This is a genomic window from Kitasatospora sp. NPDC004289, assembly GCF_053602875.1.
The window spans coordinates 1-46,340 of record NZ_JBSGEL010000060.1 but is presented as its reverse complement, the minus strand read 5'-3'; the positions used below and the strand labels follow the sequence as shown (position 1 = coordinate 46,340).

Here is a 46,340-nt window from a genome sequence, read left to right as displayed (position 1 = left end):
CCATCTGCAGCAGCGCGACCGGCCGGGTCCAGTCCAGCGCGGAGCGCACGGCCTCGTCGCTCAGCAGGGCCTCCGGCTCGAAGATGTCCGCCTCGACCACCGCGACCCTCTCGTTGCCCGCGAGCAGCGCGCGGCCGTGGGCCAGCACCATCGGGTCGTTGTCCACGTAGACGACCCGGGCCTCGGGGTCGACGCGCTGGACCACGTTGTGGGTGTTCTCCGCGGTCGGCAGGCCGGAGCCGCAGTCCAGGTACTGGGTGATGCCGGCCTGGGTGGCGAGGAACCGGCAGGCGCGGATCAGGAAGGCGCGGTTCTCCAGCGCCAGGTCGACGGCCTCGGGGGCGGCCTCCAGGACGCGGCGGAGCACCTCGCGGTCCACCTCGTAGTTGTCGGTGCCGCGGAGGAAGGCGTCGTACACCCGGGCGATGCTCGGCTTCGTCGGGTCGACGTACGCGGGAACGGTCTGGTCGGACGTCATCTGGGACATGCCAGCGGACACTAGTCCCGCAGGGGCGCCGCCCACCGTCGCAACGGCGCCCCACGCGCTCAACCCACCCGTCCGTGTGACAACCGACCCGGCGTCACGCCCGCAGCGCCACCGGGGCGAGCGCCGGCCGCCGCGCGCTGCGGCCGTCCCCGGAGGAGCGGCCCCGGACGCGCCGGGCCAGCCACGGGCCCAGGAAGGCGGCGGCCCAGCGGAGCTCGGCGGCGGTGGCGCGGACGCCCGTGGCGACGGCCTGCGGCGGGAGCGGATCGGCCCAACTGCCCGAGCTGCCGGGCAGGTCGAGGGCCTGCGCCACCGCCTCGGCGATGCACCGGTGGCCGAGCGGAGAGGCGTGCAGCCGGTCCGCGGCCCACATCCGGGGGTCGGTGGAGGCCTCCGGGAGGGCGGTCTCGGCGACCACCACGCCGTGCCGGGCGGCGGCCGCCCGGATGTGGTCGTTGATCTCCAGGATGCGCGGGCGCAGCGGCTTGGCCAGCGAGACGATCCGGGTGATGTCGGGGAAGGTCACGGTCGCGACCCGGGCCCCGGCCTCGGTGAGCGCGGCGAACATCGCCTCCAGCTCGCCCGCCGTCCGGGCCGGATCGAAGCCGGGCCGCAGCAGGTCGTTGACCCCGGCCACCACGGTGGCGAGGTCGGGCTTCAACTCCAGGGCGGGGCCGAGCTGTTCGGCCCGCACCTGCCCGGCCAGCCGGCCGCGCACGGCCAGGTTGGCGTACTGGAAGCCGGGCTCCAGCACCGCCAACTGCTCGGCCAACCGGTCGGCCCAGCCGCGCAGGCCGACGGTGTCGTCGCCGTCGCCGACCCCCTCGGTCTGGCTGTCGCCGAGGGCGACGTAGCGCAGGTAGGGGCGCTGCTGCACAGACCTGTCCGGCTCGGTGCTGTTCAGTTCAGAGCTGTTCGGCACGACTCTCCTCGCGTGCTCGCAGGACGGCCGCGATCCGCAGGCACCAGTCCCTGGTCTCCCGTTCGAACGCCACACCGCGCAGGCAGGTCAGGTAGGGCCCGATCCGCTCGCCGTGCAGCAGGTACTCGTCCTCGTCCGCGCCGCCGCGCAGCGTGTGCAGCAGCTCCACCAGGAAGTCCACCTTGGCCGCGGCGATCTCGGCGCGCTCCTCGAGCTGCGCGAGGACGGCTGCGGTGCCGATCCGGTCGGCGGCCTGCACCTTCACCATCAGGTCGTCACGGATGAAGGAGGGTTTGGCCACCGTCTCGGCGAAGGCCTCCAGTTCGGCCCGGCCGGCCTCCGTGACCTGGAAGAGCCGCTTGTTGGGCCGCCCCTCCTGGAGCACCTGACGGCCCGACACCAGGCCCTCCTTCTCCAGCTTCGCCAGCTCCGCGTAGAGCTGCTGGGGCAGGGCGTGCCAGAAGTTGGCCACCCCGATGTCGAAGGCCTTGGCCAGCTGGTAGCCGCTGAACTCGCCGTCCAGCAGCGCGGCCAGGACCGCGTGCCTGAGTGCCATCTCCGTCGCCCCTTCCCTTCCGAGGTCCGCGACGGCATCATACTCATGAAAATGACTAGTCACATTGATGACTATCGAGGAGGGCCCACCGTGCCGCTGCACCCCACCGCCGAACGCTTCCGCTCCGCCGTCGAGAAGGGCGACCACGCCGCGCTGGACGACCTCTTCAGCGCGGACGTGCGCTTCTTCAGCCCGGTGAAGTTCGCCCCCTTCGAGGGGCGCCCGATGGTGGTCGGCCTGTTCGGTGTGCTGCTGAACACCTTCGAGGACTTCCGCTACCTCGGTGAGTTCGACGGCACCGCCGAGCCGACCGCCGGCGGCGAGCCGGGCCGCTCGGCGATCCTGCCGTTCCGCACCACCGTCGACGGCAAGCAGATCCACGGGATCGACCTGCTCCAGTTCGACGAGGACGGCCGGATCGACGAGTTCACCGTCATGGTCCGCCCGCTCAGCGCCGTCCAGACCCTCTCCGCCGCCGTCCTGCGCGGCCTGGTGGCCGCCGGCCTGGTCCCCGCCCCGGCAGCCGCCGGCTCCTGACGGGGCGTCGGTCGGCGGCGGCCGCTGGCGGCGGCCAGGGCCGGTCCTCCGTGATGGCGAACCTGTCGACGTAGGGGCTCGGTCCGCCGGTCTCCGGGTCCAGACCGGCCAGCGGTCCGGATCGGGATCGTTCATCGGCCCGGCTGTCTCGTCGGCGTTCATCCCGTAGCCCCGGGGCAGGATGACGAACCCACCGAGGTCGCCCATCCCGTAGATGTCCAGCAGCGCCTTGTGGTCGCTCGGCGAGCTCACGCCCAACGACGCTTCGGCGGCCGCCCGGTCGATCCGCTCGCCGTCGGCGAAGTCCGCCGGTACGAGATCGAGCAGTACGGCCGGCTCGGAACGAATGCCCACGGTGGCGCCCCTCCGGATCGGTGAGCAGCCACCCCGGTCATCCCGGCTGACACTCGTTCACCGCCGTTCCGGCCTGACCGGGATGGACTCGGCCCGGGGGCGCTCGGCGGCCGGCTGGGCGGCGGACCCGGTGGCCGCGTTCATCGTGCCGAGCAGCTGGCGCGCCAGGCCGAGGCCGGTGCCTCCCATGGTCAGGGCCTTGGCGAACATCTCGCCCATGCCGTCGGCGCCGTTCAGCCGCACCATGTCCTCTACGTTGCCGGTGGAAGCCCGTTGATGAGCGCCATCGGTTGTGGTCGGCGGACGGCACCTGGGAGCTTCTGCTGCACGACCCTTGCCGTCGGTACCCACGGCAGCGTGCCATCCAGCGGACGATCCCGGAGAAGGCGGACGGCCACCAGGATTCGACGAGGAGCGGTACAAGACGCGCAACACTGTCGAGAGGGCCATCAACAGGCTGAAGAACTCCCGCGCCGTCGCGACCCGTTACGGCAAACGCGGATACGTCTTCCTCGGCACCGTCACCGTGGCCGCCCCCGTCATCTGGCTCCGCACATGATCAGTCACCGTCCGAGACCTCGTCATCAGCGACCCGGAAGGCTCCCTGCGCGACCGGCGAGCCAGACGGCAACACGCTGCTTCTCCTCGCGGTTTGCGTAAGGGCTGTCGTAACGCGTGATCCACTCCAGGTGTCGCAGGACGTTCTCCGAGCGGTCCGGGTGATGCACCGCGAGCACGTCGATGCCGGTCTCGCCCGTCGAGGCTTCGATGTACACGCTGCCATCCAGAGCCATCATGCCGAAGCCCGGGTGGCCCGAGTGCACGCCCAGGAACGCCGACGCCGCGCCTCGGCCCATGATGTCCCAGCGATCCAGCAGCCGGACCCGGGTCCAGAGCGCCGGTGCAGTGTTGCCGCTGTGCAGGTGCTCCAGAGCGGCCCGGTGCGAACGGGTGCCCTGCGGAAGCTGCAGTAGGAACTCCCGCCGGTGGTCGAAGAGGCCCGAGGAGACCGCCAGGTCGTACCAGTCTGCATTGAGCCGCTCGACCAGCCGCGAGGTGCCGTACCGGTGCGAGAAGCCTCCGGCCACGTCCTCCGCACCGTATCCGCGGACGAACGGCATCGTGTCCCCTGGCACTGCGTTGGGGATCACCTCGAGGCCGGCTCGCCGCAGAGGCCGGTACACCTTGCGGTCACGTTCCTGAATACCCATCGGCTCATGTTCTACCAGGGGTCCACAGCCCCGGGCCCGCCCTTTTCCTCCACCTCCACGTGATCGGCCGGACCGCTCCCAGGTTGCGGGTCCTGCCACAAAGTCTGACGCGCGACACTACGAACCCCGAAAATGCCCGAGCGGCGCCATGAGCCGGCATGCCACCCTGATGCCGCCCAAGGACCGGCCACTGGACCATCGCAGGAGTGAGCATTGAAGTATGTCGATCTCGATGCCCGAGTCGGCGAGCTGACCGGAGTCCTCAACCCTGGCCCCTACCTTGAGCTTCTGCCTGCGCTGAGCACCAGCCTGCCCCCAGGCGCCAAGGCATTCGCCACCGACCCGGGCCACTACGACTTCGCCGGACGGCGCTGCGTGAAGGAGCTGACGTTCCACCAGGCCACCTTCTTCCACGAGGGTCAAACCCTCGACCTCCGCCTCCGTCACAACTGTTGGAAGCACGACGAGGACCTGGTCGTCCGCTATTCGGGAGTGACAGCCGTCCACATCAAGACTCCGAACGAGCCCTCGACCTGGGACGACCTCGGCACGCTGATCCTGGACGAGATCCTTCCGCACGACCAAGGCTGCACTCACGAGATGGCCTTCCGGCCCGGGTCGGTCATCGTTACGTGCAACGACATCACCGCTACCTGGGTCGCAGCGGACTGCTCTTAAGCCCACTGAGGTTGAAGAACAAGACTGGGGCCTGTTTTAGAAGTGGATCAGAGGACGCGTAGGATCCTGTGCCGCCAGCGGTAGGAGTTGGCTCGGCGACCGGAGGCGGCATGACGGTGCGGAGGAAAGGTCAGGACTCCGATGAGCCCTTGGGCAGGGACTCACTGGAGGACCGTGTCCGCGCGCTGACCACAGCTCTTGTCGACGGCACTACGGCGGTCGCCGAGCAGGTTCGTGGGCTGTCCGGCGACGAGATGCACAGGATTGAGTGTGACCAGTCCGCGCCTCTCGGGGATGCCTATCGTTGCTTCCTGACGCTGATCGGTGGTGGTGCAGGGCGCTTCTTGCAGGGCAGTGACGTCTTCTATCCGCGAGTCATCGGCCTGGGAGAGGCGGCACGAGAGCTGCTGGCGGAGAACGACGTCCCCTTCGTTCTCGCCGAGTCGGACCGGGTCATCCTCATGCACCAGGGTTACCAGTTCGATTTTGTGCGCGGCCCCGGACCTGATCCCGAGGTGTGGTCGTACTGTGAGGGCGGGGCGCCCGCCTTGAGCTTCGCCAGGTTCACCGACTGGCTGCAAGCCCACGTCACGCAGGAGACCAAGGCGTGGGCGCGGCTCGTTCCGATGTACGAGGTCGAGAAGCGGAAACCGCCATCGGCACCCTCAGGAACAACGCCTGGCTCCACACCCGCGCCGCCGCCCTCGACCTACGGACCCTGATCAACCTCGGACTCACCCACACCGGCACGACCTGGCAGATCCCGGCCGCCACCTGACGGCACGACCCGGATCACACCAAGATCCTCATCAGCGTTCTAGAGCGGCTTGCGCCACACCGAGACGTGCTTCGTGGAGTCCTGGGCGAACGGCGCACCGTCCCAGTCCGCGACCCGGCGCTCCGGCTCCAGACCGGCGATCCTCGCCATCAGGTCGAGTTCGGCCGGCCAGGCGTACCGGTGGCGGGAGTTGTCCCGGCGGTAGCGGCCGTCCTCGTCGTCCCGGGTGAAGTGGTGCGAGACCAGCACCTGCTCGACCAGGTCGAAAGTGTCGAAGCCGACGTGCCCCGCCGAGACGTCGAACGGCACCGCCAGCGCCCCGGGTGCCAGCAGCCGCAGCGGCGGCACCCCGAGCTCGATGACGAACCGGCCGCCGGGCTCCAGGTGGCGGGCGGCGTTGCGGAAGCACTCGACCTGCTCGTCCTGGGTGAGCAGGTTGGTGATGGTGTTGTAGACCAGGTAGACCAGGCTGAACGAGCCGGGGACGACGGTGGTCGCCATGTCCCCGACGGTCACCGGGAGGGTCTCCTCGTCCACCTTGGCCCGCAGCACCGCCGCCATGTGCGGCGAGTACTCGATCCCCACCACCGGCACCCCGCGCGCCCGCAGCGGCACCCCCACCCGCCCGGTCCCGATCGCGAACTCCAACGCCCGCCCGTCTCCGGCGAGTTCGGCGAGGAAGTCCAGGACAGGCCCGAGGGCTTCCGCCGTGGAGGACTCGGCCTCCTCGGCGTCGTAGCGGTCGGCGGTCTCACGGGTCCACAGTTCGCTGCTCGTCACGGGCCGCAACGATGCCCGCCGCCCACCCCCGCTGTCGAGCGAATTACCCGTGCCCGTCGAACGGTCAGTCGGTGGCGGCCAGTTCGGCGGCCCGCCCGGGGTCGCCGCCGGCCCGCCGGAGCAGTGCGGTCACGTCGTACGAGCCCTCCCCCGCCCCGAGCACGAGCCCGGCCTCGAAGCGCGGCCGGTACAGGCCCGCGCGCAGCTCCGGCCGCAACCAGTCGAGCGCGCACAGCAGTTCCCAGCCGGCGGCCTCCAACCGGCCCCGCTCCACCGGGTCGCAGGCCCGGACGGCGTCCTCGACCGCGCCGCCGTCGGCGTCGTGGTTCCGCAGGTACGGCAGCAGCTCGGGCGAGCCCAGGATCTCGGCCGCCCGGAAGGTGTGGACGTGCGCGCCCTCGGGGTCGTCGAGCAGGTCGGCCAGGAGCGGTACGGCGCGCGGGTCGTGACGCCGTGCCAGGCCGCGGATTCCCTCCTCCCGGGTGCCGGCGTGCTCGTCGCCGGTCCGCTCCCAGAGCGCGGCGCGGATCTCGGCGGTGTCGACCTCGTACTGGAAGCCCAGGGTGAACGTGGCCCAGTCCCGGACGTCCGGGTCCTCGTCCCGGGTGAGCACGATCAGGGCCCGGACGTCCGGGCCGTCCGGCTCCCCCGTGGCCACGCTGGAGAAGGCGGTCGCCACCTGGCAGCGGACGTCCTCGTCGGGGTGCCGGGCGAGGGTCACCAAGACGGGGACGGCGCGCTGGTCGTAGGTCTGCCCGACGGCGCGGGCCAACGCCGCCAGGACCTCGGAGTCGGTCTCCCGCTCCGCGAGCGCGACCAGCGCGGCCACCGCCTCGGGCTTGACGTCGTCGTGACGGTCGGCGGCATTGCCCAGCAGCCGGCACCCGAGCTCACGCTCGGCCGGGTCCGGCGAACCGATCGCCTCCAACCCGAGTGCCAGCGCACCCGGCCCGTCCTCCGCCGCCCGCCGGAGCAGGCCTCCGTACTCGTCCCAGTCGTCCGTCTGCTCCGCGAGCCGGGCCGCCACCCGCGCCCGCTCCGCCCACTCCGCCGCCGCCGTGCCCGTGTCCATCCGGGCAGTCTGCCGTACGGATCACGCCCGCACGAAGGGGTTTCCGCAGGTCAGGCGCCGACGGTCTCAGATCACCTCGGCGAGGAACCGGCGCAGGCGCGGGCTCTCCGGAGCGCCGAACACCGCCTCGGGCGGGCCCGACTCGACCACCACACCCCCGTCCATGAAGGCGACGCCGTCCGAGACCGAACGGGCGAAGCCCATCTCGTGGGTGACCACGACCATGGTCATGCCCTCCTTGCCCAGGTCGGCCATCAACGACAGGACGCCCTTGACCAGTTCGGGGTCGAGCGCGGAGGTCGCCTCGTCGAAGAGCATCACCCGGGGCCGCATCGCGAGCGCCCGGGCGATGGCCACCCGCTGCTGCTGCCCGCCGGACAGCTGCCCGGGCCGGACGTCCGCCTTGTGCCGCAGCCCGACCAGGTCGAGCTGACGGCGGGCGGCCTCGACCGCCTCCTCCTTCGGGAGACCGCGCAGCTTGCGCAGCGGGAGGGTGAGGTTGCGCTCCACGCTCAGGTGCGGGAAGAGGTTGAACTGCTGGAACACCATGCCGATCTGCCGGCGCAGCAGGTCGGGGCTGCGCCCGAGCACGCTCTCGCCGTCCAGCAGGACGTCGCCCCGGTCGGGCTCCACCAGCCGGTTGATCGTCCGCAACAGTGTCGACTTCCCCGAGCCGGAGGGGCCGATCACCGAGACGGTGTGCCCCTTCGGGACGTCGAGGTCCACGCCGCGCAGGATCCGGTTGCCGCCCAGTGCGAGGTGCAGGTCACGGGCGGTCAGACTGACGGGTGAGAAGTCCGTGTCAGACACGTGCCGCTCCTTCGGGGACGGGCGCCGGATCGGTGGCGGCCTCGGGTTCGACGACCTTGCGCCCGTTCCGGAGCCGCCGGTCGATGACGTTGACCAGGTGGGTCAGCGGCACGGTGAGCAGGAGGTAGAAGAGTCCGGCCAGGACCAGGGCGGACTCGTTGCCGGTGTTGGCGGCCGCGTCCTGGCCGATCCGGAACAGGTCGCGCTGATCGGCCATCAGCCCGAGGAAGTAGATCAGGCTGGAGTCCTTGATGAGCGCGATGAGCTGGTTGACCCAGGCCGGCAGGATCCGCCGCACGCCCAGCGGTACGACGACCAGCCGCATCGCGGCCGCGTAGGAGAACCCGAGGGCCCGGGCCGCCTCCAGCTGCCCGGCCTCCACGCTCTGGATGCCGGAGCGGAAGATCTCGCCGAAGTAGGCGGCGGCGATCAGCGAGAGCGCCAGGATGCCGAGCGGGTAGGGGTCGGGCCCCCAGATCAGCATGCCCTGCGGGGCCAGCCCGACCCCGATCAGCAGGATGGTGACCGCGGCCGGCAGGCCGCGGAACACGTCCGTGTAGACCCGGGCCGGCCACCGCAGCCAGCGGGTCCTGGCGATCCCGGCGACCGCCAGGAGCAGGCCGAGGACGGTGCCGAGGACGGCCGAACTCACGGCGAGGACCAGCGTGTTGGGCACGCCGGTGGTGAGCAGGTCGGGGATCGCGGAGCGCATCGACTCCCAGTTGAAGAACGTCTCCGCCAGCGTGCCCAGCTGGTCCACGTCGGTCTCCTGTCCTCTGGATAACTAGGTGACGGTCGGTCAGGAGGACGGCGTGGCGCCCGCGGCCGCCACCGGCGGGAAGGCGACCGAGCCGCTGCCCGGCTTGAAGCCCTCGGGGATCGGACGGCCCGGGTAGTACTGCTGCTGGAGCTTGGTCCAGGTGCCGTCAGCGATGACCTCGTCGAGCGCCTTGTTCAGCGCGGTCAGCAGCTCCGGGCGGTCCAGCGCCACCGCGAAGGCGGTCGGCGAGGAGCTGAGCTGCTTCTGCGCCAGCACCACCTTGCCGCCGCTGTCGTTGGCGCTCTTCTCACCGATCTCGGCCGGGGATATCCAGGCCTCGGCGGTGCCGGTCTTCAGCTGGTTGAGCGCGCTGTTGTAGTCCGGGACGCGCACCGGGTCGAGCTTGTTCTTGGTGGCGTAGTCGTCCTGCACCGTGCCCTGGACGACCACGACGCGCTTGCCCGCGAGCTGGTCGAAGCTCTTGATCGGCGAGCCGGCGGGCACGTCCAGCCCGAAGTAGCCGAAGTCGTAGCCGTTGGTGAAGGCCACCGTCTTCTTGCGGGCCTCGGTGATGGTGATGGACGAACTGCCCACGTCGAACTTGCGGTTGGCGACCTGCGAGAGCAGCGCGGAGAAGTCGGTGGAGGCGAACTGCACCTTGAGGCCGGCCTTCGCGGCGACGGCGGTGAAGAGGTCGTTGTCGAAGCCGGTGAACTTGCCGTCCTTGAGGTAGACGTTCGGCGGCGCGTCGGAGAGCGTGCCGACGTGGACGGTGCCCGCCTCGTTCAGCTTGTACGGGTTGTCGGCGGACTTCGAGGAGGACGAGCTGCCGCCGCTGCTGCAAGCGGTGAGCGCGGAGAGCGAGACGACGGCGGCGAGGGTGGCGACCAGGACACGGCGCGAGCGCATGGGGAACTCCAGGGATGGCGGAGGAGCAGGAAGGAGGTGCGCGCGAGGAGCCCCGTACCGGCTGTGGTGACCGGGACGGGACGCGCGCGAGGAGATGCCGGACCGGCCCGTTCACGGGCATGCCGGTGAGGATGGAGCGAAGGGAGGAACGCGGCGGGCAGTCGGCCTCAGGGCCGGAGAAGGGCGCGCGTCAGCAGCTGGGGCGACAGCTCGTCGCCGTCACACGGCGCAGGTCGATGTGCCTGCGCGAAACGAGGTATCCAGCCATGCGGGCACTATGCGTGGTGATCGTCCACGGAGTCAAATCACATGATCCCCACAACGGCCGTCCCGGGACGTGTGCCAGGATGCCCGGATGATCAACCACGACGCCCCGCGCAGTGACGCCGTGTCAGGGCCTCCCGTGCTCGTGCTGGACGACAGGACGGTCCTGCGGCCCTGGGAACCCTCCGATGCCGGGGCCCTGCTGACGGCCGGCCAGGAGCCGGAGATCCAGCGGTGGAACCTGTTCACGGTGGGGTCGGCGGAGCAGGCGCGGGGGCGGATCGGCCGGATGCAGGAGCGCTGGGAGGCGGGGACGGGGGCGGTCTGGGCCGTCGCGGACCACACCGGACCGCTCGGGCTGATCGGCTGCAACGAGCTCGATCTCACCAATCGCAGCGCGGAGTTGGTCTACTGGCTGCTCCCGGCCGCCCGCGGCCGCGGGCTCGCGGTGGCGTCCGTCCGCCGGGTCACCCGCTGGGCGGTGGAGGAGTTCGGCCTGCACCGGCTCCGGCTCTGCCACTCCACCGCCAACCCGGCGTCCTGCCGCGTGGCGCAGAAGGCGGGGTACGCCTTCGAGGGCACCATGCGCGGCGCCCTCCTGCACGAGGACGGGTGGCACGACCAACACCTCCACGCCTTCCTCCGCGGCGACCCGCTCACGGCGTGACCGGGGTGACCGGGGCGACCGGCGTGGACGACCGGGCGTCGGTCCGGGTCGGCGCGAGGTGCGACGGGTCCGTTCGGGTGAGGTGTCCGTAGCCGACGGGGCGTCAGCACGGGAGCAGGGCGGTTCGGTTGCTAGCTTGCCGCTCACCGGCTGTCGGTACCTTCGGAGATGATGATGGTTTCGCTGCGTTCGGCGTTGCGCCTGGTCGGCATCGGCGCCGTGGCGGGTGCCCAGGTGCTCGGCGCGCTCCTCGTGGCCGCGCTGCGGCCGCGCTTCGAGGCGATCTTCCGGCGGAACTGACGGCCGCCACCGGCACCTGCGGTCGGGCCCGTCGCGTGACGAGGGGTCAGACCTGGGCGGGGTGCTCGTCGGGCGGGGTGGAGCGCAGGCCGATGGCCTGGCGGAGGAGGGCGTCGGCCTCGCCGTTGGCGTTCTGGTCGAGCCCGTCGTAGGCGTCGTAGAGGGCGTCGACGTCCTCGTCCCCGGTCTCGTTGAGCTTCTTGCCCTGGGTGACGAGACGGTCCAACTCGATCTGGAGGTCGGCGAGTTCCGGCCGACCGGGGTGGCTCCAGGCCACCTTGGCCAGCTTGGTCTTGGTGGCGGTGGCGGCCTCGGCGACCGTGCGGCCCCACTCCTGGTAGTCGTCGGTCGCGTCCTCGAGCTCCTCGGTCGGCGCGCCCGCCAGGGCGACGTCCAGCTCCCGGGTGGCCTCCAGGTACCCGTACTGCTCGGCGGTCCAGCGGGACTGGTCCTGGTGGAGGGTGCCGGTGCGGAGCTCCTCGGAGTCGAAGAGGCAGATGGCCCGCTTGGTGGCCGGCCAGGCCTCGCGGTCGGGGTAGATGGTGGTGGACTCGACGGTGGCCGGGATGGTCCAGTGGTCCGGGGTGTAGGCGTACTGGGGGGCGATGCACTGGAGCGAGACCGTGCGCTCCAGCCGGCTGGTGCCGGGGTAGTCGGCGCCGGGGAGGTGGGCGACGCCGAACACCTCCCCGTGGTGCGGCTCACCGCACGGCACCACCGTGAAGCGGGCCCGGACCGCCCGGCGCCCGGTGGCCTCCTTCATGCAGTCCCCGGCCTTGAGGTCGAAGACCGCGACCCCGCCGGCCGACTGCTCCACGCCCTCCTCGAACGCCGCCACCACGAACGGCGCCAACGCCAGCGTCACCAGGGCCCAGCAGGAGGAGAGCACGATGCCGGCCACCGCCATGCCCTTGCCGCGCTGCGGCCGCCGCTTGAGCTGCCGCAGCGCGGCGATGCCGAGCCCGAGGCCGAGGGTCCAGGCCAGACAGAACAGCCCGAAGATCCCGAGGACCAGCGAGGCGACGGCCAACCCGTTGGTGCCGGGCACCGGCCACGGCGGCCCCTGCCAGTACGGCCCACCGGCGTACGGACCGCTCGCGTACGGGTCACCGGCGTGCGGCCCACCGGTGTACCCACCTCCTGCGTACGGACCGCCGGCATACGGGTCGCCGGTGAACGGACCGTCGGCGAACGGAGCGGCCGGGTACGAAGCACCGTCCGACGGCTGGTAGGACGTCGCCGGCCCGTACGGTTCGTCCGTGACCTGCGGCGGCACGTAGGCGTACGGGTCGGCCGCCGGAGCGGCGCCAGGAGCGCCGGCGTCGGCGGAGTCGGCGGGCGCGGACCAGTCGGCGGCGGCCGGGGTGGCGATCGGCTGGCTGGACTGGTCGGGCTCGGACGACAAGGGGCTCCCCCGGAAGGCACGGTTCCGTCGGCGCGACGGTTGCGCGAATATAGCCGATCGTCCGATGGTCTTCCCAGGGGGATCCCAGGTCATCCGGCCCGCAGCCCTGTGATCTGTCAGTGGCGGGCCGTACGCTCACGTCCCATGGACGGGAACCAGGCGGAGCCCACGGAGGCCCGGGAGGCCACCGGGCCGGCGGTGCGGGGGTGGACGGCGACGGGGCTGCGCTGGCGCGAGGGCGTGCCGCGGCTGACGGCCGCCCGCGGAGCGGAGGAGCACCACCGCGAGATCGGCACGGGCACCCGGATCGGCTGGGAGGTGGCCGGGCCGCGCCGCTGCACCGGCATCCGGACGGCGCACCGCCACCACCCCTGCCCCGCCTCCGCCCTGCTCGACCCGGCCGGGAAGTCCGGCCAGTGCCCGTCCTGCCAGGACGCGGACCAGGGGCTGGCACTGGCCCGGGACCGGGTGGTGGACGACGGGCGGACATACCGGCTGTACCTGGCCTGGTTCGGCCCGGGCCTGGCGAAGGTCGGCCTGACGGCGGAGCAGCGCGGCAGCGCACGGCTGCTGGAGCAGGCGGCCCCGGTCTGGACCTTCCTGGCGCGCGGGCCGCTGCCCGGGGTGCGGCGGGCGGAGCTGACGGTGGCCCAGGCGGGGCTGGCCCGGGAGCGGTTCACCACCAAGGCCAAGAACCAGGGGTGGTGGCACCTGCCCGGGCCGCGGGGGCGGGCGGAGGCCGTCAGGGCGCTGCGGGCCGAGGTGCTGCCGGTGCTGGCCGGGCACGCGGTGGAGCTCTTCCCGGACGGGCCGGTGGTCGATCAGGTGGAGCTGTTCGGCCTGGCCGAGGGGCCACCCCCGGCGTACCGGGAGGTCACGGCGCTCTCCGACGGGGCCCGGCTGAGCGGGGTGCTGCACGCACCGGTCGGCCAGCAGCTCTTCCTGACGCCCGATCAGTCCCCGCCCGTCCCCGGCCGCGAGCACGTCCCCGGCCGCGAGCACGTCCCCGGCCGTGAGCCCGTCCCCGGCCGCGAGCCCGTCCCGCTGCTGCTGGACACCCGCCTGCTCACCGGCTGGACGCTCCGCCCGTGCGCCCCGGCGCCCTGTACGGGCCTCACCGAGCTGCTCCGCTCCCGCCCGGTCGAGCAGACCGCGCTGTTCTGACCGCCCCTGACCACCGGGTGATCCGCACCGCCGCCACCGCCACGCCCCTGTGCGCCCCGGCGTACCACCGTCCGCACCCCGGCGCCGTTGTGACGGGATGTGGACAGCGGGAAGCATGAGGGGTCCAGTCCCGCCTGCGGAGGCCCCGAACCATGCGGATCGCGTACCTGCACGACGGCAGCATCCCCACCGACCGCGCCGCCGGCGTGCGGGCGGTGCGGATGTGCGACGCCCTGGTGGACGCCGGGCACCAGGTGATCCTGTACGCCCGGCCCGGGTCGGTGCCCGACGAGGACCTCTACGCCTACTACGGGACCCGCAACCGCTTCGAGGTCCGCACCGTCGCCCAGCCCGCCGTGCCGCTGGTCGGTCCCTGGCTGCGGGCCCGGCGGGTCCGCGCGGAGCTCCGCCGCCGGGCCGTGCCGGACCTGCTGTACGGCGACGACCGCGCGGCCCTGCTGGTCTGCGCCGACCTCGCGCCGATGGTCCGCGAGGTCGACCGCCTCCCGGCCGGGCGGCTGGACCGGGCGCTGGAGCACCGGCTGCTGCGCCGCCGCCGGCTGCGCCGGGTGGTGACCGGTTCGCACGCGCTGGCCGAGGAGCTGCTGCGCTCCCTCCCGGAGTCGCCCCGCACGGACCGGCTGACCGCCCTGCCGGCCGCCGACCCCGTCCCGGCCGACGGCCCGGTGGCCCAACTGCCGGGCCGGGAGGGCGCGGTGCGCATCGGCTGGATCGGCCGTCCGTCCACCGGGCGGGGCACCGGGCTGCTCCTCGCCCTGGCGGAGCGCTTACCGGAGGCGGACTTCCACCTGGTCGGCGGGACGGAGGCCGAGGTCCGGCACTGGCGCGACCGCTGCCGCTCCGTCAACGTGCACTTCCACGGCCACCGGCCGCCCGCGCGGATCACCCGCTACCTGCGCGCCTTCGACCTGGTGCTGGCACCCCACCAGCAGCACGCCGACGGCGCCGGCCGCCGCACCGTCCCCACCTGCCTCCCCGAGTACCTCGCCCACGGCCGCGCCGTGGTCGCCTCCGACCACCCCGTCCTGCGCGAGCTGCTCACCGACGAGGTCAACTCCCTCCTCTGCCCGGCCGATTCGGTCGAGGACTGGGTCAAGGCCGTCCGCCGCCTGACCGAGGACCAGGAGCTCCGCGAACGCCTCGCCACCGGCGCCCTGCGCCAGCACCTCACCCACCACACCTGGCACGCCCGCACCGCCCGCGTCCTCGCCGACCTCCCCACCGACCACCGCCCCTGGCGCTAGAACCTGTCCGACGGGCGCCGGCCGATCAGCCCGCGACGCCCTTCAGGTAGGTGGCCAGGCGGGTGATCGCGGCCGGGTTGCGGGGGCTCTCGACCAGGTCGACGTAGGAGAGCACGAAGACGCGGTCGTTCTTGACGGCGGAGACCTGGGCCAGCGGCGGGTAGGACTTCAGGAACTGCCGCTTCGCCTCGGCGCTGGTGTCGCCGTAGTCGTTGATGACGATGACCTCCGGGTCGCGGGCGACCACGGCCTCCCAGCCGACGGTGGTCCAGGAGTCGTCCAGGTCGCCGAAGACGTTCCGGCCGCCGGCCTTGGTGATGATCTGCTCGGGCGCGGCGAACCGGCCGGAGGTGAACGGCTTGTCCTGGCCGCTGTCGTAGAGGAAGACCGAGGGGCGCTTCGCGGGGGCGGCGGCCTCGGCCTTCGCCACCTCGGCCTTGAACCCGTCGATCAGCTGCTGCGCCTTCGCCTCCACCTCGAAGATCCGGCCGAGGTTGGTGAGGTCGGCGTAGAGGGCGTCCAGCGGCGGCATCACGCCGCGCGCCTTCTCCTTGCCGTTGCGGCAGGACTCGGTGAGCGTGTACGAGCCGACGCCCAGCTTGCCCAGGCCCTCGGGGGTCAGGCCGGTGGTCTCGTTCCAGCCGTAGTTCCACCCGGCGAAGACCAGGTCCGCCTTGGCGTCGAGCACCAGCTCCTTGGTGATCTCCTTCTTGGAGAGCCACGGGGTGCGCTCGTACTCCTTGCCCCAGGCGACGGCCGACAGGTCGCCCTTCTCGTCCGGCATCACGTACCCGGCCATCCGGTCGGCCAGGCCGAGGGCGAGCATCAGCTCCGTGATGCCGATGTCGTTGGTGACCACCCGGGCGGGCTTCTGCTGGTACGTCACCTGCCGCCCGCAGTTGTCGACGGTGACGGGGTAGTGCGCCGACTTGGCGGTCTCCGCCGAGGGCGTGACCTCGGCGCCGCAGCCGGCCAGGCCGACGGAGAGGCTCAGGGCGGCGGTGGCCGCCAGGGCGCGGCGGGCGGTGGTGAGCAGCACGTGATGGTCCCTCAGGAGTGGTGGGCGGGAGAGTCGGTGGTGAGACGGTCGAAGAGCAGTTGGACGGCCCCGGTGACCGGGTGCCGGACGGGGTGGGCGCGCACCCCGAAGACCTCGGCCAGCAGCTCGGCCGAGAGCACCTCGGCCGGCGGGCCGGACGTGACGATGCGGCCGCCGGCGATGACGTACAGCAGGTCGCAGTGGGCGGCGGCCAGGTTGAGGTCGTGCAGGGCGGTGAGGACGGTGAGGCCGCTGTCGCGGACCAGGGCCAGCACCTCCAACTGGTGCGCGATGTCCAGGTGGTTGGTCGGCTCGTCCAGCACCAGCACGTGCGGACGCTGGACCAGCGCGCGGGCGATCAGCACCCGCTGCTTCTCGCCCCCCGAGAGGTGGAGGAAGCCCCGGCCGGCCAGGTGGTCGGCCCCGACCCGGGTCAGCGCGGCGGTGGTGTCGGCGGCCTCCTCGGAGCCGGGGCCGGCGAAGCCGCGGCGGTGCGGCAGGCGGCCCATGCCGACCACCTCCGCCACCGTGAAGTCGAACTCGGCCACCGTCTCCTGCGGCAGCGCCCCCACCCTGCGGGCCCCCTCACGGGCCGTCAGCCCGTGCAGGTCGTCGCCGTCCAGCCGGACCGCGCCGCTGCTCGGGCGCAGCGCCCGGTAGACGGTCCGTAGCAGGGTCGACTTCCCGCTGCCGTTCGGCCCCACCAGCCCGATCACCTGTCCGCTCGCGGCCTCCAGGCTGGCCTCGTGCACCAGCCGCGCCCCGGCGATCTCCACCGAGACCGCGTCGATCTCGACCTTCATCAGCGCCCGCCGAAGCTGTAGGCGCGCCGGCGCATCAGCAGCAGGAAGCAGGGCACGCCCAGCACCGCCGTGATGACCCCGACCGGCAGCTCCGCCGGGGCGAGCAGCAGGCGCGAGACGATGTCCACCCACACCAGGAGCACCGCGCCCAGCAGCGGAGCGACCGTCAGCACGCGTCGGTGGCCGGCCCCGACCAGCATCCGGGCCAGGTGCGGCACCATCAGGCCGACGAAGCCGATCGCCCCGCTCACCGCGACCACGGTGCCCGTGACGGCGGCGGTCACCAGGAAGAGGGCCCGCCGCAGGCGGGCGGCGTCGACACCCAGGGCGGCGGCCGTCTCGTCGCCCATGGCCAGCGCGTCCAGGCTGCCGGCGGCGGCCAGCAGGTAGACCAGCCCGGCCAGGACGGTGGCGGCCGCGATCGGGACGGAGGCCCAGGTGGCGCCGCCGAGGCTGCCGAGCAGCCACATCATCGCCGTCCGGGCGGCCTCGCCGCGCTCCGCGGAGAAGACCATCAGCGAGGTGACGGCGGAGAAGCCGTAGGCGAGGGCGGTGCCGGTGAGCACCAGCCGCAGCGGGGTGAGGCCGTGGGCGGTGCGGGCCACCGCGTAGACCAGGACCATCGCGGCCAGCGCCGAGCTGAAGGCGGAGAGCGAGAGCGCCCAGACGCCGAGCGAGGCGAACGCGCCGAGCAGCAGGACGGCGTTGGCGCCGACGGCGGCGCCGGAGGAGATGCCGAGGACGAAGGGGTCGGCCAGCGCGTTGCGCACCATGGCCTGGACGGCCACGCCGACGGCGGACAGCCCGGCGCCGACCACGGCGGCGAGCACCGCCCGGGGCAGCCGGATCTCCCAGACGATGGTGTAGCCGGCCACCTGGTCGGCGTGGATCCGCCCGCCGGTGAGCCCGGCCTGCAGGAAGTGGGCGACCTGACCGAGGCTCAGCCCCGAGGAGCCGAGCGCGACTCCGCAGACCAGGGAGGCCAGCAGCGCCGCGCCGAGGCCGAGGGCCAGTGGCGCGGTGCGCAGCGGTCGCCGGGCCGGGGCCGGTCGGGGCGGGCCCGGCCGGCCGGGCGGGCTGGTGGCGCTGCCGGGAGGTCCGGTGGCGGTGGTCGCGCTGCTCAACGGCTGGGCCTTCGGTCGGGCCCCGGGCGTACGGGGGCGCGACCGGCCGGGCCCGGGCGGCGGCGGACGGCGGGCGTCCGCGCGCTCCGGCGGGCGCGCCGTTCGGCATCCCCTCGCAGTCCGCGGCGAGTTCTCGGGAGGACCGCGCCGCCGGGGGCGATCGGGCTCACGGACCGTCAGGGGCCGTTCCACCGTTGCGGGTCAGCGCCGGGTTCTCACCGGACTTCTCCCTCGGGACGCCCTGGCAGCATAGCAAGGCTCACCTCACCTGTAAGGGGCCCATCCCTGTGTCACCCGGCACACCCGGGGGCGGACCGGACGGCGGACCCGGGGGCCAGCCCCCGCCCCGGCTCGGGTGCTGACCGGGTACCGGGCCCGTCCCGCCCGACCGTAGCCTCCTCGTCATGACCACCGGATCGCACAACTCCCTTCCCCCGAAGCACCGTTCCCGCGCCCACCGGACCCTCGCGGCCGCCGCCGCGGTCCTGCTCGCGGTCGGCCTCGCCGCCCCGGCGGCCGCAGCCGCCACCCCGGCCCCCACCCCGACCTCGCCGACCTCGCCGAGCTCGCCGACCGAGCGCACCGCCGGCCGGGGCGAGCTGCTGGCCGTCACCCCGCTCGCCCGCCTGACCCCCGCCCAGGTCGCCGCCTACGCGCGGGACTTCGGGGTGGACACCGCCACCGTCCGCCACGGCGTCGCCGCTTACCGGCTCACCTACCGCACCGTCACCCCGCAGGGCGCTCCCACCACCGCCACCGGCCTGTTCGCGCTGCCCGAGGGCGGCCCGCACCGGCTGGCCGTGGTCTCCGACACCCACGGCACCATGGTGAACCGCGACGACGCGCCTTCCACCGCCGGGGACTTCGGCAAGCTCACCCCGTACCTGCACGCCTCGGCGGGCCGGGCCGTGGCGGCGCCCGACTACCTCGGGCTCGGCCTCGGCCCCGGCCTCCACCCCTACATGGACACCCGCTCGGCCGTCTCCGCCTCGCTCGACCTGCTGCGCGCCTCCCGCGAGGCGGGCCGCCGCCTCGGCCGGCCGCTCACCGGGGACGTGTACGCGACCGGCTTCTCGCAGGGCGGCCAGGTGGCGATGGCCCTGGGCCGCGAGCTCTCCCGGGGCGCCGACCGCCACCTGCGGCTGCGCGGGCTGGCGCCGGTGGCCGGGCCGCACGACGTCCGGGGCGCCGAGCTCCCCGCGATCCTGGACGGCCGGGTGGACGAGCGCTCCGCCGTCTTCTACCTCTCCTACTACCTGACGGCGGCCAACCGCCTGCACCCGCTCTACCGCGATCCGGCCGAGGCCTTCCGGGCGCCGTACGCCGGGGTGGTGGAGGGGCTGTTCGACACCCGGCACACCGAGGAGCAGGTGGTGACCGCCCTCCCTGGCACCGTCCGCGAGCTGCTCACCGACTCCTTCCTGCGCCAGCTGGACCGGCCCGGCCCCGGGCTGTCGGCCGCGCTGGACGCCACCGACGGCGGCTGCGACTGGCGGCCCGCGGCACCGGTGCGGCTCTACGCCTCCGCCGGGGACCGCGACGTGCCGATCGCCAACTCCCGTTCCTGTGCCGCCGCGCTGGCCGCCCACGGGGTGCGGGCCCCGGTCCTCGACCAGGGGCAGGACGCGGGCCACTTCGCGACCCTGCGGGCGGCCGCGCCGCAGATCGTCCGGTGGTTCGACGGACTCGACCGGTAGCGTTCCGGGCGGACCGGACCGCGGAGCGAAGGAGTGGACGTGGCAACGGAACTGACGGGACGGGTGGCCTTGGTGGCGGGAGCCACCCGGGGCGCCGGGCGGGGCATCGCGGTGCAGCTGGGAGCGGCGGGGGCCACCGTCTACTGCACCGGCCGGTCCACCCGGGGCCGCCGCTCGGAGTACGACCGGCCGGAGACGGTGGAGGAGACCGCCGAGCTGGTGGACGCGGCCGGCGGGCACGGCGTCCCGGTGGTGACGGACCATCTGGTGCCCGAGCAGGTCGAGGCACTGGTGCGGCGGATCGACGCCGAGCAGGGGCGGCTGGACGTCCTGGTGAACGACATCTGGGGCGCCGAGCACCTCTTCGAGTGGGACACCCCGGTCTGGGAGCACGACCTGACGAACGGTCTGCGTCTGCTGCGCCTGGCGGTGGAGACGCACGCCGTGACCAGCCACCACGCGCTGCCGCTGCTGCTGCGCCACCCCGGCGGGCTGGTGGTGGAGATGACCGACGGCACGGCCGAGTACAACCGGGAGAACTACCGGATCAACCTCTTCTACGACCTCGCCAAGACCTCGGTGCTGCGGATGGCCTTCGCCCTCGGCCACGAGCTCGGGCCGCGCGGCGCCACGGCGGTGGCGCTCACCCCGGGCTGGATGCGCTCCGAGATCATGCTGGAGACCTTCGGCGTCACCGAGGCCACCTGGCGCGAGGCCCTGGAGAAGGTCCCGCACTTCGCCATCTCGGAGACCCCGTCCTACGTCGGCCGCGCGGTGGCCGCCCTGGCCGCCGATCCACAGCGGGAGCGGTGGAACGGGCAGTCGCTCTCCAGCGGGCAGCTCGCCCGCGAGTACGGCTTCACCGACCTGGACGGCAGCCGCCCGGACGCCTGGCGCTACATGGTCGAGGTCCAGGACCCGGGCCGCCCCGCCGACACCACCGGCTACCGCTGAGCAGGCCGCTGAGCGGACCGCTCCGTTCGACGCGGGGTGCGTGACCTGCGGAATCCGGCTCTCCGTCAAGCAGCGGGCTTCCGGTCGTCCGTGGACGAATTCAAGCCCGGGGCAGGCTCCGGCGGCCCGTCCCGCGCCGGGTCACGACATAGTCATGGACAGGTCAACACACCACCAACCGGAGGACCCCATGACCAGGACCCGCACCCTCGTCTCCGCCCTCGGCGCCGGCGCGCTCTCGCTCGCCGCGCTGCTGCTCCCGGCCGCCGGAGCACAGGCCACCACCCTCGCGGCGGACTCCTGCACCCAGAACTGGAGCATCAGCTCGGGCGAGGGCTACGCCAACGGCAAGTGGTGCAACTACAACACCAAGGTGACCGGCACCGTGCACGACACCAAGGCCGACGGCCGCTGTCCGTTCGTCCGCGGCGTCCTCTCCAACGGCGGCGTCGTGGACGGCGACTGGGCCACCGGCAAGGGCACCTCGCGCGGCTTCACCCTCGACGCGCCCTCGGGCTACTTCACCTCGGTGCAGATGAAGTACATCACCTGCTGACGAGCCGGCCCACCCTCGCCACGGCGTGCGCCGCCCCTTCCCGGGGCGGCGCCCGCCGTGCTTCCGGCTCGGCGCCCGGGGCTCGGCTACCGTGGGCCCATGAGCGACGACCGCACCCGGCTGACCGCCCTCGTCCACGGACTCGTCCAGGGCGTCGGCTTCCGATGGTCCGTCAGGGAGCGGGCGGAGGCGATCGGCGGGCTGACCGGCTACGCCCGTAACCTCGCCGACGGGGGCGTGGAGGTGCTGGCCGACGGCGGGCGCGAGGAGTGCGCGCGCCTGCTGGAGTGGCTGCGCGGGGGTGACACGCCGGGCCGGGTGGAGTCGGTGGCCGAGCGTTGGAGCTCCCCGACCACCGACCACCCGGGCTTCACGATCCGCTGAGCACCTTCGGGTCGGTCCGGTCCGCCCGCTCGGCCCGCTCGGCGCGCTTGCGCCATCCGTGCCACACACCCAGCGCCACCACGAAGGCCGCCACCGCGAGCGAGAGCGAGACCACCTCGCGGTTCTCCTCGTCCGTGAACATGTAGCCGATCACGAAGACGATCATGGCGATGGCCGCCCAGGTCAGGTACGGGAAGAGCCACATCTTCACCGTCAGCCCCTCCGGCCGCTCGCGCAGCAGGATGCCGCGCATCCGCAGCTGGGTGCAGCAGATCACCAGCCAGACGAAGAGCGCGATCGCCCCGGAGGAGTTCAGCAGGAAGCTGAACACGGTGTCCTTGAAGGCGTAGTTGAAGTACACCGCGACGAAGCCGAAGACCACCGAGCCGAGGATCGCCGCCACCGGCACGCCCCGCCGGTTCGCCCGCGCGAAGGCGGCGGGCGCGTCGCCGCGCTCGCCGAGCGAGAAGGCCATCCGGGAGGCCGTGTAGAGGCCGGAGTTGAGGCAGGACAGCACGGAGGTGAGGATCACCACCTCCATGATGGTGCCCGCCTGCGGGATGCCGATCGAGTCCAGCGCGGCCACGTAGGAGCCCTTGGCGGTGATCGCCGGGTCGTTCCACGGCAGCAGGGTGAGCACCACCAGGATCGAGCCCAGGTAGAAGACGGCGATCCGCCAGATCACCGAGTTGGTGGCCCGGGTGACGGCCCGTCGGGGGTCGGCCGACTCGCCGGCCGCCAGCGTGACGATCTCGCTGCCCATGAAGGAGAAGACCACCATCAGCACACCGGTGAGCACCGCTCCGGCCCCGTGCGGGAAGAAGCCACCGGTGTCGGTCAGGTGGGCGAGGCCCGCGCCCGGGTTGTCCGAGCCCGGCAGCAGCCCGAAGACCGCGAGCAGGCCGATCACCACGAAGACGCCGATCGCCACCACCTTGATGCCGGCGAACCAGAACTCGAACTCGCCGTACGAGGCGACCGAGCCCAGGTTGGTGACGGTCAGCACCGCCATCACGATCAGCGCCCAGGCCCACTGCGGCACGGCCGGCACCCAGCCCTCCAGGATCACCGCCCCGGCCGTGGCCTCCACCGCGAGCACCACGACCCAGAAGAACCAGTACAGCCACCCGATCGAGAACCCGGCCCAGCGGCCCAGCGCCCGGTCCGCGTACGCCGAGAACGACCCCGGGTCCGGACTGGCCGCCGCCATCTCGCCGAGCATCCGCATGACCAGCACCACCAGCACGCCGACCAGCAGGTACGACAGCAGGATGGCCGGTCCGGCCTTGGCGATCCCGGCACTCGACCCGACGAACAGGCCGGCGCCGATCACCCCGCCGATCGCGATCATCGACAGGTGACGGTTCTTCAGACCGGCGTGCAGGCCGTCCTGCGGCTGTCCTGGCTCCGCCGGCGGGCGACCGGTGGTGGGGTCGCCCTGCTGCGGACGGGTTCTGGTGGAGTCCATGGGCATGTCCTTGCGGTTCGGGCCGCCGGGGTCCACCCGGGGTCCCCGAGCGCGCCGACGGCGGGGGCCACGGTCACGTGGCATCGGCCACATGCTGCCCCGCCGCAGCCCCCCGCAGTGGGATTCCCCGGTCTCTCCGTCAGGTCCCCACCCTCTGACCACGCCGTTCTGAGCCCCCTCTGAGCATCGGCCCCCTCCGGCCCCGTCCGGCGCCCTGACCAGGCCCGCTACAGGTCCGTGACCCAGGGGTGCCCCGGATCCCCTCGTCGCGCCGGCAGGTCCAGGTGTCCCCGTCATGCGGCTCACGGAACCCGCGGCCACCTACCAGGGCGCCGCGTCAGCCTGCAGCGCCCCCGGGAGGACAAGGCCGTGTCCCGGTACTCCCCGTTGGCCGAGCAGGGTGCCGAGTGCGGAGGCGGGGTCCGGGGCGGTGAGCACCACGCCGACCTCCGTATCGCTGATCCTGATGGTCGGCAGCCAGCCGTGCTCGGACGGAAGGAGATCCGCCAGCGTGTCCCGGAAAGCACGCTGACGGTGGCGACCTCCGACGCCCGGGAAGAGCGGCGGCTTGGCCTTGGCGAACCCGCCACCGGGCTCACGCCCGGTCAGGGCCCGCGATCGGGCCAGCCACTGTCCGGCGTCGAAGCCGAGCCTCACGCTCGACGGGTAGAGCTCCAAGGCCAGGGCACGCGCACCGGTGAAGTGCTGTCTCTCGTCGATCTCCAGGATCTGCTGCCGCCCGCCCTCGTAGGTCAGCACCACGTCCAGGCGCCGCCACTCCCGGCTGGGAGCCAGCTCCGGCAGAACCAGCCCCGTCAGTGCGCCGTAGACGGTCGAGACCGTCTCCCACATCCCGGCACATTCGACGCGGCCGGGCCGGTTCAGCCATGCCGGGCAGCTCTCGGATGCGATCCGCGCCGCCACCACGGCAGGCAGCAGGCCGGTCACGGCGTCCTGCAGTTCCCTCACACCGAGCTCCCTACACGGTCAACTGGCCAAGGGGAGTGAGCACGGGCTCATCATCCCGCCTCGCGACCCTCCCTGGCCACAGTCGCCCGCATCCTCCTGACGAACGGCCTTCACTCGGTGCCGGGCCCGCACCAGGAGTACTGTCGGGCGTGCGTCACCGCTGACGGACCGTCAGGGGACCTCCGCGGTGGGGCGTACGTGACCTAGGGGAGGCATGGTCTTGGCCGGACCGGACCCGAGGGGGCCGCCGGAGGCGGAGTGCGTGAGGGCGGGCCTTCCTGCCGGCGCGCCGAGGAGGAGCGGCTGCGGAGGCATCCGCAGGGGAGCCGCGTGGGCACCCGGTGCATCCCCCGTCACCGGGCTGCCACCGCACCCCAGTCCCTCTTCCTCGGAAGGCCAGAGATGGAAACTGCCGGATGGGTGACCACCATCGTGGCGGGGATCGCCGGGAGCATCACGGTGCTCGGCTATCTCTTCGACCAGGTCCCGCCCCTGTCGCAGAAGCTCGTGAAAGCGATCCGCTCGGTGCGCGCTCTGCGTGATGAACTGAGGCGTACGACGAACGGATGACCGAAGGCCGCGCCGGTCCCCGACCGGCGCGGCCCTCGCGGTCCCCCGCTGGCACTGACCGCCCTTCAGCGGCCCGGCTACGTCCGCCTCGGCACCGTCAGCGGCGAGGTAGGCCGTCGCAGAGCGCGTGACGGCACGACAGCCGGTCGGGCGAGGACCGCGCAGCCGCTTCAGAACGTCTCCGGACAACGTCTCCGGACAACGGACACCGCACCAGGGCTCGGCCGGGCCGACAGGCGTGACGGGTTGGCCTGTTCGTCCGGCCCGGCAGGAGGGTACCGGTACTGTCCTGGGCGGTGTCGTCGGCTGGTCGGGGAGGGTACGTGGGACCCGTGGAAGACCCGGGCCGTCCCGGCACAGGGGCAGATCGGCGCCGCACCGGCGACCTCTCCGTCACCGCCGTCGGCGACGGGTCGGTGGCAGTCGGAGGCGGCGTCCACGGGCCGGTGACGATCAGTACCAGCCGCGTCGTCAACGCGGCCCCGCGCACGCCCGCGGCGTGGCCGCACCAGATCGGCCAGATTCCGCCACGGGCCGGCTCTTTCCAGGACCGGGTGGAAGCCACCTGGCTGGCCGCGGTGCTTGCGGGCGATGGGACGGTGGTGGACCGCTCGGCCGGGGGTGTGCGGTCAGGCGGGGTCCTGACCGGGTTGGGCGGGGTCGGCAAGACGCAGCTGGCCGCCGACTACGCCCGGACCGCCTGGAGCAGCGGTGAGCTGGACGTTCTGGTGTGGGTCACCGCGACGAGCACTGCGGCAGTGGCCGCCGCCTTCGCACAGGCCGGAGCCGAACTCCTGGGCGCCGAGCCGGAAGAGGCGGCGCAGGCCTTCACGGCCTGGCTGGAACCCAAGGCCGAAGAGCGGCCGTGCCGATGGCTCGTGGTCCTGGACGATGTGGCGGATCCGGCGGATCTTCGGGGCTGGTGGCCACCCCAGAGCCCGCACGGCCGCACTCTGGTGACGACCCGTCGCCGGGACGCCTCCCTGGTCGGTGGCGGGCGCCGCCTGGTCGAGGTCGGCCTGTTCACCCCCGAGGAGGCGGTGTCCTACCTCGACGACGCCCTCACCGCCCACGCCCGGCACGAACCCGGCCACGAGTTGGGCGACTTGGCGGCGGATCTCGGACATCTGCCGCTCGCCCTGTCCCAGGCTGCCGCCTACCTCGTCGACGCCGGCCTCACCACCTCCGTGTACCGAGCTCTGCTGGCCGACCGCACCCGGCCCCTCGCCTCCACCGTCTCGGGGTCACTGCCCGACGACCAGCCCCACACCCTGGCCGCCGCCTGGACCTTGTCCATCGAGCGCGCCGACGCCCTGGCCCCGGCGGGCCTGGCCGCACCGATGCTGCGCCTCGCCGCGTTCCTCGATCCGAACGGCATCCCCGAGAGCGTCCTGACGAGCGAACCCGCGCTCACTCGTCTGACGGCCGCACGAAACCTCATCACTCCCCGAGGACGGCGCCGGTGGTGGGCGGGCCGGCGGCGGAACACCCCCGCCACCGTCACCGTGGACGAGGCCGTTGAATCCCTGCGGGTACTGCACCGACTCGGCCTCATCACCCACGACCCCTCGGCCCCCCACCAGACGGTACGCGTCCACCAGCTCCTGCAACGCGCCGTCCGCGACACCCTCGACCCGGACCAGTACGGCCGCACCGCCCGCAGTGCCGCCGACGCCCTGCTCGCCACCTGGCCCAGCCTCGAGACGGGCGCCCCCGCCCGGACCTCGCGCGCCAACGCCGACGCCCTCACCGGCCACTCCCTCGACCTCCTCCACCGCCCCGACGCCCACCCGGTGTTGTTCAAGGTCGGCGGAAGCCTCGGTGGGAGCGGCCAAGCTGCGGCTGCCTGCGAACACTTCCGCCGCCTCACCGCCACCACCGCCCACCACCTCGGTCCCGAGCATTCCGACACCCTCGCCGCCCGCCAGAACTTCGCGCGATGGCTGGGGAATGCGGGGGACCCAGCGGGTGCTGCGGCTGCCTTGGAAGAGGTTCTTGCCGACCAGGTGCGGGTTCAGGGCCCTGACCACCCCGACACCCTCACCACCCGGCACGACCTCGCACTGTGGCGGGCGGAGGCGGGCGAGACGGCGGGAGCCGCGGCGGCCTTCGAAGGAGTGCTCGCCGACCAGCTGCAGGTATTGGGCCCCGACCACCCGGATACGCTCGCCACCCGGAACAACCTCGCCTTGTGGCGCGGGCAGCAGGGGGACGCTGCGGATGCCGTCGTCGCGTTGGAGGAGATCCTCGCCGACTCGTTGCGTGTGCGGGGCCTCGACCACCCCAGCACCCTCATCACCTGGTACAACGTCGCCGTGTGGCGACGCAATGCGGGGGATGCGGCAGGAGCCACGACCGCACTGGAGGAGGTGCTCGCCTACCAGGTGCGCCTACTGGGGCGCGACCACCCCGACACCCTCACCACCCGGCACGACGTCGCGTTGTGGCTGGGGGATGCAGGGGATGCCACGGGTGCCGCAGCCGCGTTCGAGGAGCTGCTGGCCGACAAGTCGCGGGTGCAGGGCCCCGACCACCCCAGCACCCTCGCCGCCCGGCACGGCCTCGCCTTCTGGCGAAGCGAGGCAGGGGATCCGGCGGGTGCCGCGGCCGCGCTGGACGAGGTGATCGCCTATCAGGTGCGGGTGTTGGGCTCCGACCACCCCGACACCCTCACCACCCGGCACAGCCATGCCGTCTGGAGGGGCGAGGCGGGTGATGCGGCGGGCGCCGTAGCCGCACTCGAGGACCTGACCGCCGATCAACTACAGGTGTTGGGCCCCGACCACCCCGACACCCTCACCACCCGGCGCAGCCTCGCCTTCTGGCAGGAGAAGGCCGGGGGTGCGGCAGGTGCCGTAGAGCTGTGACACGGATCCGGCACGGCACCCCGTTCACAACCCACCGGCCGGGACCGCCACCGCCTGGTCGTATCCCCGAGGGGGATGTCGCGGTGGGGGCCTCCGGTACCCGCGTCCCCGGCCGCAGCAACGGCCTCCTTCTGATCGTCACCCTCGGCCGCGGCGCCGGCCGCCCCACCGCGACCGGCACTCACCGCCCGGACGTCCTCGCCGTACGACGCTCCGTCAGGACCGGTTGTCCCCCGCCAGACCCGCCGGGTCGGTGTTCGCCCCGCAGAGCACGATGCAGACCCGCTCCCCCTCCGCCGCCCGGTACGCCCCGTGCCGCACCGCGGCCAGCGCCGTGGCCGCCGCGTGCTCCACCACCAGCCGGTGCTCCTCCCAGAGCGCCCGCCGCGCCTCGACGATCGCCGCGTCCGGCACCAGCACCGACTCCACCCCACCGACCCCACCCGCGAGGGCCACCGCGAGCGCGGTCGTCGAGACCCGCCGGGCACCCAGCGAGTCCGCCGCCACCGAGTCCACGTCCACGTCCACCACCCGCCCGGCACCGATCGCCGCGTTCAACGCCCGGCAGTTCTCCGGCTCCACCGCCACCGTCCTGATCCCGTGCTCCGCCGCCGCCGTGGCCACCCCCGCGAACAGGCCGCCGCCGCCCGCCGCGACCACCACCGTGTCCACGCCCGGCAGTCCGGCCCGGATCTCGTCCAGCAGCGTCCCGGCCCCGGCCGCGATCAGCGGATGGTCGTAGGCGTGCGAGGCCAGCGCCCCGCTCTCCCCCGCGTACTCCTGACAGGCCGCCAGCGCCTGCGCGTACTCCCGCCCGACCAGCCGGACGTCCGCCCCGTAGGCCCGCAGCCGCGCGACCTTCACCTCCGGTGCGTTCTCCGGCAGGAAGACGGTGGCGGGGACGCCCTGCTGCCCGGCCGCCCAGGCACAGGCCAGCCCGGCGTTGCCGCCGGAGGCGATGGTGACTCCGGCCTCGGGCAGGGTGCCGGCCTCCCGGTGCGCCCGCAGGAAGTTCTGCGCGCCCCGGGCCTTGAAGCTCCCGGTGTGCTGGAGCTGCTCCAGCGCGAACCACAGTCCCTCCGGACCGCCGGGCACCACTCCCACCGGCCGTACCGCTCCAGCGATCCGTTCGCCGGCCGCCTTGACGTCCTGGTAGTCGAATCCGGCTCGGGTCACGTCGCTGCTCCTCGTCCGCAGGGATCCTGTGACCCGTACCGTACGCCCGGACCCCACCCCCCCTGACCAGTGGGTTTCGGACTGGGACGAAAGGAGGGGTGCCCACGGCCCCCACCGCGCCAGTCTGATGGCCGAAGGAGGTCCAACTCATGTCCCTCACCCGCTCGTTGGCCCTGACCGCCACTGCCGGCGCCACCGCCCTCGGCCTCGCCCTGGCCCCGCTCGGCCAGGCCGTCGCCGCCCCCTGCCCCCGCCCCTCCGCCTACCTCGTCTCCCGCGACCCGGGCGTCCTGCCCGAGGGCATCGCGATCGACCGCGACGGCACCGTGTACGTCTCCTCCTCGGCCACCGGCCGCCTCTACCGCGGCCAGGTCGCCGTCCCGTGGCTGCGGCCCTTCGCCGCGCAGGGCGTCGCCGACCCCACCCGCACCCTCGGCGTGCACACCGACCGGCGGGGCCGGGTCTTCTCGGTCGGCGGCGCCACCCTCGCCGTGCACGCCCCGGACGGCCGCCTGCTCTCCCGCCTCACCGCCCCGGACGGCCCGCTCGGCGCCCCCGACCTCAACGACCTGGTGATCACCCCGGACGCGGTCTACGTCACCGACTGGGCCAACCCCACCGTCCTGCGCGCCGCCCTCGACCGCGAGGGCCGCCCGGGTCCGCTGCTGCCCTGGCTGGACCTGCGCCCCGCCCTCCCGCAGTTCCCGGCCCGGTACTGGCTGCTCAACGGCATCGTCGCCACCCCCGACGGCGCCACCCTGCTGGTCGCCTCCAACGGCACCGAGGCCGTCTGGCGCATCGACACCGCCACCTCCGCCGTCTCCCGCCTCGACCTCGGCGAGCAGTCCTTCGGCGCCGACGGCATGGTCCTGGTCGGCCGCTCCCTCTACGCCGTCCTCAACTACGGTGCCCCGTCCGGCGTCTACGTCGCCGAGCTCGACCCCGACCTCCGCACCGGCACCGTCACCCACCGCCTCACCGGCGCCCCCTTCGACTCCCCCACCACCCTGGCCCGCCACGACTGCCGCCTCTACGTCGTCAACAGCCAGCTCGACCACGCCCCGGGCAGCCCGCCGTACACCGTCTCCGCCGTGCCGGACCCGCTCTGCTGACACCCGCTCTCCTGGCACCGGGTCAGCTCCGCCCCGGCCGTCAGGACTTCGCGCGCCCCTTGCGCCACAGCAGCAGCGCCACCCCGGCGGCCACGGCCAGCAGCAGCGCACCCACGTGGTTGGGCTCGCTCGGCTCCCCCGCCGGGGCGGGCGCGGGGGCCGGGGTGCCGGAGGAGCCCGTACCCGCACTCGGACTCGCGCTCGGCTGCGGCTTCGTGGCGGCGTCGGGCAGCGGGACCCGCCACACCTCCGAGTCCTTGCCCTCGCTGCCGAACAGCAGCGCCGCGCCGTCCGCCGTGAAGGTGACCGACTCCCCCTGCCGCTGGAAAGGGACGGAGACGGACTTCTCGTCCCCCAGCACACCGTCCTTCCAGTCGTACAGCTTCGCCCAGAAGTACCCGCGCAGCACCACCCGGCGGCCGTCCGGCGAGAACGCGCCGTCCGTCACCCACGGCACGTCGCCGACCGGGCGGAAGACGTTCACCCCGGTACTCGCCAGGCTCTCGGGCCCCTCGTACAGGTGGCCGCCGCTCTGGTCCTTGCTCGCGATGTAGACCCGCCCCGTGACGGGGTGCACCAGCAGGGCCTCCGCGTCGCGCGGCCCGTCCTCGTACCGCACCCGGTACTTGGTGACCTGGACGGTCTGGTCGCGCAACTGCTCCGGCTCGGTGAAGCGGTAGAGCCAGACCTCGGGCCACTTCCCGTGGAAGTTGTCCCCGATGTCGGCGAGGTAGAGCTGGTGGTCCGGGCCGAGGGCGATCGCCTCCACGTCCCGCGGCTTGGTCCCGCGCAGGGTGAGGGTCGCCACCGTGCGGCCGGTGGCGGCCTCGACCCCGTAGACGTAGGGGCCGTCGTCGCTGTCGTTGTGGGTCCAGTAGACGCCGGGATGCCGCTGACTCGCCGTCAGCCCGCTGGACTCGGTGATCCGCTCGTCCCGCAGGGTGAACTCGCGCCGCGACCCCTCGGCCGCCGCAGGACCGGCGACCGGTCCGAGCACCACCACCAGGGCAGCCACCGCCGCCGCGACCGGCCGGCCCACCGCTCGGCCCCGCGCCCGCTCCCGCTCCCGCTCCCGCCACCGGCTGTCCACGCTCACCACCCAGCGATCATCGCACGGGCCCCGCCTCCGGAGCGGTCAGGGCCAGAGCAGCGAGCGCCGCCACCCGTCCTGCCCCCGGCAGTACGCCAGCCGCACGTGGCGCCGCCCCGCGTCCCCCTGCCAGAATTCGACCGTGTCCGGCCGCAGCAGATAGCGCGTCAGCCCGGGCACCGGCCCGTCCGGGTCGGCGCCGGCCAGCACCAGCGCCCGCTCCCAGAGCGGCCCGAACTCCTCCGCCGACCGCATGTTCTCGCTCTGCCGCCCGACCAGGGCGGCGGCGTGCGCGGCGGCGCTGACGCTGCGCTCCTCCCGCGGCGCGTCCTGCTGGTCGAGGGCCGTGACCGGCCCGCGCAGCCGCACCTGCCGCCCCATCGGCGGCCAGTACGAGGTCATCGCGGCCCAGGGCGTGGCCGCCAGCTGACGGCCCTTCGGGCTCCGCCGGTCGGCGACGAAGCTCCACGTCCCCGTCTCCGGGTCGATGTCCCGCAGCCCGACCACCCGCGCGTCCGGCCGACCGTCCGCGTCCACCGTGGACACGGTGACCAGCTGCGCGTCCGGGACCTCCTGCGTCATCGCGGCGAGCAGCCATTCGACGTGCAGCTCGGCCGGGTCCTCCGGCGCGGCCGCCGGGTCGAAGCCCGGCAGTTCGCGGGCCATCGGCGGCCGGCTCCGCAGCAGCCCGCGCAACTCCGCGAGCCGCTCCTTCCCGCTGCCCTGCCCCGCTCCCTGCCCGTGCACGACACCCTCGCCCATCCCGGCCTCCTGACGCCATGTCCCCCGCTGCCGACAGTCATTCTGCCGTGCCCCGCGCGCCCGGCCGAACCCGACGGACCGGGAGGTCAGAGCACCAGGTCGTCGTGCTCGTCGAAGATCCAGCCGTCCTCGTACAGCACCTCGAAGAGGTGGCCGTCCGCGTCGGTGAAGTAGCCGCTGTGGCCCCAGGCGTTCGCACCGGCCGGGCGGGTGACGGTGGCGCCCAGCTCCTCCGCCTTCGCCATCACCGCGTACACCTCCTCCGCACTGCGGGCCACGTACGCCAGCGCGAAGCCGGCGAAGCCGCCCGGCCCCCGGTCGGGGAGCCGCGCGTCGGCCGCGAAGGCCTCCCGCGACTGGAACGCGACCGCGACCCCGCCGAGCTCGAAGAGCGCGAACTCGTCCGAGCCCGCCTTGGACCGCTCCCAGCCGAGCTCCTGGTAGAAGGCCACCGAGGCGGCCACGTCCCGCACGCCGAGCAGGATCAGGTTGAGTCGTCGTCGCATGGTCGTCCTCTCGGGAAAGCCGGTCGGCGCGATCCTGCCAGCACCCACTGACACACCTGGACGACCGTGGTCTCAGTCGTAGACCTCCAAGTGCAGGACCCCGGCCCACTCCTCCGTCACCACCAGCAGGGACCGCCACCAGATCTGACCCACCCGGGCGTTCCCGACGTCGCCGCAGCGGCGGACCGGCCCCAGGTGAGCCTCGATCAGGTCGGCGATGCCCTCGGCGAGTTCGCCGGTGCGGCGCAGCTCCTCGGGGGTGCGCAGGCCGGGGTCGCCGTACCGGGCGACGGGCTGCATGAACCCCTTCGACACCGCCCCCAGGAACACCTCCCGCCACTCCTCCGGCCGCTCGAACCACCTCACCGGCCCCACCGCCTCGCCGAGCTGACCGGCCGTCATCCCGCCTGCGGGGAACACGGGGTACAGCTCCACCGACGACACGTGGTTGCAGTCGTCGAGCAGTTCCTCCAGCGGCTCGGCCGCGGCCAGCACCGCCTCGGGAGCGTCGAGCGGGTTCAGCATAGGTGTCCGTCCGTGGGTCGACCGGAAGCAGCGGCACCGACGGGCCGGCGGGCCGGCGGTGCCGCCCCGGGAAAACCGGTGGGCGGACGCTCCGCGGCACGGGCATTCTAGGCGACCTCGTCCGCACCACCTGAAGGAAGGCACCCCACGATGGGCTGGGACATGACGACCGAGCTGGATCCCGACGCCGACGACGCGGAGTACCGCCTCGCGGCGGTCAGCATGAGCCACGTGCGCCCCGCCATGAACGAGGCGGGGATGCTGATGGCGGTGGAGCCACCGACGTTCCCGCACCCGGCGGACTTCGGCATCACCCTCGAGGACGAGGTCCGGCAGTACCGGGCGGGCCTCGGCGCGCCCAGGTCGGAGGCCTTCCTCGCCCTCGACCGGGCCACCCGGGCGGTGCAGGACCACACGGTGGAGAGCCCGACCGGCATCGCCTCCTACAAGATCGGCGGCACCAACGACGGCTGGCTGGTGAGCCCGGCCGAGATCCGGGCGGCGCTGGCGGTCCACGACGGCTTGGACGACGACACCCGCGAACGGCTCTTCGGAGGGTTGGAGTCCTGGATCGACTACCTGCGGCTGGCCGCCGGACGAGGCGGCTTCCGGGTCGAGTGACCCCGGACCGACCACCGTCGCCCGCGCCCGCCGCCGGACTGACCCGCGGTCAGGTCGTGGGTTCCGCCCATGGTCCCGATGACGCCGATGACTGCGAGGGCGGGGCCGAAGGCGGGCCCGGCCGGTCGGCCGGGCGGGTGGGCCCGGGGATGGCGGCCGCCTGCGGGGCGAGCGCGGGCGGGTCGAGCTGCTCACCGATCAGCACGCCGGTGAGGACCAGGGCCCAGGCCACGGCGAGGCCCGCCCCCGTCCGGGCCAACCTGAGCCTTGCCGCGAGGGCCCTGCCGCCCGAACGGTCCGTCAGACCCCGGGCCGGGGCGCTCGCTCCGGTGCGCGCCGGTGGCCGGTCACGGGCGGGAAGGGGTGTCCGCCGCAGCCCCGCCTCTGCACCACCGCCCTGGCCGGCTGCCCCTGCGGCGTCACCCTGGTCGGCCGCCCCTCGACCGCCTTCCCCGTCGGCCGCCCCCGCACCGCCCCGTTGGCGCAGCTCCGCCACGATCGCCACCAGGACGCGGATCAGCTGCTCCGAGTTGGCGGCCCGGCTCTCCGCCTGACGCTGCGCCAGCCGGGCCGTCTCCAGCGCCTGTTGGGCCGCCGACCGCACCTGCCCCGGCGGCTGGACCCCCGTGGCCGCCCGGGCAGCCCGCTCGTGCAGCTGCCTGGCACGGGCCGGCAGGACGGCCCTGGCGTGCGATGCGGGCCCGGTGAAGATCTACGCACCGTCCTCGTGCATCCGCGAGTGGGTCATCATGAACGACCCCAACGGCAACAACATCGTCAACCAGCCCACCGACTGGCACTCCTGCAGCTGACGGGCGAACGACCGAGCCCGGCCCGGGGCGGGCGCCCCGGGCCGGGCTCGGTCGTGAACAGGGCTAGGTACGGGTCCAGCGTTGGGCGTCCGTGTCGTTGCAGTAGTAGAGCTGCAGCTGGGTTCCCGGCACGTTGCTCGAGTTCGGAACGTCGACGCAGAGTCCGGCGGAGCCACCGCCGGGGGTGTGCCTCAGGGTGCCGCCGGTGCCGGGGGTGAACCTCTGCGCTCCGGTGCCGTTGCAGTACCAGAGCTTGAGCAGGGTGCCGGCCGCCCCGTCGCTGGCGTCCAGGCACTTGCCGAGGATGTGGACGGCACCGTCATCGGTGAGTGCGACCTGCTGGGCCGCGCTGCCGTTGCAGTCCCAGGTCTGGATCCTGTTGCCGTCCTGGGTGCTCCCCTGCGAGTCGTCCAGGCACTTCCCGGTCGCGGCGTTGACCAGCGTCTCCTTCTTCACGTTGTACAGGCCCGCGACCTGCGAGGTGGTCAGCTGGAACGGGTAGCTGCGGGTGTCGGAGACCTTGCCCTTCAGCTGGTTGACGATCCTGCTGTGGTCGTTGCCGAAGTAGCAGCCGCCGATGGTGGTCTCGCGGTTGGCGACCCACGGCGAAGCCATCCTCCCGGACCCCACCTGGCCGCCGTTCACGTAGAAGGCGAGGACCTTGGTGTCCGCGGAGTAGGTCGCGGCGATGTGGGTCCAGGCACCGGGGTAGGCCGACCCGCCGGACGCGCCGACGGAGATCCAGTTCGCGGCGCTCGAGTCCTGACTGGTCGTCATCACGCCCCACGACCGGCTGGCCTCGCGGTAGAACAGGTTCACCGAGGGGACGTTGTCGCCCTGCTGGCAGATGACCGACTGGTCGGTGCCGGTGCTGCCGTTCAGCTTCACCCAGGCGGAGACGGTGTAGCCGCTGTCACTGACGATGCCGGGCGCTGCGGCCTGGAAGGTGTTGCTGTGCCACAGCGGTGTGGTGCCCTGGTAGACCACCAGGTTGCGGTCGTTCTGCAGCGCGAGCACGGCACCGGCGTGACCGTGGGTGTTGGTGTGCCAGATCGGATTGCCGCCCTGGTCGTGGATCACGAGGTTGCCGTCCGGCTGCATGAGAGCGGTGGCCCCGTTGTGTCCCCAGGTCTGCGAGGCCCACAGTGCGCGGGCCGAGTTCTTCGCGGCGAGGACCAGGTTGCCGTCGCTCTGCATGGTCAACGTCGTGTTCTCAGAGGCGACTTGCTGACCGGAGGTCAGTCCGCTGCCCGACGGCAGCGTGAAGGGGGTTCCCCCTCCCCGCGGCCGGCTGGTCAGCACGCCGTTGCCGGCGAACTCGACGGATCCCATCCCGTCGGCCTTGTCGGGGTGGTCGGTCCCGAAGGTCACGCCCTCGCCGTCGATGCTCATCGGGTTGACGCCGAGGGTGTCCTTGCCGTCCACCGTGACGGGATCGGTCGGCCGGTTCCTGGTGCCGAACGGCCACTGCTCCGGCGGGGCCGAGACGTTCCCGGCCCCGTACTCCTTGATGTCCCAGTTGTACCCGGTCGGGTTGCCGTTGCCGTCCAGGTAGGGCGTGCCGAACCAGGTCGTCAGCGGCGAGTACGCCGGGTTGGTGACGGCGGTGGCCCAGAGCGCGGAGCCGTGGTTGCCACGGCCGCTCAGGTCACCGTCCGACTGCATGGTCCTGACGTCGTACCTCGTCGGGTCGACCTGGCGGAGTGCGACCGGCGCGCTGATCGCGGTCACCGCCGGGTACGGGGAGGTCATGACGGGCGGGGTGATGTTCGGGAGGGCAGAGACGTCGGTGCCCACGGTCAGGGTGTAGCCGCTGACGTTGCCGAGGGTGTCGACGCTCCACAGGCCGGGATTGCCCTTGCCCGTCCAGTCACCGGGGGACATCAGGTGCTGGCCGGACCAGTCGAGGCCGCTGAGCCTGATCGGTGCGGCGAAGGCGCTGCTGCCGAGCGCCGGGTAGAACCAGAGGGTGCGCCGATCGCCCGCGCCCCTCTCCACGGTCACCAGGCCGGTGGTGTTCTTGAACTCGCGGTTCGGGTCCAGGTTGGTGGTGGTGACGTCACCCAGCGCGGCGATCTCCTCGACGGCGGACCAGTTGCCGAGGTTGCCGGTGCCGGTGCTGCCGCCGGAGTAGTCCGTGCAGTCCTTGTTCACCTGGGTGATCTGGCAGGCCGGCTTGCGGAGGCCGACCTTGGGCCCGAAGTGGCCGACGACGCCGTCGGCGGTGCTGCTGTTCGGGTAGACGTACAGCTCGGGCGTGTTGTCGGCGTGGGCGATGATGTCGTCCACGTTGGTGCCGCCGCGGGTCGAGCCGCGGTGGGTGATCTGACGGATGTCCTTCCAGGAGCGGTCGTCCGGGCTGTTGGTGCTGCGGGAGAGCACCGAGGTGGACGGACTGGTGGCCGTCGCGTTGCCCGGCACGTTGTAGGCGCGCAGGCTCCCGTCCGGTCCGGCGGTCACCATGTCGGGCGCGCCGTCGCCGGTGACGTCGCCGAACACCGGCGGCGGCCCGTTGGGGTTCCAGGGGGCGTAGAACGCGTACTGGGCCTTCTGCGAGAGGTTGTTGGCGTTGTCCTTGGCCTCGATGTAGACGATGTTGGTGCCCCAGTGCCCGGGGGTGACGGCCAGCTTGTAGTTGTTCGCCCCCTCGGTGGCAGGCAGGTTCCCGCCGCACTGCCACTCGGCGCCGTCCAGGTTCGGGTCGAAGTTCCACCGCAGACAGGCCAGTCCCGAGCTGACCAGGCCGTCGCCGGGCGCGTTGTCGACGACGTTCGCGACGATGTATCCGGTCTGGCGCTCGAAGAGCTGGGTGTTCTGCCCGTTGCCCGAGGGCGGGAACTCGTGCGCGAGGTCGTCCACCGGCGTGGTCTTCGGCTGCACCTGCGGGATGGTCTGGTCGACGGCGAAGACGCACTGCGGGCCGAAGCCGGACCACGAGGCGCCGGACAGCAGGTCGGTGGTCTGCTGGTGGTAGGCGTAGACGTGCCCGTCGTGGATGTACCCGCCCGGGACGGTGTAGGTGGCCCTCTGGTTGTTCGGGGCGGGCGGTGACATGCCGTCACCCGGAGGTGCGGCGTAGTTGTTGTTGTAGTCCCACATCAGGGTGCGGGTCTGCAGTTGGTCCTGGGGGGCCGTGCTCCGCACGGTGGAGCTGACGGAGACCGCGCCGGGTGCGTCGGTGCCGGCGCCGAGCCAGCTCCAGCCGCCCCAACCGACGCCGCAGCCCTGGTTCTCGCCGCCGGTCACGCTGGACGGGGCCGGGTTCAGCCGGGGGTCGTTCGGTGCCTCGGGCACGCGGTCGTAGGTGACGGTGAGGACCGCGCCGTAGTCGAAGCGCTTGAAGGCCATGGCCTGGCCCTCGTTGGAGGCGCGCAGGCCGATGGTGATGGTGCTGTTCGAGCCGATGCCCTGGGTGAAGGCCGACCCCAACTTCTCGTACGCGACCGGGACGTTGCCGTAGCAGCCGCTGCGGCCCGAGCCCGGCACCGATGCGGTGGCCAGTGGGCCGCCGATCGGCTGCGGCTGGTTGTCCCAGTCGGTGGTGGTGCCGATCGGCGCGTTCACCCAGAACACGTCCACGCCGTAGGAGTGGGCGCAGGTCCAGTCGGCGGACAGGTACTCCTGGACGTCGATCCGTGCCGAGTTGATGATGGCGCCCTGCAGGGCACTGGTGTCGAACTGGTAGAACGCCCGGTAGATGCTCGGGCGGCTGCAGCCGCCACCGTTGGGGTAGCTGTTGTCGCAGAAGCCGACGCCCAGGTGGTCCTGGTCCGCCGGGCCGTTGAGGTTGTAGTGCCGTTCGGTCCGGTAGCCGGACTGCACGAAGGTGTTGCCGTTGCTCTGGAAGTCCCACGGGAGCCAGGTGGGATCCACGTAGACCGGGAAGTTCGCGGTCGCCAGCAGGCTCTGGTCCGGGACCAGTTCGACGCCGTCCCCGGTCACGCTGACGGGCATCCGGGCGACCTTGGCCCGCTCACCCGGGCCGGCCGCCGAACTCCGCCCCGCGCCGGCGGACTTGGCGCCCCCACCGGCCTCCTCCCGAGCCGCCTCGGCGGCGGCCCGCGACTTCGGCGGAGCCGTGGCCGTCGGCGCCGTGCTGTCCCACATGGTCGGTGCGGGGGCGGTCCACCGCGGGCCGTCGGACGCCTCGGCGGTCAGGTTGTTGGAGGCGTCCGCCTTCACGGTGACGCCCTCGCTCCGGGTGGGGAAGCGCAGCTTCTTCAACGCCGGATTGGCGGCTGCGGCCGGAGTCTTGACGACCAGTACGGTGCTGAGGCTGCCGCTCTTGCCGACGGTGACCCGCAGGTCCGTCTCCGGCAGGACCGCCGGGTAGAGCAGGCTGTCGCCCTCAACCCTCGGCGTGGGCAGCGCGAACGGCGCACCGATCGCCAGCTTCTTGCCGTCGGGCGAGGTGAGCGTCGCCAGCGGACCGGAGCCCCCCGAGGAGAGCACCACGCCGGACGGCGTGGTGGTCGGCGCGAAGCCGCCGCCGGAGGCGGGGGCGAGCGTCGGGTCCAGCGGCCGCCACGCACCGCCCGACCTCATCCGCTGCTGGTCGGGATGGCTGGTCAGTTGGAGGTGCCCGTCCGGCGTCGCGTAGGTCTCGCTGAACTCGGTACTCAGCGCCTCGATCAGGACGTTCTTGCCGCCGGCCTTCGCCTGCGCGAACTGCTCGGCGTAACGGCTGGGCGGGCTCTGGTCCTTGGCGTGCGCCGCGTCGACCGCGGCGGCCTGCTCCGCGGTGGGGAGCGGCGTCCACGGGGCCGCGCCGTCCGCCCGCGCGACGGCACCGCCCTGGACCACCAGCACGCTCGCCAGGAGGCCGGTGACTCCTGCTGAGGCGACCCAGCGCCGCAGCCCTCCGGACGACCTCGGTGATTGACGCCGGCCACCGGCCGACGGTGAATCGTGCATGAAGTTCTTCCTCCGAAGGATCCCGGGACTGCCGGTGCCCAAGTGGCACAGCACGCGCACAAATTGATGGACCGGACCACCGTTTGGCAAAGCCATTTGCGTTCGCATTAGGGACATTCATCACAGTCCCGACCGTGAAATGAATCACAGTCGGCTGACCTTCACCCGAGCTCGCGACACGGGTAGTCGCGCCGCTAGTGTCGGCCGGATCCAGAGCGATGGGCATGCGTCCTTTCCCGTATGACGCTCTGTCAAAGGTAGGAGATTCAGTAATGTTTCGGACTTTTGGCCTGCCTCACGGCAGGCCTCGCAGATCCCTACGAACTACCGCCGCGAACGCCGTCGTCCTCGGTCTGCTGACCGGGATGCTCTCGACGCCCGCGTTCGCCGTGGCGGCGGCCGACCGGAAACTGTGGACACCGCCGACCCCCCTCCCCCGGACCCAATCCGTCAGTGGCACGGACCGGGCCGCACTGGCGGCGCGGAAGCCCTCCCTCCCGGAGGGTCAGGTCTGGTCCCCCTCGAACGCGAAGCGGGCCCGGCCCGGACGGGCCGAGATGTCCCTTCCCCCCGTCGCGGCACCGGACGTGACGGCGCCTCAACGAAAGGCCGCCGGTTCGTCCGGGGCCGGACCCGCCGCGGGCCCGCAGGTCCAGGCCGGGTCGCTTCCCGTCTGGCTGAGCGCGGTGGCACCGGTGACCGCCGCCACGGCGGCCCGCGAGCAGGCCGCTCCCGAAGCCGCCCCGGAGGCCGCTCCGGCTGCGGGCGGCTCGGTACAGGTCACCACCGCCGACCCGGGTGCTGCCGCGGCGGCCGGCGTACCCGGCGGGGCGCTCACCCTCACCGGTGACGGCGCGAAGCCCGGCTCCACGCTCCGAGTCACCGTGGATCCAGCCCGGTTGAGCGGCATCGGCGGCAACCTCGGCGAGCGCGCGCGCCTCGTCTCGCTGCCCTCCTGCGCGCTCACGACGCCGCAGCTGGCCGAGTGCCAGCAACGGACGCCACTGGCCTCGCACTACGACACTTCGGCACAGCGGCTGGTCGCGGACGTCACGGTACCGCAGACGAAGACCGCCGCCGCCGCACCAATGACCCTCGGGGTGGCCTCCGACAGCACCGGTGGCGCCGGCACCTACAGCGCCACCTCCCTTGCCCCGAGCACGGGTTGGGTGGCGGGCGGCTCGTCCGGGGCGTTCACCTACGGCTACCCGATCACCGTGCCGCCGACCCTCGGCGGCAGCACACCGTCGGTCGCGCTGTCGTACGACTCCTCGTCCGTGGACGGCAAGACCTCGTCGACCAACTCCCAGGCCTCCTGGTTGGGCGGCGACGGTTGGGACTTCGGGGCGGGCTTCATCGAGCGGAGCTTCCTGCCCTGCACCCGGGCCGGGGTGGCGAACTCGGGTGACGAGTGCTGGGCCGGGGCGAACCTGACGCTGTCCCTGGCCGGACACTCCGGGGAGCTGGTGCCCGAGTCCTCGAGCTGCTCCAACTCCAACGGCGCTCTTGAGCAGTCCAGCTGTGCGTGGCACCTCAAGGGTGATGACGGGACCAAGGTCGAGTACCTGACCGGAGCCGCCAACGGGACCTGGAACGGCGGGTACGTCAAGGTCACCGACACCGACGGCACCGCCTACTACTTCGGTGCGAACCACCTGCCCGGCGCGGACGGCAGGGCGAGCACGGTCGGCCCGGAGACCAGGTCGGCCTGGACCGTCCCGGTGTTCTCCCCGAAGCAGGGCGACCCCTGCTACAACTCCTCGACCGGCCAGCAGTCCTGGTGCCAGATGGCCTGGCGCTGGAACCTGGACGCCGTCGTCGACGTGCACGGCAACCTCACCACGTACACCTACGACCCCGAGACCAACTGGTACAAGCGCGGCGCCAACCGCCCCGGTGCCGGGATGTCCTCCTACACCCGCGCCGGCACCCTGACGGAGATCGCCTACGGCCAGCTGCTCTCCGACCAGCTCGCCGCGAACGGGGCCCACCGGAGCGCGGCGCGCGTCGTGTTCGCCAGCGGCGAGCGCTGCGTCACCTCCACCGCGGCCTGCGACCCCTCGCAGCGCACCGCCGCCAACGCCGGCAACTGGCCGGACGTGCCGCTGGACCAGCAGTGCGACCAGGCGACGGCGAACTGCGCCAACGTCTCGCCGAGCTTCTGGACCAGCAGGTGGCTGAACTCGATCACCACCCAGGTGCGCTCGGGCGGCGACTACCGCACCGTCGACGAGTACCGGCTGAACCACGTCTTCCTGAACATGCACAACCAGAGCGAGAACACCGAAGTCCCCTGGCTGGCCTCGATCCAGCGAACGGCCCGCAACGGACAGGCCGCGGTGGTCATGCCGCCGGTCTCGTTCACCTTCATGGCCTTCGCCAACCGGGTCGCCGGGCTCAGCCCGGTCCGCCCCGACTACTACCGCCCGCGCCTGACGGTGGTCACCACCGAGACCGGCGGCACCATCGGCGTCTACTACAAGCCCGCCGACTGCGTGCGCGACGGCAACGGCAAAGTGCCCGTCCCGCGCGACAACAACACCAAGAACTGCTTCAACGTCAAGTGGTACGAACCCAACAAGCCGGCCGGCACCGCCCCGGTCGACGACTGGTTCCAGCGCTACCCGGTGGAGATCGTCACCGTCGACCCCAAGCTCGCCGACGGCAACAAGCCACAGGTCACGACCTACACCTACGGCAACGCCGCCTACCACCGCAACGACTCCGAACTCGCCGACCCCAACTCCCGTACCTGGGACCAGTTCCGCGGCTACGCCTGGGTCCAGGCGGTCGCCGGCACCGACTTCGACACCAGCGCCAAGTCGCAGAGCAGGACCACCTACTTCCAGGGCATGAACGGCGACTCGACCGACAACGGGCCCCGCACGGCCACCGTCGCCGGAGAGCGCAGCGGACCCGTCACCGACGACGACTGGCTCGCCGGAATGGCCCTGGAACGCGACGACTACAACGGCGCCGGCGGCCCGCTGGTCGGCTACACCGTGACCACCGCCGCCAACCCGGTCACCACCGCGACCCGCACCCGCCCGGGCCTGCCCGACCTGGTGGCCCGCTTCGGCTCCACGGTGAGCACGAGCACCACCAAGGGTCTCAAGGCGGACGGCAGTTGGCAGACCAGCGGCACCGTCAAGACCACCGACCCGGCACACGCCAACCGCCTGCTCACCTCGCTCAGCACCGCCGACGGCACCCCGGACCTCTGCTCCCGGTCGTCCTACGCCACCGGCACCGACCCGGTGATGACGGGCATGGTCGCGCAGACCCTGGTCGTCTCCGGCCCCAACGCCTGCACCGCGACCCCGACCGACACCAACACGGTCTCCGGCGGCCGCAGCCTCTTCGACGGCCAGGCCTTCGGGGCGGCCGGCGCCAAGGGCGACGTCACCGCCGTCCAGGTCCTCGACCGCTACGACGCGGGCGGGAGCGCCCAGTTCACCACCGTCTCCACCGGCACCCTGGACGCCTACGGCCGGGTGACCTCGACCACCGACCCGACGACCACCGACTCCGCCCACCCGGGCGGAGCCACCACCACGACCTCGTACGCCTCGGCGAACCCCGGTGAACGGCCCGACACCGTCACGGTGACCTCCCCCGCACCGGCCGGAGCGCCGGACGCCGCCACCGGGCGGACCGCCACCGCGACCCTGGACATCGGCCGCGGCCTGGAGCTCACCACCCGGGACGCCAACGGGCTGACCACCACCAAGGCCTACGACGCGATGGGGCGGCTGACCGCCGTCTGGCCGGCGGGCCGCAGCACCTCGGCCAAGCCGACCGCGACCTTCAGCTACGCGGTCAACGGCACCGACGGCACGTCCTCGTTCACCAGCAACACGCTGCAGTACAACGAGAAGGCGTACAGCACCTCCGTCACGATCATGGACGGCCTCGGTCGCACGATCCAGACCCAGTCGACCACGGCCTTCTCCACCTACGACGGCCGAATCGTCACCGACACCTTCTACGACGCGCAGGGCCACGTCTTCCACTCGAACCCCGCCTACTACAACGAGAGTTCCACACCGAGCACGACCTGGTTCAACGCGAGCACGACCCACGTCCCGTCCTCCACCCTGACCACGTACGACGGCCTCGGCCGCCCGGTCAGCAGCGAGTTCCGCGCCAAGGACGTGCGGCAGAACTCCACCACCACGGCCTACCCGGGCGTGGACCGCGTCGACGTCACCCCGCCCTCCGGCGGCACCCCGACCACCACCGTCACCGACGCGCGCGGCCGCACCGTCCAGCTCTGGCAGTACCGCACCCCGACCGCGACCGGCAACGCCGCCGACGCGGACGTGACCCGCTACACCCACACCGCGAGCGGCAAGCCCGCGACCCGGGTGGACGCCGCCGGCAACACCTGGTCCTACGGCTACGACCTGCTCGGCCGTCAGATCGCCTCCACCGACCCGGATGCCGGGAAGAGCACCCAGTCCTACGACGCCGCGGGCCGGCTGACCGGCAGCACCGACGGGCGCGGCCGGTCCCTCACCTACGGCTACGACTTGCTGGGCCGCCGCACCGCCTCCTACGAGGGCTCGGCCGCCGACCCGGCGAAGCAGCTGACCTCCTTCACCTACGACACCGTCAGCGGAGCGAAGGGACAACTCTCCTCCTCCACGCGGTACGTGGGCGGCGCCGGAGGTGCGGCCTACACCAAGGCGGTGACGGCCTACGACTCCGCCTACCGCGCCACCGACGTGATCACCACCTTCCCCGGCAGCGACGTCGGCAGGACGGGCACCTACTCCTACGAGGAGAAGGCCGGCTACTTCCCCGCCACCGGTGCCATGGAGTGGAGCTCGCGCGGTGCACTGGGCGACCTCCCGGCGGAGGCGCTGCAGTACAACTACGACGAACGCGGTCCGCTGGTCAGTTACGGCCAGTTGGAAGGCCAGCAGTGGCAGTACGACGCGGCAACCGGCTACGACCCCTACGGCCGCGCGATCCGCACCACGGCCAACCCGTGGGGCACCCAGATCGTGGTGACCAACAACTTCGACGAGCCGACGGGCCGTCAGGTCTCGCAGTTCGTCGACAAGCAGCCGTCCGTGACCGGTTCGGTCCAGCAGACCACGTACGCCTACAACCAGGTCGGCCGGATCACCTCGATCACCGGCATCCCGAACAACACACCGGCCAACACCGACCGGCAGTGCTTCACCTACGACCACCTGGGCCGCCTCACCAACGCCTGGACCGACACCGGCGCCGTCACCATGGCACCACAGCCCTCCGTCGGTGCGATCGGCGCCTGCGCCAACTCCACCCCGACCAGCGGGGCCAGCCCGCCCCGCAGGACGACCGTCGGGGGCCCCAACGCCTACTGGCAGTCCTACTCCTACGACGCGGCCGGCAACCGCACCCAGGCCGTCCAGCACGACACCGGGGGCAACACCGCCGCTGACCTGACCACCGACCAGACCTTCCCCGCCCCCGGCACCCCCAACACCGGTACCGGTGGCGGCGGTCCGCACGCCCTGGCCTCGGCCCGGAACACCAGCGACGGCATCCCTTCCGCCGCGGGTGGCAACCAGTACGACGGCGCCGGCAACGCCACCAGGATCACCGACCCGGCCGCGACCCGGAACCTGAAGGGCGGTTGGGTCCTGCCCTCCGGGCAGAGCATCAGCTCCCACAGCACCCGCCTGTCCATGCAGGCCGACGGCAACCTCGTCCTGGTCTCGCTGCGCTCCGGCGCGGTCACCTGGTCCACCAACACCTGGAACCACCCCGGCGCCTGGGCGACCATCCAGCCGGACGGCAACTTCGTCGTCTACGACACCAACCACAACCCGCTCTGGTCCTCCAACACCTGGGGCAACAACGGGGCCTACCTCTCGCTGCAGGACGACGCCAACCTCGTCGTCTACAAGAGCGCCGGCACGCCCAACCAGAATCCGATCTGGTTCTCCGCCACCTGGAACGGCCTGGACGCCGACAACACCACGGTCCTGACCTGGAACGCCGAGGGCAAGCCCGCCACCGCCACCCGCGGCGGCGTCACCACCACCTACGTCTACGACGCCGACGGCAAGCTGCTCGAACGCAGCACCCCGGACCGGACCACCATCGTCCTCGGCGCCGACGACGACGAACTGGTCCACGACAAGAACACCCATTCCCTCACGACCACCCGCTACTACGGCGTTCCCGGCGGCCTGACCGTCGTGCGCACCGCCTCCTCGCGGACCTACCGCGTCGCCGACCAACGCGGCACGGACACCCTCGTCCTCGACGGCACCACCCTGACGGAGACCCGCAACCCGGTCGACCCGTTCGGCAACCCGCGCGCCACCACCACCGCCACCAACAACCTCGCCGGCACCCGCGGCTTCATCGGCGGCACCAAGGACACCACCACCGGCCTCACCAACCTCGGAGCCCGCCAGTACGCCCCCACCACCGGAAGCTTCCTCAGCCCCGACCCCGTCCTCGACCCGGCCGACCCCCAACAGTGGAACGCCTACGCCTACAGCAACAACGACCCCGTCAACTTCGGCGACCCCAGCGGCCTCAAGCTCCAGTGCGGCGGCGGCGACGCCCCGACCTGCCCCACCGACAACAAGGCGGGCGGCCTCGGAGCGGGAGACCTGGACGACGCCCACACCACGGACCCGTTGACCGGCATCACCGGTCGTCAGGCGGAGGCCGCAGGCCTCATGCCCGTCTACCCCGGCGTGTACGTCCCGGCCGACTGGGACAAGCGCGAGCAGTTCGCCAGCACATACATCCACAAGATCGCGCGCGACTGCCGCCCGTACTGCGGACGCAGCGAAGAGGTCGACATCACATCGACCATGGCGCTGTACATCTACGTCTGCAACGACATCGGGGACTGCCCCGACGAGGTCGGCACCCTGAAGGAAGCCCTGCTCTCCTCGGTCATCGCCGGGGCGTCGATGCCGGGCGGCCGGTCCTTCGCCGGCATCACGAAGGCCGCCAAGGACCGGTTCAAACTCACCGTCACCAAGATGGCGGAGGCCAGGGCACGAAGGACAAAGGAGTCGTGCGAGGGTCACAACTCCTTCCCTGCCGGCACCAAGGTCCTCCTCGCCGACGGAACCACCAAGGACATCAGCGAGATCCGCGTCGGTGACACGATCCTCGCAACAGACCCGCAGACCGACGAGACCCACCCCGAGGAAGTCCTCGCCGTCATCGTCACCCCCGACGACAAGGACTTCACCGACCTCACCGTCCAGACGCCAACCGACAGCGGAGAGCTCACGTCCACACAGAACCATCCGTTCTGGAGCGAGACAAGCCACGACTGGACGCGCGCCACAGAACTCAAACTGGGCGACAACCTGCGCCTGCCGGACGATACCCCGGCAACGATTACTCGACTCCGCAACTACACACACCTCAACACGGCCTACAACCTCACCGTTGCCAACCTCCACACGTACTATGCACTCGCCGGTACGGTGCCCGTACTGGTG

General features: G+C 72.5%; 38 protein-coding genes and 2 pseudogenes. 17 read left to right on the top strand and 23 right to left on the bottom strand.

The genetic code is table 11. The features are described from left to right. The 3 genes from ACWEPF_RS30765 to ACWEPF_RS30755 form a co-directional block, all read right to left on the bottom strand. Positions 1 to 487: SAM-dependent methyltransferase (locus ACWEPF_RS30765; RefSeq protein ID WP_452175139.1), on the bottom strand; the 487-nt coding region annotated here is incomplete at its 3' end. 94 nt (positions 488 to 581) lie between these two features. Continuing rightward, a complete protein-coding gene (locus ACWEPF_RS30760) occupies positions 582 to 1,409 on the bottom strand; it encodes an SGNH/GDSL hydrolase family protein (protein WP_452175138.1) in 828 nt (275 codons plus the stop codon). Next, positions 1,393 to 1,965, bottom strand: coding sequence for a PadR family transcriptional regulator (locus ACWEPF_RS30755; protein WP_452175137.1), 573 nt, complete (start codon positions 1,963 to 1,965; stop codon positions 1,393 to 1,395). The genes ACWEPF_RS30760 and ACWEPF_RS30755 overlap by 17 nt, the downstream gene beginning before the upstream one ends. A gap of 96 nt (positions 1,966 to 2,061) precedes the next feature. Here ACWEPF_RS30755 and ACWEPF_RS30750 point away from each other — a divergent pair, with 96 nt between their 5' ends. Beyond that, positions 2,062 to 2,502: a nuclear transport factor 2 family protein gene (locus ACWEPF_RS30750; protein WP_452175142.1), complete on the top strand. Its 441-nt coding sequence runs from the start codon at positions 2,062 to 2,064 to the stop codon at positions 2,500 to 2,502. A 411-nt stretch (positions 2,503 to 2,913) separates the two neighbouring features. On the opposite strand, the pseudogene ACWEPF_RS30745 reads toward ACWEPF_RS30750, so the two are convergent. Beyond that, positions 2,914 to 3,117 (bottom strand): annotated as a pseudogene (locus ACWEPF_RS30745) (flotillin family protein); the annotation flags it as partial. A 121-nt stretch (positions 3,118 to 3,238) separates the two neighbouring features. Here ACWEPF_RS30745 and ACWEPF_RS30740 point away from each other — a divergent pair. After that, a pseudogene (locus tag ACWEPF_RS30740) lies at positions 3,239 to 3,415 on the top strand (IS5/IS1182 family transposase); the annotation flags it as partial. Between the two features lie 25 nt (positions 3,416 to 3,440). Here ACWEPF_RS30740 and ACWEPF_RS30735 read toward each other — a convergent pair. Continuing rightward, positions 3,441 to 4,067, bottom strand: coding sequence for a hypothetical protein (locus ACWEPF_RS30735; protein WP_452175136.1), 627 nt, complete (start codon positions 4,065 to 4,067; stop codon positions 3,441 to 3,443). A gap of 213 nt (positions 4,068 to 4,280) precedes the next feature. On the opposite strand from ACWEPF_RS30735, the gene ACWEPF_RS30730 reads away from it, so the two are divergent. Together ACWEPF_RS30730 and ACWEPF_RS30725 are read left to right on the top strand one after the other, a co-directional pair. Then, positions 4,281 to 4,745 carry a hypothetical protein gene (locus ACWEPF_RS30730; protein ID WP_452175135.1) on the top strand — a complete coding sequence of 155 codons (465 nt, stop codon included), beginning with the start codon at positions 4,281 to 4,283 and terminating at the stop codon, positions 4,743 to 4,745. Between the two features lie 110 nt (positions 4,746 to 4,855). Further along, a complete protein-coding gene (locus ACWEPF_RS30725; RefSeq protein WP_452175134.1) occupies positions 4,856 to 5,467 on the top strand; it encodes a hypothetical protein in 612 nt (203 codons plus the stop codon). A 95-nt stretch (positions 5,468 to 5,562) separates the two neighbouring features. On the opposite strand, the gene ACWEPF_RS30720 is transcribed toward ACWEPF_RS30725, so the two are convergent. The 5 genes from ACWEPF_RS30720 to ACWEPF_RS30700 form a co-directional block, all read right to left on the bottom strand. Then, entirely contained in the window at positions 5,563 to 6,303 is a 741-nt protein-coding gene (locus ACWEPF_RS30720; protein WP_452175133.1) for a class I SAM-dependent DNA methyltransferase, read from the bottom strand. Between the two features lie 64 nt (positions 6,304 to 6,367). Further along, positions 6,368 to 7,375: a HEAT repeat domain-containing protein gene (locus ACWEPF_RS30715; RefSeq protein ID WP_452175132.1), complete on the bottom strand. Its 1,008-nt coding sequence runs from the start codon at positions 7,373 to 7,375 to the stop codon at positions 6,368 to 6,370. A 66-nt stretch (positions 7,376 to 7,441) separates the two neighbouring features. Then, complete coding sequence (locus ACWEPF_RS30710; RefSeq protein WP_452175131.1) at positions 7,442 to 8,185, bottom strand: amino acid ABC transporter ATP-binding protein; 744 nt, start codon at positions 8,183 to 8,185, stop codon at positions 7,442 to 7,444. Beyond that, positions 8,178 to 8,945: an amino acid ABC transporter permease gene (locus ACWEPF_RS30705; protein ID WP_452175130.1), complete on the bottom strand. Its 768-nt coding sequence runs from the start codon at positions 8,943 to 8,945 to the stop codon at positions 8,178 to 8,180. The genes ACWEPF_RS30710 and ACWEPF_RS30705 overlap by 8 nt, the downstream gene beginning before the upstream one ends. A 39-nt stretch (positions 8,946 to 8,984) precedes the next feature. Next, positions 8,985 to 9,854 carry an ABC transporter substrate-binding protein gene (locus ACWEPF_RS30700; RefSeq protein WP_452175129.1) on the bottom strand — a complete coding sequence of 290 codons (870 nt, stop codon included), beginning with the start codon at positions 9,852 to 9,854 and terminating at the stop codon, positions 8,985 to 8,987. Between the two features lie 355 nt (positions 9,855 to 10,209). On the opposite strand from ACWEPF_RS30700, the gene ACWEPF_RS30695 reads away from it, so the two are divergent. Further along, complete coding sequence (locus tag ACWEPF_RS30695) at positions 10,210 to 10,785, top strand: GNAT family N-acetyltransferase (RefSeq protein WP_452175128.1); 576 nt, start codon at positions 10,210 to 10,212, stop codon at positions 10,783 to 10,785. Between the two features lie 171 nt (positions 10,786 to 10,956). Beyond that, the gene (locus ACWEPF_RS30690; RefSeq protein ID WP_452175127.1) at positions 10,957 to 11,085 is read left to right on the top strand and encodes a hypothetical protein; all 129 of its coding nucleotides are present in this window, start codon (positions 10,957 to 10,959) and stop codon (positions 11,083 to 11,085) included. A gap of 46 nt (positions 11,086 to 11,131) precedes the next feature. On the opposite strand, the gene ACWEPF_RS30685 is transcribed toward ACWEPF_RS30690, so the two are convergent. Then, positions 11,132 to 12,490, bottom strand: a complete 1,359-nt coding sequence (locus ACWEPF_RS30685) for a DUF4190 domain-containing protein (protein WP_452175126.1) — start codon at positions 12,488 to 12,490, stop codon at positions 11,132 to 11,134. 144 nt (positions 12,491 to 12,634) lie between these two features. On the opposite strand from ACWEPF_RS30685, the gene ACWEPF_RS30680 reads away from it, so the two are divergent. Together ACWEPF_RS30680 and ACWEPF_RS30675 are read left to right on the top strand one after the other, a co-directional pair. Next, positions 12,635 to 13,654, top strand: a complete 1,020-nt coding sequence (locus ACWEPF_RS30680; RefSeq protein ID WP_452175125.1) for a hypothetical protein — start codon at positions 12,635 to 12,637, stop codon at positions 13,652 to 13,654. A 152-nt stretch (positions 13,655 to 13,806) separates the two neighbouring features. Then, complete coding sequence (locus ACWEPF_RS30675) at positions 13,807 to 14,919, top strand: glycosyltransferase family 4 protein (protein ID WP_452175124.1); 1,113 nt, start codon at positions 13,807 to 13,809, stop codon at positions 14,917 to 14,919. A 25-nt stretch (positions 14,920 to 14,944) separates the two neighbouring features. Here ACWEPF_RS30675 and ACWEPF_RS30670 read toward each other — a convergent pair whose 3' ends face one another. From ACWEPF_RS30670 to ACWEPF_RS30660, 3 genes are read right to left on the bottom strand one after another with little or no spacing between them, the layout of a single operon-like run. Next, positions 14,945 to 15,958 (bottom strand): ABC transporter substrate-binding protein, encoded by a 1,014-nt coding sequence (locus ACWEPF_RS30670; RefSeq protein ID WP_452175123.1) that lies wholly within the window; start codon positions 15,956 to 15,958, stop codon positions 14,945 to 14,947. An 11-nt stretch (positions 15,959 to 15,969) separates the two neighbouring features. Continuing rightward, positions 15,970 to 16,761, bottom strand: coding sequence for an ABC transporter ATP-binding protein (locus ACWEPF_RS30665; RefSeq protein ID WP_452175122.1), 792 nt, complete (start codon positions 16,759 to 16,761; stop codon positions 15,970 to 15,972). Continuing rightward, positions 16,761 to 17,789 carry a FecCD family ABC transporter permease gene (locus ACWEPF_RS30660; RefSeq protein ID WP_452175141.1) on the bottom strand — a complete coding sequence of 343 codons (1,029 nt, stop codon included), beginning with the start codon at positions 17,787 to 17,789 and terminating at the stop codon, positions 16,761 to 16,763. The genes ACWEPF_RS30665 and ACWEPF_RS30660 overlap by 1 nt, the downstream gene beginning before the upstream one ends. A 500-nt stretch (positions 17,790 to 18,289) precedes the next feature. Here ACWEPF_RS30660 and ACWEPF_RS30655 point away from each other — a divergent pair, with 500 nt between their 5' ends. The 4 genes from ACWEPF_RS30655 (at position 18,290) to ACWEPF_RS30640 (ending at position 21,476) form a co-directional block, all read left to right on the top strand. Then, positions 18,290 to 19,582 carry an alpha/beta hydrolase gene (locus ACWEPF_RS30655; RefSeq protein ID WP_452175121.1) on the top strand — a complete coding sequence of 431 codons (1,293 nt, stop codon included), beginning with the start codon at positions 18,290 to 18,292 and terminating at the stop codon, positions 19,580 to 19,582. Positions 19,583 to 19,621: 39 nt separating this feature from the next. Further along, positions 19,622 to 20,536, top strand: coding sequence for an SDR family oxidoreductase (locus ACWEPF_RS30650; protein WP_452175120.1), 915 nt, complete (start codon positions 19,622 to 19,624; stop codon positions 20,534 to 20,536). A 190-nt stretch (positions 20,537 to 20,726) separates the two neighbouring features. After that, positions 20,727 to 21,092, top strand: coding sequence for a hypothetical protein (locus tag ACWEPF_RS30645; protein ID WP_449796703.1), 366 nt, complete (start codon positions 20,727 to 20,729; stop codon positions 21,090 to 21,092). A gap of 99 nt (positions 21,093 to 21,191) precedes the next feature. Beyond that, positions 21,192 to 21,476, top strand: a complete 285-nt coding sequence (locus ACWEPF_RS30640) for an acylphosphatase (RefSeq protein ID WP_452175119.1) — start codon at positions 21,192 to 21,194, stop codon at positions 21,474 to 21,476. Here the strand turns inward: ACWEPF_RS30640 and ACWEPF_RS30635 are convergent. Together ACWEPF_RS30635 and ACWEPF_RS30630 are read right to left on the bottom strand one after the other, a co-directional pair. Then, positions 21,463 to 22,944, bottom strand: a complete 1,482-nt coding sequence (locus ACWEPF_RS30635) for an amino acid permease (RefSeq protein ID WP_452175118.1) — start codon at positions 22,942 to 22,944, stop codon at positions 21,463 to 21,465. The two genes, ACWEPF_RS30640 and ACWEPF_RS30635, sit on opposite strands and share 14 nt — an antisense overlap. A 321-nt stretch (positions 22,945 to 23,265) precedes the next feature. Next, the gene (locus tag ACWEPF_RS30630) at positions 23,266 to 23,913 is read right to left on the bottom strand and encodes a hypothetical protein (RefSeq protein ID WP_452175117.1); all 648 of its coding nucleotides are present in this window, start codon (positions 23,911 to 23,913) and stop codon (positions 23,266 to 23,268) included. Between the two features lie 420 nt (positions 23,914 to 24,333). On the opposite strand from ACWEPF_RS30630, the gene ACWEPF_RS30625 reads away from it, so the two are divergent. Then, positions 24,334 to 24,483 carry a hypothetical protein gene (locus ACWEPF_RS30625; protein ID WP_345288058.1) on the top strand — a complete coding sequence of 50 codons (150 nt, stop codon included), beginning with the start codon at positions 24,334 to 24,336 and terminating at the stop codon, positions 24,481 to 24,483. 554 nt (positions 24,484 to 25,037) lie between these two features. Next, positions 25,038 to 27,350 (top strand): tetratricopeptide repeat protein, encoded by a 2,313-nt coding sequence (locus ACWEPF_RS30620; protein WP_452175116.1) that lies wholly within the window; start codon positions 25,038 to 25,040, stop codon positions 27,348 to 27,350. A gap of 216 nt (positions 27,351 to 27,566) precedes the next feature. Here the strand turns inward: ACWEPF_RS30620 and ACWEPF_RS30615 are convergent, their stop codons facing one another. Beyond that, on the bottom strand, positions 27,567 to 28,526 hold the full coding sequence (locus ACWEPF_RS30615; RefSeq protein WP_452175115.1) for a serine/threonine dehydratase: 960 nt from the start codon (positions 28,524 to 28,526) through the stop codon (positions 27,567 to 27,569). A 149-nt stretch (positions 28,527 to 28,675) separates the two neighbouring features. Between ACWEPF_RS30615 and ACWEPF_RS30610 the strand changes: the two genes are divergently transcribed. Next, positions 28,676 to 29,638, top strand: a complete 963-nt coding sequence (locus tag ACWEPF_RS30610; RefSeq protein WP_452175114.1) for an SMP-30/gluconolactonase/LRE family protein — start codon at positions 28,676 to 28,678, stop codon at positions 29,636 to 29,638. A 40-nt stretch (positions 29,639 to 29,678) separates the two neighbouring features. On the opposite strand, the gene ACWEPF_RS30605 is transcribed toward ACWEPF_RS30610, so the two are convergent. The 4 genes from ACWEPF_RS30605 to ACWEPF_RS30590 form a co-directional block, all read right to left on the bottom strand. After that, the gene (locus ACWEPF_RS30605) at positions 29,679 to 30,728 is read right to left on the bottom strand and encodes a hypothetical protein (protein WP_452175140.1); all 1,050 of its coding nucleotides are present in this window, start codon (positions 30,726 to 30,728) and stop codon (positions 29,679 to 29,681) included. Positions 30,729 to 30,773: 45 nt separating this feature from the next. Next, the gene (locus ACWEPF_RS30600; RefSeq protein WP_452175113.1) at positions 30,774 to 31,490 is read right to left on the bottom strand and encodes a pyridoxine/pyridoxamine 5'-phosphate oxidase; all 717 of its coding nucleotides are present in this window, start codon (positions 31,488 to 31,490) and stop codon (positions 30,774 to 30,776) included. 86 nt (positions 31,491 to 31,576) lie between these two features. After that, positions 31,577 to 31,996 carry a VOC family protein gene (locus ACWEPF_RS30595; RefSeq protein WP_452175112.1) on the bottom strand — a complete coding sequence of 140 codons (420 nt, stop codon included), beginning with the start codon at positions 31,994 to 31,996 and terminating at the stop codon, positions 31,577 to 31,579. Between the two features lie 72 nt (positions 31,997 to 32,068). Further along, positions 32,069 to 32,521, bottom strand: coding sequence for a hypothetical protein (locus ACWEPF_RS30590; protein WP_452175111.1), 453 nt, complete (start codon positions 32,519 to 32,521; stop codon positions 32,069 to 32,071). A 162-nt stretch (positions 32,522 to 32,683) separates the two neighbouring features. Here ACWEPF_RS30590 and ACWEPF_RS30585 point away from each other — a divergent pair, with 162 nt between their 5' ends. Further along, a complete protein-coding gene (locus ACWEPF_RS30585; RefSeq protein ID WP_452175110.1) occupies positions 32,684 to 33,142 on the top strand; it encodes a hypothetical protein in 459 nt (152 codons plus the stop codon). Positions 33,143 to 33,191: 49 nt separating this feature from the next. On the opposite strand, the gene ACWEPF_RS30580 is transcribed toward ACWEPF_RS30585, so the two are convergent. Both ACWEPF_RS30580 and ACWEPF_RS30575 read right to left on the bottom strand, forming a co-directional pair. Further along, positions 33,192 to 33,746, bottom strand: a complete 555-nt coding sequence (locus ACWEPF_RS30580) for a hypothetical protein (protein WP_452175109.1) — start codon at positions 33,744 to 33,746, stop codon at positions 33,192 to 33,194. Between the two features lie 271 nt (positions 33,747 to 34,017). Next, on the bottom strand, positions 34,018 to 38,763 hold the full coding sequence (locus ACWEPF_RS30575; protein WP_452175108.1) for a ricin-type beta-trefoil lectin domain protein: 4,746 nt from the start codon (positions 38,761 to 38,763) through the stop codon (positions 34,018 to 34,020). Positions 38,764 to 39,563: 800 nt separating this feature from the next. Between ACWEPF_RS30575 and ACWEPF_RS30570 the strand changes: the two genes are divergently transcribed. Next, the coding region (locus tag ACWEPF_RS30570) for an RHS repeat-associated core domain-containing protein (RefSeq protein WP_452175107.1) at positions 39,564 to 46,340 on the top strand (6,777 nt) is incomplete at its 3' end.

What these genes read in the sequence shown, in the direction of transcription:
- ACWEPF_RS30735 (WP_452175136.1), bottom strand. Translation starts at nt 4,067, where the DNA reads ATGGGTATTCAGGAACGTGACCGCAAGGTGTACCGGCCTCTGCGGCGA.
- ACWEPF_RS30700 (WP_452175129.1), bottom strand. Translation starts at nt 9,854, where the DNA reads ATGCGCTCGCGCCGTGTCCTGGTCGCCACCCTCGCCGCCGTCGTCTCG.
- ACWEPF_RS30725 (WP_452175134.1), top strand. Translation starts at nt 4,856, where the DNA reads ATGACGGTGCGGAGGAAAGGTCAGGACTCCGATGAGCCCTTGGGCAGG.
- ACWEPF_RS30595 (WP_452175112.1), bottom strand. Translation starts at nt 31,996, where the DNA reads ATGCGACGACGACTCAACCTGATCCTGCTCGGCGTGCGGGACGTGGCC.
- ACWEPF_RS30590 (WP_452175111.1), bottom strand. Translation starts at nt 32,521, where the DNA reads ATGCTGAACCCGCTCGACGCTCCCGAGGCGGTGCTGGCCGCGGCCGAG.
- ACWEPF_RS30640 (WP_452175119.1), top strand. Translation starts at nt 21,192, where the DNA reads ATGAGCGACGACCGCACCCGGCTGACCGCCCTCGTCCACGGACTCGTC.
- ACWEPF_RS30715 (WP_452175132.1), bottom strand. Translation starts at nt 7,375, where the DNA reads ATGGACACGGGCACGGCGGCGGCGGAGTGGGCGGAGCGGGCGCGGGTG.
- ACWEPF_RS30680 (WP_452175125.1), top strand. Translation starts at nt 12,635, where the DNA reads ATGGACGGGAACCAGGCGGAGCCCACGGAGGCCCGGGAGGCCACCGGG.
- ACWEPF_RS30690 (WP_452175127.1), top strand. Translation starts at nt 10,957, where the DNA reads ATGATGGTTTCGCTGCGTTCGGCGTTGCGCCTGGTCGGCATCGGCGCC.
- ACWEPF_RS30610 (WP_452175114.1), top strand. Translation starts at nt 28,676, where the DNA reads ATGTCCCTCACCCGCTCGTTGGCCCTGACCGCCACTGCCGGCGCCACC.
- ACWEPF_RS30645 (WP_449796703.1), top strand. Translation starts at nt 20,727, where the DNA reads ATGACCAGGACCCGCACCCTCGTCTCCGCCCTCGGCGCCGGCGCGCTC.
- ACWEPF_RS30665 (WP_452175122.1), bottom strand. Translation starts at nt 16,761, where the DNA reads ATGAAGGTCGAGATCGACGCGGTCTCGGTGGAGATCGCCGGGGCGCGG.
- ACWEPF_RS30635 (WP_452175118.1), bottom strand. Translation starts at nt 22,944, where the DNA reads ATGGACTCCACCAGAACCCGTCCGCAGCAGGGCGACCCCACCACCGGT.
- ACWEPF_RS30695 (WP_452175128.1), top strand. Translation starts at nt 10,210, where the DNA reads ATGATCAACCACGACGCCCCGCGCAGTGACGCCGTGTCAGGGCCTCCC.
- ACWEPF_RS30655 (WP_452175121.1), top strand. Translation starts at nt 18,290, where the DNA reads ATGACCACCGGATCGCACAACTCCCTTCCCCCGAAGCACCGTTCCCGC.
- ACWEPF_RS30600 (WP_452175113.1), bottom strand. Translation starts at nt 31,490, where the DNA reads ATGGGCGAGGGTGTCGTGCACGGGCAGGGAGCGGGGCAGGGCAGCGGG.
- ACWEPF_RS30755 (WP_452175137.1), bottom strand. Translation starts at nt 1,965, where the DNA reads ATGGCACTCAGGCACGCGGTCCTGGCCGCGCTGCTGGACGGCGAGTTC.
- ACWEPF_RS30675 (WP_452175124.1), top strand. Translation starts at nt 13,807, where the DNA reads ATGCGGATCGCGTACCTGCACGACGGCAGCATCCCCACCGACCGCGCC.
- ACWEPF_RS30585 (WP_452175110.1), top strand. Translation starts at nt 32,684, where the DNA reads ATGACGACCGAGCTGGATCCCGACGCCGACGACGCGGAGTACCGCCTC.